General features: G+C 39.2%; 68 protein-coding genes, 1 tRNA gene, 1 pseudogene and 1 riboswitch (1 of these 71 cut by a window edge). Of the genes and pseudogenes, 24 read left to right on the forward strand and 46 right to left on the reverse strand.

Going from position 1 to position 55,029, the window contains the following annotated elements; all coding sequences use genetic code 11:
• Positions 1–1,011: the 3' end of an autotransporter outer membrane beta-barrel domain-containing protein gene (locus DV417_RS05235; protein ID WP_118878978.1), read on the forward strand. It extends 1,716 nt beyond the left edge of the window; only the last 1,011 of its 2,727 coding nucleotides appear in the window; its start codon lies off the left edge, out of view; its stop codon occupies positions 1,009–1,011.
• Between the two features lie 246 nt (positions 1,012–1,257).
• Positions 1,258–1,415: pseudogene (locus DV417_RS09610) on the forward strand (glycosyltransferase N-terminal domain-containing protein); the annotation flags it as partial.
• A 314-nt stretch (positions 1,416–1,729) separates the two neighbouring features.
• Here DV417_RS09610 and DV417_RS05245 read toward each other — a convergent pair.
• The 8 genes from DV417_RS05245 to DV417_RS05280 form a co-directional block, all read right to left on the reverse strand.
• Positions 1,730–2,677, reverse strand: coding sequence for a ribose-phosphate pyrophosphokinase (locus tag DV417_RS05245; protein ID WP_046939176.1), 948 nt, complete (start codon positions 2,675–2,677; stop codon positions 1,730–1,732).
• 1 nt (position 2,678) lies between these two features.
• A complete protein-coding gene (ispE, locus tag DV417_RS05250; protein WP_118879073.1) occupies positions 2,679–3,620 on the reverse strand; it encodes a 4-(cytidine 5'-diphospho)-2-C-methyl-D-erythritol kinase in 942 nt (313 codons plus the stop codon).
• A gap of 11 nt (positions 3,621–3,631) precedes the next feature.
• Positions 3,632–4,252, reverse strand: a complete 621-nt coding sequence (gene lolB / locus DV417_RS05255) for a lipoprotein insertase outer membrane protein LolB (protein ID WP_032825167.1) — start codon at positions 4,250–4,252, stop codon at positions 3,632–3,634.
• 64 nt (positions 4,253–4,316) lie between these two features.
• The gene (locus DV417_RS05260) at positions 4,317–5,573 is read right to left on the reverse strand and encodes a multifunctional CCA addition/repair protein (protein WP_118878979.1); all 1,257 of its coding nucleotides are present in this window, start codon (positions 5,571–5,573) and stop codon (positions 4,317–4,319) included.
• Between the two features lie 6 nt (positions 5,574–5,579).
• A complete protein-coding gene (locus DV417_RS05265; protein WP_065249654.1) occupies positions 5,580–6,191 on the reverse strand; it encodes a TIGR04211 family SH3 domain-containing protein in 612 nt (203 codons plus the stop codon).
• A 67-nt stretch (positions 6,192–6,258) separates the two neighbouring features.
• Positions 6,259–7,521 (reverse strand): inorganic phosphate transporter, encoded by a 1,263-nt coding sequence (locus DV417_RS05270; protein ID WP_118856286.1) that lies wholly within the window; start codon positions 7,519–7,521, stop codon positions 6,259–6,261.
• Between the two features lie 24 nt (positions 7,522–7,545).
• Positions 7,546–8,226, reverse strand: coding sequence for a TIGR00153 family protein (locus tag DV417_RS05275; protein WP_114891831.1), 681 nt, complete (start codon positions 8,224–8,226; stop codon positions 7,546–7,548).
• Positions 8,227–8,360: 134 nt separating this feature from the next.
• Positions 8,361–8,573, reverse strand: coding sequence for an excalibur calcium-binding domain-containing protein (locus tag DV417_RS05280; RefSeq protein WP_118790975.1), 213 nt, complete (start codon positions 8,571–8,573; stop codon positions 8,361–8,363).
• Positions 8,574–8,736: 163 nt separating this feature from the next.
• Between DV417_RS05280 and DV417_RS05285 the strand changes: the two genes are divergently transcribed.
• The 6 genes from DV417_RS05285 to DV417_RS05310 all read left to right on the forward strand — a co-directional run bounded on the left by DV417_RS05285 (position 8,737) and on the right by DV417_RS05310 (position 16,687).
• Positions 8,737–9,774, forward strand: coding sequence for a CYTH domain-containing protein (locus DV417_RS05285; RefSeq protein ID WP_118878980.1), 1,038 nt, complete (start codon positions 8,737–8,739; stop codon positions 9,772–9,774).
• A 125-nt stretch (positions 9,775–9,899) separates the two neighbouring features.
• Positions 9,900–11,276, forward strand: a complete 1,377-nt coding sequence (radA, locus tag DV417_RS05290) for a DNA repair protein RadA (protein ID WP_005644699.1) — start codon at positions 9,900–9,902, stop codon at positions 11,274–11,276.
• A 122-nt stretch (positions 11,277–11,398) separates the two neighbouring features.
• Positions 11,399–11,878, forward strand: coding sequence for a leucine-responsive transcriptional regulator Lrp (lrp, locus tag DV417_RS05295; RefSeq protein WP_005632464.1), 480 nt, complete (start codon positions 11,399–11,401; stop codon positions 11,876–11,878).
• A gap of 1 nt (position 11,879) precedes the next feature.
• The gene (locus tag DV417_RS05300; RefSeq protein WP_118878981.1) at positions 11,880–14,651 is read left to right on the forward strand and encodes a DNA translocase FtsK; all 2,772 of its coding nucleotides are present in this window, start codon (positions 11,880–11,882) and stop codon (positions 14,649–14,651) included.
• A 17-nt stretch (positions 14,652–14,668) separates the two neighbouring features.
• Positions 14,669–15,286 (forward strand): outer membrane lipoprotein periplasmic chaperone LolA, encoded by a 618-nt coding sequence (gene lolA / locus DV417_RS05305; RefSeq protein WP_005633722.1) that lies wholly within the window; start codon positions 14,669–14,671, stop codon positions 15,284–15,286.
• Positions 15,287–15,346: 60 nt separating this feature from the next.
• Positions 15,347–16,687 carry a replication-associated recombination protein A gene (locus tag DV417_RS05310; protein ID WP_118878982.1) on the forward strand — a complete coding sequence of 447 codons (1,341 nt, stop codon included), beginning with the start codon at positions 15,347–15,349 and terminating at the stop codon, positions 16,685–16,687.
• 82 nt (positions 16,688–16,769) lie between these two features.
• On the opposite strand, the gene aroA is transcribed toward DV417_RS05310, so the two are convergent.
• The 3 genes from aroA to DV417_RS05325 form a co-directional block, all read right to left on the reverse strand.
• Complete coding sequence (gene aroA, locus DV417_RS05315) at positions 16,770–18,068, reverse strand: 3-phosphoshikimate 1-carboxyvinyltransferase (protein ID WP_118878983.1); 1,299 nt, start codon at positions 18,066–18,068, stop codon at positions 16,770–16,772.
• The gene (gene purU / locus DV417_RS05320) at positions 18,068–18,904 is read right to left on the reverse strand and encodes a formyltetrahydrofolate deformylase (protein WP_118878984.1); all 837 of its coding nucleotides are present in this window, start codon (positions 18,902–18,904) and stop codon (positions 18,068–18,070) included. Before purU ends, aroA begins: the two co-directional genes overlap by 1 nt.
• Positions 18,905–18,974: 70 nt before the next feature.
• A complete protein-coding gene (locus DV417_RS05325; RefSeq protein ID WP_118878985.1) occupies positions 18,975–19,379 on the reverse strand; it encodes an H-NS histone family protein in 405 nt (134 codons plus the stop codon).
• 217 nt (positions 19,380–19,596) lie between these two features.
• A riboswitch (Lysine riboswitch) is annotated at positions 19,597–19,773 on the forward strand.
• Positions 19,774–19,830: 57 nt separating this feature from the next.
• Between DV417_RS05325 and DV417_RS05335 the strand changes: the two genes are divergently transcribed.
• The 3 genes from DV417_RS05335 (at position 19,831) to ilvN (ending at position 23,831) form a co-directional block, all read left to right on the forward strand.
• Positions 19,831–21,351 (forward strand): Na+/H+ antiporter NhaC family protein, encoded by a 1,521-nt coding sequence (locus DV417_RS05335; RefSeq protein WP_153063332.1) that lies wholly within the window; start codon positions 19,831–19,833, stop codon positions 21,349–21,351.
• 267 nt (positions 21,352–21,618) lie between these two features.
• Positions 21,619–23,340, forward strand: a complete 1,722-nt coding sequence (locus DV417_RS05340; protein ID WP_118878987.1) for an acetolactate synthase 3 large subunit — start codon at positions 21,619–21,621, stop codon at positions 23,338–23,340.
• A complete protein-coding gene (ilvN, locus tag DV417_RS05345) occupies positions 23,340–23,831 on the forward strand; it encodes an acetolactate synthase small subunit (protein WP_118878988.1) in 492 nt (163 codons plus the stop codon). Before DV417_RS05340 ends, ilvN begins: the two co-directional genes overlap by 1 nt.
• 292 nt (positions 23,832–24,123) lie before the next feature.
• Here ilvN and argS read toward each other — a convergent pair whose 3' ends face one another.
• Positions 24,124–25,857, reverse strand: coding sequence for an arginine--tRNA ligase (argS, locus tag DV417_RS05350; protein WP_118878989.1), 1,734 nt, complete (start codon positions 25,855–25,857; stop codon positions 24,124–24,126).
• Positions 25,858–25,936: 79 nt separating this feature from the next.
• Between argS and DV417_RS05355 the strand changes: the two genes are divergently transcribed.
• Genes DV417_RS05355 through DV417_RS05365 form a run of 3 tightly spaced genes read left to right on the forward strand, consistent with a single transcriptional unit; the run spans position 25,937 to position 27,297 of the window.
• Positions 25,937–26,506, forward strand: a complete 570-nt coding sequence (locus tag DV417_RS05355) for a VOC family protein (RefSeq protein ID WP_118878990.1) — start codon at positions 25,937–25,939, stop codon at positions 26,504–26,506.
• Between the two features lie 4 nt (positions 26,507–26,510).
• On the forward strand, positions 26,511–26,807 hold the full coding sequence (locus tag DV417_RS05360) for a hypothetical protein (protein WP_118878991.1): 297 nt from the start codon (positions 26,511–26,513) through the stop codon (positions 26,805–26,807).
• A gap of 25 nt (positions 26,808–26,832) precedes the next feature.
• Positions 26,833–27,297, forward strand: a complete 465-nt coding sequence (locus DV417_RS05365; RefSeq protein ID WP_046939334.1) for an outer membrane lipoprotein — start codon at positions 26,833–26,835, stop codon at positions 27,295–27,297.
• Between the two features lie 222 nt (positions 27,298–27,519).
• On the opposite strand, the gene pgi is transcribed toward DV417_RS05365, so the two are convergent.
• The 4 genes from pgi to pyk form a co-directional block, all read right to left on the reverse strand.
• The gene (gene pgi, locus DV417_RS05370) at positions 27,520–29,169 is read right to left on the reverse strand and encodes a glucose-6-phosphate isomerase (RefSeq protein WP_118878992.1); all 1,650 of its coding nucleotides are present in this window, start codon (positions 29,167–29,169) and stop codon (positions 27,520–27,522) included.
• 106 nt (positions 29,170–29,275) lie between these two features.
• Positions 29,276–30,358 (reverse strand): alanine racemase, encoded by a 1,083-nt coding sequence (gene alr, locus DV417_RS05375; protein WP_118878993.1) that lies wholly within the window; start codon positions 30,356–30,358, stop codon positions 29,276–29,278.
• 9 nt (positions 30,359–30,367) lie between these two features.
• On the reverse strand, positions 30,368–31,783 hold the full coding sequence (locus DV417_RS05380; RefSeq protein ID WP_275045273.1) for a replicative DNA helicase: 1,416 nt from the start codon (positions 31,781–31,783) through the stop codon (positions 30,368–30,370).
• A 132-nt stretch (positions 31,784–31,915) separates the two neighbouring features.
• Positions 31,916–33,352 (reverse strand): pyruvate kinase, encoded by a 1,437-nt coding sequence (gene pyk, locus DV417_RS05385; protein WP_118878995.1) that lies wholly within the window; start codon positions 33,350–33,352, stop codon positions 31,916–31,918.
• 229 nt (positions 33,353–33,581) lie between these two features.
• Here pyk and DV417_RS05390 point away from each other — a divergent pair.
• Both DV417_RS05390 and DV417_RS05395 read left to right on the forward strand, forming a co-directional pair.
• A tRNA-Val gene (locus tag DV417_RS05390) sits at positions 33,582–33,658 on the forward strand.
• Positions 33,659–33,883: 225 nt separating this feature from the next.
• A complete protein-coding gene (locus DV417_RS05395; protein WP_118878996.1) occupies positions 33,884–34,885 on the forward strand; it encodes a tyrosine-type recombinase/integrase in 1,002 nt (333 codons plus the stop codon).
• A 30-nt stretch (positions 34,886–34,915) separates the two neighbouring features.
• On the opposite strand, the gene DV417_RS05400 is transcribed toward DV417_RS05395, so the two are convergent.
• From DV417_RS05400 to DV417_RS05450, 13 genes are all read right to left on the reverse strand, one after another.
• Positions 34,916–35,200: a hypothetical protein gene (locus DV417_RS05400; RefSeq protein WP_005633740.1), complete on the reverse strand. Its 285-nt coding sequence runs from the start codon at positions 35,198–35,200 to the stop codon at positions 34,916–34,918.
• Complete coding sequence (locus tag DV417_RS05405; protein WP_118878997.1) at positions 35,200–35,703, reverse strand: MazG-like family protein; 504 nt, start codon at positions 35,701–35,703, stop codon at positions 35,200–35,202. Before DV417_RS05405 ends, DV417_RS05400 begins: the two co-directional genes overlap by 1 nt.
• A 9-nt stretch (positions 35,704–35,712) precedes the next feature.
• Positions 35,713–36,321 (reverse strand): hypothetical protein, encoded by a 609-nt coding sequence (locus tag DV417_RS05410; RefSeq protein WP_118878998.1) that lies wholly within the window; start codon positions 36,319–36,321, stop codon positions 35,713–35,715.
• 14 nt (positions 36,322–36,335) lie between these two features.
• Complete coding sequence (locus tag DV417_RS05415; protein ID WP_118878999.1) at positions 36,336–38,522, reverse strand: replication endonuclease; 2,187 nt, start codon at positions 38,520–38,522, stop codon at positions 36,336–36,338.
• A gap of 9 nt (positions 38,523–38,531) precedes the next feature.
• Positions 38,532–38,840, reverse strand: a complete 309-nt coding sequence (locus DV417_RS05420) for a hypothetical protein (RefSeq protein ID WP_005655052.1) — start codon at positions 38,838–38,840, stop codon at positions 38,532–38,534.
• Positions 38,841–38,961: 121 nt separating this feature from the next.
• Positions 38,962–39,216: an ANR family transcriptional regulator gene (locus DV417_RS05425; protein ID WP_118879000.1), complete on the reverse strand. Its 255-nt coding sequence runs from the start codon at positions 39,214–39,216 to the stop codon at positions 38,962–38,964.
• A complete protein-coding gene (locus DV417_RS09425) occupies positions 39,213–39,374 on the reverse strand; it encodes a hypothetical protein (RefSeq protein WP_157997919.1) in 162 nt (53 codons plus the stop codon). Before DV417_RS09425 ends, DV417_RS05425 begins: the two co-directional genes overlap by 4 nt.
• On the reverse strand, positions 39,367–39,765 hold the full coding sequence (locus DV417_RS05430; protein WP_118879001.1) for a hypothetical protein: 399 nt from the start codon (positions 39,763–39,765) through the stop codon (positions 39,367–39,369). Before DV417_RS05430 ends, DV417_RS09425 begins: the two co-directional genes overlap by 8 nt.
• Positions 39,766–39,782: 17 nt before the next feature.
• On the reverse strand, positions 39,783–40,043 hold the full coding sequence (locus DV417_RS05435; protein WP_061827746.1) for a hypothetical protein: 261 nt from the start codon (positions 40,041–40,043) through the stop codon (positions 39,783–39,785).
• A gap of 91 nt (positions 40,044–40,134) precedes the next feature.
• A complete protein-coding gene (locus tag DV417_RS05440; RefSeq protein ID WP_118879002.1) occupies positions 40,135–40,383 on the reverse strand; it encodes an ogr/Delta-like zinc finger family protein in 249 nt (82 codons plus the stop codon).
• Positions 40,384–40,575: 192 nt separating this feature from the next.
• Positions 40,576–40,932: a hypothetical protein gene (locus tag DV417_RS05445; RefSeq protein ID WP_118879003.1), complete on the reverse strand. Its 357-nt coding sequence runs from the start codon at positions 40,930–40,932 to the stop codon at positions 40,576–40,578.
• Between the two features lie 215 nt (positions 40,933–41,147).
• Positions 41,148–41,303: a hypothetical protein gene (locus DV417_RS09430; RefSeq protein WP_005633752.1), complete on the reverse strand. Its 156-nt coding sequence runs from the start codon at positions 41,301–41,303 to the stop codon at positions 41,148–41,150.
• Positions 41,304–41,345: 42 nt separating this feature from the next.
• Positions 41,346–41,543 carry a hypothetical protein gene (locus DV417_RS05450; RefSeq protein ID WP_118879004.1) on the reverse strand — a complete coding sequence of 66 codons (198 nt, stop codon included), beginning with the start codon at positions 41,541–41,543 and terminating at the stop codon, positions 41,346–41,348.
• A 34-nt stretch (positions 41,544–41,577) separates the two neighbouring features.
• On the opposite strand from DV417_RS05450, the gene DV417_RS05455 reads away from it, so the two are divergent.
• The 8 genes from DV417_RS05455 (at position 41,578) to DV417_RS05490 (ending at position 44,587) form a co-directional block, all read left to right on the forward strand.
• Positions 41,578–41,820: a hypothetical protein gene (locus DV417_RS05455; protein ID WP_118879005.1), complete on the forward strand. Its 243-nt coding sequence runs from the start codon at positions 41,578–41,580 to the stop codon at positions 41,818–41,820.
• A gap of 129 nt (positions 41,821–41,949) precedes the next feature.
• Positions 41,950–42,612 (forward strand): helix-turn-helix domain-containing protein, encoded by a 663-nt coding sequence (locus DV417_RS05460; protein WP_192878551.1) that lies wholly within the window; start codon positions 41,950–41,952, stop codon positions 42,610–42,612.
• Positions 42,613–42,648: 36 nt separating this feature from the next.
• Complete coding sequence (locus DV417_RS05465; RefSeq protein ID WP_005633761.1) at positions 42,649–42,888, forward strand: hypothetical protein; 240 nt, start codon at positions 42,649–42,651, stop codon at positions 42,886–42,888.
• Positions 42,888–43,091 (forward strand): membrane protein insertion efficiency factor YidD, encoded by a 204-nt coding sequence (gene yidD / locus DV417_RS05470; protein ID WP_118879007.1) that lies wholly within the window; start codon positions 42,888–42,890, stop codon positions 43,089–43,091. Before DV417_RS05465 ends, yidD begins: the two co-directional genes overlap by 1 nt.
• 56 nt (positions 43,092–43,147) lie before the next feature.
• Entirely contained in the window at positions 43,148–43,372 is a 225-nt protein-coding gene (locus tag DV417_RS05475) for an excalibur calcium-binding domain-containing protein (protein ID WP_118879008.1), read from the forward strand.
• A 58-nt stretch (positions 43,373–43,430) separates the two neighbouring features.
• Positions 43,431–43,925 carry a hypothetical protein gene (locus DV417_RS05480; RefSeq protein ID WP_114908560.1) on the forward strand — a complete coding sequence of 165 codons (495 nt, stop codon included), beginning with the start codon at positions 43,431–43,433 and terminating at the stop codon, positions 43,923–43,925.
• Positions 43,922–44,287 (forward strand): hypothetical protein, encoded by a 366-nt coding sequence (locus DV417_RS05485; protein ID WP_114908561.1) that lies wholly within the window; start codon positions 43,922–43,924, stop codon positions 44,285–44,287. The genes DV417_RS05480 and DV417_RS05485 overlap by 4 nt, the downstream gene beginning before the upstream one ends.
• Before the next feature lie 3 nt (positions 44,288–44,290).
• A complete protein-coding gene (locus DV417_RS05490; RefSeq protein WP_204628264.1) occupies positions 44,291–44,587 on the forward strand; it encodes a hypothetical protein in 297 nt (98 codons plus the stop codon).
• A gap of 134 nt (positions 44,588–44,721) precedes the next feature.
• Here DV417_RS05490 and DV417_RS05495 read toward each other — a convergent pair whose 3' ends face one another.
• The 17 genes from DV417_RS05495 to DV417_RS05565 form a co-directional block, all read right to left on the reverse strand.
• A complete protein-coding gene (locus tag DV417_RS05495) occupies positions 44,722–45,912 on the reverse strand; it encodes a phage late control D family protein (protein ID WP_118879009.1) in 1,191 nt (396 codons plus the stop codon).
• Positions 45,912–46,349: a phage tail protein gene (locus DV417_RS05500; protein ID WP_118879010.1), complete on the reverse strand. Its 438-nt coding sequence runs from the start codon at positions 46,347–46,349 to the stop codon at positions 45,912–45,914. Before DV417_RS05500 ends, DV417_RS05495 begins: the two co-directional genes overlap by 1 nt.
• Before the next feature lie 61 nt (positions 46,350–46,410).
• Positions 46,411–46,536, reverse strand: a complete 126-nt coding sequence (locus DV417_RS09585) for a hypothetical protein (RefSeq protein WP_005672598.1) — start codon at positions 46,534–46,536, stop codon at positions 46,411–46,413.
• Positions 46,517–46,663, reverse strand: a complete 147-nt coding sequence (locus DV417_RS05505) for a GpE family phage tail protein (protein WP_118879011.1) — start codon at positions 46,661–46,663, stop codon at positions 46,517–46,519. Before DV417_RS05505 ends, DV417_RS09585 begins: the two co-directional genes overlap by 20 nt.
• Positions 46,663–46,962: a phage tail assembly protein gene (locus DV417_RS05510; protein WP_114908564.1), complete on the reverse strand. Its 300-nt coding sequence runs from the start codon at positions 46,960–46,962 to the stop codon at positions 46,663–46,665. Before DV417_RS05510 ends, DV417_RS05505 begins: the two co-directional genes overlap by 1 nt.
• 85 nt (positions 46,963–47,047) lie before the next feature.
• On the reverse strand, positions 47,048–47,554 hold the full coding sequence (locus DV417_RS05515; RefSeq protein WP_118879012.1) for a phage major tail tube protein: 507 nt from the start codon (positions 47,552–47,554) through the stop codon (positions 47,048–47,050).
• Positions 47,555–47,557: 3 nt separating this feature from the next.
• Positions 47,558–48,742, reverse strand: coding sequence for a phage tail sheath subtilisin-like domain-containing protein (locus DV417_RS05520; protein WP_118879013.1), 1,185 nt, complete (start codon positions 48,740–48,742; stop codon positions 47,558–47,560).
• 160 nt (positions 48,743–48,902) lie between these two features.
• Complete coding sequence (locus DV417_RS05525; RefSeq protein ID WP_118879014.1) at positions 48,903–49,265, reverse strand: hypothetical protein; 363 nt, start codon at positions 49,263–49,265, stop codon at positions 48,903–48,905.
• The gene (locus tag DV417_RS09435) at positions 49,246–49,401 is read right to left on the reverse strand and encodes a hypothetical protein (RefSeq protein WP_192878552.1); all 156 of its coding nucleotides are present in this window, start codon (positions 49,399–49,401) and stop codon (positions 49,246–49,248) included. The genes DV417_RS05525 and DV417_RS09435 overlap by 20 nt, the downstream gene beginning before the upstream one ends.
• Positions 49,398–49,739 carry a hypothetical protein gene (locus DV417_RS05530; RefSeq protein WP_118879015.1) on the reverse strand — a complete coding sequence of 114 codons (342 nt, stop codon included), beginning with the start codon at positions 49,737–49,739 and terminating at the stop codon, positions 49,398–49,400. Before DV417_RS05530 ends, DV417_RS09435 begins: the two co-directional genes overlap by 4 nt.
• Positions 49,732–50,004 (reverse strand): DNA helicase UvrD, encoded by a 273-nt coding sequence (locus tag DV417_RS05535; protein ID WP_118879016.1) that lies wholly within the window; start codon positions 50,002–50,004, stop codon positions 49,732–49,734. Before DV417_RS05535 ends, DV417_RS05530 begins: the two co-directional genes overlap by 8 nt.
• On the reverse strand, positions 49,989–50,591 hold the full coding sequence (locus tag DV417_RS05540) for a phage tail protein (protein ID WP_118879017.1): 603 nt from the start codon (positions 50,589–50,591) through the stop codon (positions 49,989–49,991). The genes DV417_RS05535 and DV417_RS05540 overlap by 16 nt, the downstream gene beginning before the upstream one ends.
• 12 nt (positions 50,592–50,603) lie before the next feature.
• Entirely contained in the window at positions 50,604–52,589 is a 1,986-nt protein-coding gene (locus DV417_RS05545) for a phage tail protein (RefSeq protein WP_118879018.1), read from the reverse strand.
• An 8-nt stretch (positions 52,590–52,597) separates the two neighbouring features.
• Positions 52,598–53,134: a phage tail protein I gene (locus tag DV417_RS05550; RefSeq protein ID WP_118879019.1), complete on the reverse strand. Its 537-nt coding sequence runs from the start codon at positions 53,132–53,134 to the stop codon at positions 52,598–52,600.
• The gene (locus DV417_RS05555; RefSeq protein WP_105892718.1) at positions 53,124–54,038 is read right to left on the reverse strand and encodes a baseplate assembly protein; all 915 of its coding nucleotides are present in this window, start codon (positions 54,036–54,038) and stop codon (positions 53,124–53,126) included. The genes DV417_RS05550 and DV417_RS05555 overlap by 11 nt, the downstream gene beginning before the upstream one ends.
• Positions 54,035–54,373 carry a GPW/gp25 family protein gene (locus DV417_RS05560; RefSeq protein WP_105899297.1) on the reverse strand — a complete coding sequence of 113 codons (339 nt, stop codon included), beginning with the start codon at positions 54,371–54,373 and terminating at the stop codon, positions 54,035–54,037. Before DV417_RS05560 ends, DV417_RS05555 begins: the two co-directional genes overlap by 4 nt.
• Position 54,374: 1 nt before the next feature.
• On the reverse strand, positions 54,375–54,974 hold the full coding sequence (locus DV417_RS05565) for a phage baseplate assembly protein V (protein ID WP_118811421.1): 600 nt from the start codon (positions 54,972–54,974) through the stop codon (positions 54,375–54,377).
• Positions 54,975–55,029: the final 55 nt, after the last annotated feature.

A 55,029-nucleotide genomic window follows, 5' to 3' on the forward strand; every position in this document is an offset into this window, starting at 1 on the left:
CCGCAACCAGCGGTGCCAGCTAATAACGGTCCGATGATTTATGCGGAACAGATTGCTGGCTATGTACAAACTCAACGCATTGCTAGGGAGGCGTTATTGCAAGAAAACGGTAAATTGCAAACCCGAATGGGCAGCTTGCAAGCACCGTTAACACCGCAAACTTGGGCACGCGTAGGCGGTGGCTATACCCAAGAACAGGGCAAAGATCGTTTAGCTTATAAATCGAAAGCGAAATTTGTGCAAATTGGCTCAGATTTATTCGTGAACAGCAATGAAAATGGCGTTCGCCGTGGCGGTGTGATGGCATCGTTCAACCGTGCGGATAACAAATTCTACGATAAATATCACGCCCAAAATGGCTATATTGTGGCGGATAAATTGGTGGGCAAAGGCAAGTTAGAAACCGCAACACTAGGCTTATATTCCACTTGGTATGGCAATAACGGCTTGTATTTGGACACCACCGCAAATGTGGGCTGGATTGGGGCGAAATACACCGCACAAAACGGCAACAAAGCGAAAAATCACGGCTTCAGCTTTATGGCAAATACCGAAGTGGGCAAAGAAATTGCGATTTCTGCAGATGGCAGATGGAATTTTGTACCACAAGCACAACTCACCTTGCTTAAGACCAAAATGAGCGGATTTAATGACGGCATTCGTGATATAAAATCTACCCATCAAACCGTATTACGCGGACGTGTTGGGGCTGGTGTGAGCTTTAATGCCGAAAAAGGCAAAAACGCCAATAGCTTCTTTGCTTCACTGAATTTGGTGCACGATTTTATGGGCGCAAAAACAGAATTAGAGGTAGGGCGTGACCGTATTACCGAGCGTTATGCCCCAACCTTTGGTGAAGTGAGCATCGGCGGCGTTTTACCATTGGGTAAACAGTTATCGGCACAGGCAAATCTGAATTACACTCGTGCATTAAGCAAAACCAACACTTTGTTTAGCGGCAGCGGTAAGGAAGCTTATCAAGGATATGTTGGTTTGAAATATATTTGGTAATTGTCGTCGGCATATATTTTCCAAAATGGAGGACGACAAGGTTAAAACAAGCGGTCAGAAAATTCTGACCGCTTTGTAAAATTAAGGGCTAAGTTCTAGTGAGCTTAGCCTTTTCTTTTCCTTTTTCTTCTCCCTAGGCTTTTCTTTGTCCTCTTCGATTTTATTCTAGAATAACGCCCAATTATCGAAAACGTTTATGCGAATGTTATGGAGTTTATTCCAATTTTAAAGCTAACATCAAATGGTACTACTGTGACGCCAACAGGTTCGGCAGGTGTAAAAGGGCATTTGGCGAGAGCGTATCGCACTTTTATCTGTCTTACGATCTGCCTGCTGCAATTGTTCGCTTTATTGATTTTGTACAACCTAAATTAATGATCGTGATTGAAACTAAACGCTTTCCATATAATCATCAGACATAATCCAAGATCAAGGATGTTTATACTGGCTGGAGTGTACATGGTTTATCTAAAGTATGAGCCATCAGGGAAATTGTTATGATAGTTCAGCTATTGAAAGTTTTCTGGGAAAAATACAGTCATTGATTTTTAATTATCTCTAAATTAGAGAAGGCATTATGTATAATGAGAAGCTGATAAAAATAAGTTTAAAGAATTTGAGCTCTGTATTATACAGAGCTCAATATTTTAAGTAATTTATGAACAACCCACTTTATGGGAGCAGTTCAAAGTGCGGTATTTTTTATTGAAGTTTTAATTTAGTTAAACATCGCAGAAATAGATTCTTCGTTGCTAATGCGACGAATGGCTTCTGCTAGCATGGAAGAAAGCGTAAGCACGCGAACTTTACCGATCGCTTTCATTTCTTCTGATAGTGGAATGGTGTCAGTCACAACAATTTCATCAATGGCATCGCTGGCTAAGTTTTTGGCTGCTGCACCAGAGAAAACGGCGTGAGTTGCATAAGCAAAAACACGTTTTGCTCCACGTTCTTTTAATGCTTCTGCCGCTTTACAAAGCGTACCGCCAGTATCAATCATATCATCTACCAAAATACAATCACGGTCTGCAACATCACCGATAATATGCATTACTTGTGCTACGTTTGCACGAGGGCGACGTTTGTCAATAATAGCCATATCGGTATCGTTTAATAATTTAGCTACCGCACGAGCACGTACAACACCACCAATATCTGGAGATACAACAATTGGATTTTCAAGATCAGATTTTTTCAAAATATCGTGAATTAAAACTGGAGAACCAAATACGTTGTCTACTGGAATATCAAAGAAACCTTGGATTTGTTCCGCGTGTAGGTCGCAGGTTAAGACACGGTCAATACCAACAGTTGAAAGTAAATCTGCCACAACTTTAGCGGTAATTGGTACACGAGCCGAACGAACACGACGATCTTGGCGAGCATAGCCGAAATAAGGAATCACGGCAGTAATACGACCAGCAGATGCTCGACGTAATGCATCTACCATCACAATCAATTCCATCAAGTTATCATTGGTTGGCGCACAAGTTGATTGGATGATAAATACATCCGCACCACGCACATTTTCATTGATTTGAACTTGGATTTCACCATCGCTGAAACGTGCGACCGTCGCATCGCCTAGTGAAATATATAAACGTTCAGAAATACGTTTTGCAAGTTCAGGTGTTGCATTACCCGCGAAGAGTTTAATGTCAGGCATTTTATAAAACCTCAGGTTTAGATTGTCGATGAGTATAAGTTGATGATAGCTGCTTCAACATTGCGTGCAAGGGAGAAACATTGAGTCCTTTCGCAACAAAGCCAAAAAATGCTTCTGGTTTTTGTCTAAATACCGCTTGCGCTTCTGCTTCATTATCAAATTCAGCAAAAACACATGCTCCCGTTCCTGTTAATCTTGCCGGCGCATATTGTAGCAACCAGTTTAACGCTTTTTCAACGTTTGAATAATGATTTACCACAACTTTTTCGCAATCGTTTACATAAGATTCACTCAAAAGTTGTTCAAGGGATTTTTTCGGTGTATTACGTGGTAAATTTGGATCTTGAAATATGACAGCCGTCGATATTGAATCATCGGGTTTTAATACAACAAACCATTTTTCGGCAGGTTCACAATAAGTGATTTTTTCCCCGACACCTTCAGCAAAAGCAGCGTGTCCATGTACAAATATTGGCACATCCGCGCCTAGAGTTAATCCTAATATTGCCAGTTCATCAATGGATAAATTAGCTTGCCATAAATAATTTAACGCGACTAATGCGGTTGCAGCATTAGACGAACCTCCGCCAACACCGCCTCCCATTGGAAGAATTTTATCTAAATGAATATTTGCACCCAATTGAATATTGGCTTTTTCTTGTAAAAGTTTTGCAGCTCGATAAATCAGATTATCTTCCGTTTTCAGATTTGGAATTTCTGGTGTTAAAAGAATTTGATTGTCTTCTTCACGAATACTAATTTCTAACCAATCGCCGAAATCTAAAAATTGGAAAAGTGTTTGTAATTCATGATATCCGTTCGGCAATTTTCCGTTGATATAAAGAAATAAATTCAGTTTGGCTGGGCTAGGGAAGCGCAATGGCTTCCCATTTGATTGTGTTGTATTTTGACAAAGTGCGGTAGAAAATTGATGTGATTTCATTAATGTATTCATTAGTAAATCCACTCATCCACGCGAATTTTTAGAGTTTGTTTCGTGCTGTCATTTTTTAGCAGAATATTTTCAGGCATCGAATTATTTGAGTGATAAGTGAGATAATCTGCTGTCCATTGAGAACCATCCACATGATAAGTAAATGCGCCAAGTAAATGGTTGGTACCCACTTGATAATCTGCATTTATTGCCGGTTGGCCTTTCAGCCAATACGCTAAGTGTTCTAATGGCACATCCATGCCAATGATCTCTTGTAATAGTAGTTTCGCATTGGCTGCAGATTGTTGATTGCCGTTGTTATCGGAAATTGTCATCCCACTTTGATGCATTTGAATCCAAAGGGTTGATTTACTGATTAAAGAATAGAGTTTAAGCGTATAAGATTTTGGATTTTGGTATTGCCATTCAAAGCGGCTAGAAAAACGTTCTGTAGGACTGATATAACCAATTTGTCCTTTAGCTTGATAGGATTGAATTTTTTGAATCTTTTGTAGATGCTGTTGCCATGTGGCATCCGTTTTATCGATATATTGCACGTTAACTGGACGTTCAGCATCCATCGTACAGGCAGTTAGTATGCTGGTTACAAAAAGTGCGGTGAGAAATTTAAACGTTTTCATATTATTCATCAAGTTAATAAGCTCGCGTATTTTAAGGATTTAGTTTAATTGAGTAAAGTTACTTTTATTTGTTAATTTTTTGGTAATTCGTTTTTGTTTGTTTAACCGCTAAGATTCTTCGTTTCGTCAATTCATTTCTGATTTCTTGTTTCTCAAATCCATCTGCAATAACTTGCTGTACATCTACTTCATTTGCCGCTTGTAATAATTGATTGATGTAATCTATTTGTGGATAGTCTTTATTTTCAAAACCTGTTCTTCCTCGAGTATCAGCTAAACATACTTGTAGAAATTCTTGAAAGCGTTGTGGTTTTCTCCACACATCAAAACGATTAAACAGCGTTATGACGGTTTCAGCTCGAAGCTCAAAGGCTTTGTGAATATGCGTATGAAATTCACAAGTCAGTTCTGCAAGTTCTTGAAAATAACTTGGGACTTTCAAGCGTTTGCACAATATTCTAGTCGGTTTTATGCCAGCTTGCTCATGTCCATAATGATGAGGAAGAATATTTTGAGGTGTAAGAGCCTTGCCAAGATCATGACAAATTGCGGCAAAACGGACCGCACTTTTATTTAGGATAGGATTATTTTCAGTCAAATTAACCGCTTGTTTTAATACCAACATGGTATGAATAAAACTATCCACTTCTGGATGATGTTTTACTGGATTTGGCACGCCATAAAGGGCATCGATTTCAGGAAATAAAACGCTTAATGCACCTGTTTTATGTAAGGTTTCAAAATAAATTTCAGGATTTTTTTCGTTTAAGGCTTTTTCTGTTTCTAGCCAAACGCGTTCCGCCGTGAGATGTTGTAATTCTCCCGATTGGGCAAGTTCCGCCATTAGGGATAGCGTTTCCGAGGCAATTTTAAAACCGAGAGAATGATAACGGGCTGCAAAGCGTGCCACACGCAAGACACGTAAAGGATCTTCTGAAAAAGCAGGAGAAATATGGCGTAAAATTCGATTTTCTAAATCTTGTTTTCCACCATAAGGATCGATAATTTCACCGTCTTCGCTTTGAGCCATCGCGTTAATAGTGAGATCTCGTCGAATTAAATCTTGTTCTAATGTAATTGTTGGGGAGAAATCACAAATAAAGCCAGTGTAACCTGCTCCAGCTTTGCGTTCTGTTCGGGCAAGCGCATATTCTTCTTTTGTTTTAGGATTGAGAAAAACCGGAAAATCTTTGCCTACTTGTTGATAATCGAGAGAGAGTAGCGTAGCAGGGACTGCGCCTACCACAATCCAATCACGATCTTTTACCGGTAAACCCAATAATTGATCGCGAACAGCCCCACCAACCAAATAAACTTTCATTAGTGATTATGCCCAGCCATCGCGACGGCGACGTTTTGGTAAAACATAAGGAATAAGTAAGCCGAAGAGTAAACCTACGCCCAATACTGAACCGCCATAAATAAACCATTGGATTGCAATTTCTCGTTTACCTGCATCAAGCATCGCTTCTAAATCACGATTTTTATTTTTAGTCATTTCAAGTTCACGTTTCAATTGTGAATTTTGTTCTAAAAGATCCGCACTTTGTTGCTCAGCTTGTTTGGTTCGACGTTGCATTTCTACGGTACGCTGTTGCCAATCCCCATCTAAACGACTAAGTTTTAAGGTTAATTCTTGGACTTGAGCTTTTAATTTTGGATTTTCTTCTTTACTACTTGGCGTGCTGCTTAAGTCTGAATTTAAAATCCAAGCTTCACGATTTTTATTGTCGCGAATGAGTGTGTATTTGCCTTGGCGATCTAATACGTTCACCGCTTCACCAGCTTGAATTGAACCTGCAATTTTAAATTGTTCACCGGCACCTCGGCGTAAGAATGTACTGAGATTTTCAGTAACATATTGTGTTTCTGCATGGGCAGTTGCAATACCTGTACCAAGTAAGGCGCAAGATAAAAGTGTATTGTAAATTTTTTTCATGCTTTCTCCTTAAAAATAAAAATAACAAAAGTGCGGCTGAATAAACCGCACTTTTTGTTGCAATAAATTAATTAAACACCGCACGCAGTAAATAGAAGATAATAATTGCGAAGAATGCGCCGGCTGGTAAAGTGATTATCCAAGAACTAATGATGTTTCGGATAACCGTTAAATTGAGTGCCGCGATACCGCGAGCAAAACCGATACCTAAAATTGCCCCAACAAGTGTTTGTGTTGTTGAGATCGGCAAGCCTGTACCAGATGCAACTACAACCGTCATCGCAGTGGCAAATTGAGCTGCAAAGCCACGGCTTGGGGTTAAATCGGTGATCCCAGATCCAACAGTCGCCATCACTTTTTGTCCCATAGTAATTAAGCCCACAGCAATACCTAATGCACCTAGTGGTAAAATCCACCAAGTTAAGGCTCCGCCTGAAACAATTTTACCGCCTTGTTCTACGATTGATACCACTGCTGAAAGTGGGCCAATTGCATTGGCTACATCATTCGAACCATGAGCAAAAGCCATCGCACAGGCTGTTAATAACATTAAAATGCTGAAGACTTTTTCTACGGCACCAAAAGTACCTTTGCTTGCAGATTGAGTGAATGTTTTGCTTTTAAAATAGAAATGGAAAAACAGCATACCTACAAGGCTAATGACAAGTGAAATGACTAAAGTTTCTTTATTGGAAAGATTTAAACCAACATGTTTTAAACCTTTTGTCATGGTTACGATACACAACACAAATACGGTTATCCCCATGTAATAAGGACCATATTTTTGTGCATTTTTTAGAGGATGTTCGGTATCAAAAATAAGTTTTTGCGTACTTGCAAAGATTGCATAGGCGAGAATACCTGCAATGACAGGCGTGATGAACCAGCTACCAACGATGCTACCAATATTTGACCAATCTACTGCGCCAGGGCCAATCGTAATGCACGCAAACCCAATAATTGCACCGATAATAGTGTGAGTACCAGAAACTGGCCAGCCCATTTTGGTTGCGATAAATAACCAAGCGCCAGATGCAAATAAAGCAGAAAGCATACCCAGTGCCAAAATATCGGGCGTATCAACAAATTGCATTGGATCGATTACGCCACTTTTAATCGTTTCTGTTACTTCACCACCGGCTAGATATGCGCCAGCAGATTCAAAAATTAACGCGATAATAATTGCTTGTTTGGCTGTTACAGTACCGGATCCTACAGATGTACCCATTGAGTTTGAAACATCATTGGCTCCAATACCGAAAGCCATAAAAAAGCCGAAGGCTGCTGTAATCCACACCAACCATGAACCATATTGACTAATAACTTCCATAGTTAATTTCCTATGTTTTGTTGATTATGAACGCGCCAGCATTAATTCAATACGTGAGCCAACACGTTGTGCTTGGTCAGCTAGCACACCAACCCATTCAATAATTTTATATAAGAACATCACATCAATTGGGTTATAACGGCTTTCTATGGTGTAAAGCATTTTACGTAATTTGATCTGCATTTGGTCGGTATCATCTTCAATTGCATCGAGTTCTTGAATCATATCGTTAACTAATTTTAGTTCGCGGCCTTTAAAACCGGTTTCTAAAAGTTGATCCATTTCTTCGATTACTCGATGAGCTTGATGAATAGCATCTAAACTACGTTTTACGTAACGTAAGAATTCTTCCTGCATTTCTTCAGGAATACCAAATTGACGACCAATCATGCGCCCTGCAATATCTTTAGCAAAATTGGCTAACTTATCTTGTTGCGTGACTAATTCTAAGAGATCAGTACGATCGATAGGTAAGAATAAACCACGTGGCAATTTCAAACGAATCTCACGTTTCAAGCTATCTGCTTCGCGTTCACGCTGAGAGATTTCTAAACGTTTTTCTTCCGCTTTTTCCCAATCCTTTGAGAAGGTAGTTTCAAAAAAAGGAATTAAAAGATCGCTACATTCAGTGACTTTTTCCGAATGCTTTTGCAATGGTTTTAAAGGCGAATGGGCAAATAATCCGAGAATATTATTCATTGCCATAAGTGATTTACTCCATAAGGGGTTAAAAATTCGTGCGCATATTACCCGATTTTTATTAATAATTAAATGTATTTTAGGGGGCGCTCCCTTCACTGAAAAGGAAAAGCCAAATTTTTCATCTTTTCAATGTATCATTAATATTTCTTACAACGCGATGAGCCGTATTTACTACCGCCAGGCAAGCATTCACAGGCTTCACCATCGCGATCTCGATCCAAATGATAAGCATGGTGGTTTTCATAATAGCGTTGTGCTTCTTCTTGTGTATTAAAATCTGAACAACGAACGCCAGCATTTATAGGCAATGTGATGCTTAGAAGCATAGAAAATAGAAACAATTTTTTCATAGAGATCCTTTATTAATTCGTTATTTAAAATTAAGTCAAATTATAGCCCTTTATATCTATTTTACGATGTTTAATTTAAAGGAATATAAATCTATAAAACGCTTGATTTATCTATTTTTATCTGTATATTTGAACAGTTTTAAGTTGAAGGGAGTATAATTTTATGAGTAATGAAATTGAAATCAAATTAGCGGTATCTGACCAAGCATTTAATGAATTAGAAGAACATTTAAAATACTTTACTTGTTTAGCGCATAAAAAACAGTTTCTGAGCAATACTTATTATGATTATCCTGATCATTTCCTTGCTAAACGAAAGATGGGATTACGTATTCGTCAAGAAGATCAGGAACTTACATTAACGCTTAAAACCAACGGCGAAGTTGTTGGTGGATTGCATAGTCGCCCAGAATATAATTTACCATTAACCGAAAAAGAAACGCCAACTAATGCCCAATTAAGAGAGCTCTATCCTTTTGAACAATTACCTAGCTCTACACTACAACCTATTTTCTCCACAGATTTTAACCGCACTTTTTGGTTAGTTAAATTTCAACAATCCAAAATTGAAGTGGCGTTCGATCAAGGCAAAATTATTGCAGGCGAATCTGAGCAACCTATTTGTGAGATTGAGTTTGAATTGAAATCTGGCAATGTGCAGGATCTTTTTGATTTTGTAGAAACCTTGCCTTTCGAAAGAGATATTTATTTTAGTAGCGCAAGTAAAGCGAAGCGTGGTTATTTGCTGGGCTCAAAACAATTTTTAACAGATTGGTTAAATAAATGGCGTGATTTCTTAAAAGAAGAACGAGAAGAAAGTGCGGTAGATTTTTGTGTAAAATTTAATTCCGTGTTGAAAATGGAACAGAAACTTTTAGAAGAAACCTTATCCTTTTCTCCCGCATTTTTTAGCCAAGATTTTATGAAAACAGTGGAGCGAGTTGGGGCATTTTTTAATCTTTATCATTATTATGATGAAAATGGAAAAATCCTAGAAGCGGTGGCAACAGAAAAACAAAAAGAAACGCTTTTACCAGCTTTGTTAGAAAGCAATCAGAGAATTTTTGCTGAAATTCGTGATTTGATTCGTTTTCATAGTGAAACGAAAGACAATAAAAAAACTATTGAAAAATTGACCACACTTTTGAAAAGTCGAGTTTATTTTGAGCGAATGATCAAATTAATGAGATTCTCGGCATAATGCGAATCAACCGTGCAAATGGGTAAGCTATATTTCTAAGCATTATGTAAGCTTGCCCTGAATAATATAATGATATTTAGCTGTAGGTATATGAATACTCGGTTAAAGGATGAGAAGGATAAAAAATGGCTAAAGCCCCGAAAACAGCTTATGTATGTAACGATTGTGGTGCGGAGTTTTCTCGTTGGCAAGGGCAATGCTCGGCTTGTAAAGCGTGGAATACAATTACGGAAGTGCGGTTAATTTCCACGGCAAAATCAAAAAATGATCGTTTTAGTGGCTACGCGGGTGAAACTCAGGCAAAAATTCAAACGCTATCTGAAATTAGTTTGCAAGAAACACCTCGTTTTTCCAGTGGCTTTAATGAATTAGATCGGGTTCTGGGCGGCGGGATCGTACCGGGTAGTGCGATTTTAATTGGTGGGCATCCTGGTGCTGGGAAAAGTACCTTGTTATTACAAGTCATGTGTGGTTTAGCGAAAAACATGACCGCACTTTATGTGACGGGAGAGGAATCGTTACAACAGGTTGCGATGCGTGCAAGTCGATTGGGATTGCCAAACGATCAATTAAAAATGTTGTCAGAAACCTCTGTGGAACAGATTTGTAATTTAGCGGATCAATTAAAACCGCAAATTATAGTGGTGGACTCGATCCAAGTAATGCATTTGGCGGATATTCAATCATCGCCAGGAAGTGTGGCACAAGTGCGTGAATGTGCTTCTTTCCTCACTCGTTATGCGAAAACCCGCCAAGTCGCCATTATTATGGTGGGGCATGTAACGAAAGACGGAACACTTGCCGGGCCGAAAGTGTTAGAGCATGCCATTGACTGTTCATTACTATTAGAAGGCGAAGCCGATTCTCGCTATCGTACCTTGCGTAGCCATAAAAACCGTTTTGGTGCGGTGAATGAATTAGGTGTATTTGGTATGACCGAGCAAGGCTTGCGAGAAGTAAAAAATCCATCGGCGATCTTTTTAAGTCGCGGGGATGAGATTACATCGGGCAGCTCTGTTATGGTACTTTGGGAAGGAACACGCCCTCTTTTAGTTGAAATTCAGGCTCTAGTGGATCATTCAATGCTAGCGAATCCTCGCCGTGTTGCGGTGGGATTAGAGCAAAATCGCTTAGCACTATTATTGGCGGTGTTACATCGACATGGCGGCTTGCAAATGGCCGATCAAGATGTCTTTGTAAATGTCGTTGGTGGTGTAAAAGTCAGTGAAACAAGTGCGGATTTGGCTTTGTTGCTTGCGTTAATTTCTAGTTTCCGTAATCGCCCCTTGCCACAAGATTTAGTGATTTTTGGCGAGGTGGGATTAGCGGGCGAAATTCGTCCAGTACCAAGTGGGCAAGAGCGTATTAGTGAAGCGGCAAAGCATGGTTTTAAACGTGCGATTGTTCCTTTTGGTAACAAGCCGAAAAGTGCGGTTGAAAATATGCAAGTTTTTACGGTAAAGAAACTTTCCGATGCGTTAGCCGTGTTGGATAATTTCTAAATACTTCCATTAGAGATAATTAATAGCCTCAATGGAAATAAATTATCTAATTCCGTTGTAGTGAAAAAATTAGCAAAATTTGTTAAAATAAACATACTTTTTATTCAAAGAAAAATAAGAAAATGGAAAAAAAACTGAATAAAGCGCTGGATGCGATTGATATAAAAATTCTTAATGAATTACAACGCAACGGTAAAATTTCTAATATTGATTTGTCGAAAAAAGTAGGGCTTTCACCCACGCCTTGTTTAGAACGTGTTAAACGTTTAGAAAAACAAGGTGTGATTATGGGATATCGCGCATTGTTGAATCCCGAATTATTGGAAGCACCTTTGCTTGTGATCGTGGAAATTACGTTAGTTCGTGGAAAACCTGATATATTTGAGGAATTTAATGCTGCGATTCAAGAGTTGGAAGAAATTCAAGAATGCCATTTGGTATCGGGCGATTTTGACTATTTATTAAAAACTCGTGTTGCCGACATGGCCGAATACCGAAAATTGCTGGGGACGACATTATTGCGTTTACCTGGTGTAAATGACACTCGCACTTATGTTGTGATGGAAGAAGTAAAACAAACCAATTTCCTTGTATTGAAATAATATGATTAAACAAATAACTGAACGATTTACACCCAGACAGTATTTAGCTGAACTTTTGCTTGGATTAACCGCACTTTTTGGGCTTTATTTAATTATTGCTTGGTCAAGTTATACTCCGCTTGATAATTCTTGGGCAACGGCTGGTGCGCATGGTGAAACAATTAATAAAGTCGGCGCATTTGGTGCGTGGATTATCGATCTTTCTTTTGTTTTCTTAGGCTATGTCGCCCATGTTATTCCTTTTACAGTTTTTTTGGTACCTGTCTATTTATTGAAAACAAAAGCAGTTAAAAACCTTTCCTGTACTCGAATTATTTTACGTGGTTTTGGCTTTACCATGTTGATTATTGGGCTTTGCGTAATGAGTATGTTGCTTTTGCAAAGTAATGCCTTTTATTTAAGTGGTGGTGTATTGGGCGGTTCACTTGTTGTAAATTGGCTTTATCCAGCATTAGGTAAATTCGGAGCAGTTTTAATTGGTTTTACAGTTGCTTTAATCGGTTTTATTTTTTGCTCTGGCGCCTCATTAATTCGACTGATTGTGGCCTTTTATCATTGGTTGACAATGAAAAATGAGCAGGAAGAAAGTGTTGAGCAAGAAAAAACAACAGAAGAATTAGAGCAAATCGTGATTGTAAAATCAGATAGTTCAGAAATAGAAAATTTAGATCAAAATAATCTTAATGTAGAACAAAATAGTGAGATTGAAACTCAAAAATCGTCTTTAGAGGCAGAAGACAACTCAGTTAAGCAACCTTCGCATTTAATTAATATTCATGGTTTAAATCCAGAGGTTTCTATCAAATCAGAATATGAAGTTTCTCTTGAAGAGAGTGTAAAACCTCAGTTTTCTCTTGAGTTTGAATCGGAAACCTTGCCCAGTGTGAATTTATCGAGCGACGCGCATGGACAAACAGTAAGTAAAAATGATTTTGTGCCAGTGTGGAATAAACCGATAAAGCCAGCTGTTCAGGATAATGTCTCAATGAATCAAAGTGCGGATGATTTTACTAAGGTTTCCTTGCTTACAAATGATGAAATGCCAACAGTTTCATTAAAACCCACTGATGAATCCTTGAATACTGAAATGGAGGATAATAATTTTAATGCTCAAGCTGATGAAAAAGTACGCTTGGGTGATGATGAATTGAAATTTAACGTATCCTTACAGGATGATATAAGGGATGTCCAATTAGACAAAAATCAAGAAGAATCGCCTAACTATAAAGGTTATAGCGGTAGCTTGATTCATCCTGCATTCCAACAGCAAACAACTAAACGTGAAAAGCCTAGTACACCGTTACCAAGTTTAGATTTATTATCAAAACATCCCGCAGTGGAACAAAATATTACACAAGAAGAAGTTTTTGAAACGTCTCAACGTATTGAGCAACAATTACGTAATTTTAATGTGAAAGCGACTGTAAAAGATGTGCTTGTTGGCCCAGTTGTCACTCGCTATGAATTAGAATTACAACCTGGGGTGAAAGCGTCAAAAGTAACGAGTATTGATACCGATTTGGCGCGTGCATTAATGTTCCGCTCGATTCGTGTGGCAGAGGCTATTCCTGGAAAGCCTTATATTGGTATTGAAACACCTAATCTTCATCGTCAAATGGTGCCATTACGTGACGTGTTAGATAGCAGCGAATTCCGTGATACTCATGCCACTTTGCCAATGGCTTTAGGTAAAGATATTAGCGGAAAGGCTGTGATTGTTGATTTAGCGAAAATGCCACATTTATTAGTGGCAGGTTCCACGGGATCAGGTAAGTCTATTGGTGTGAATACGATGATTCTAAGTTTACTTTATCGTGTTCAACCAGAGGATGTGAAATTCATTATGATTGATCCTAAAACTGTTGAATTTGGGGCTTATAACGATATTCCACACTTGATAACTCCTGTTGTAACAGATATGAAAAAAGCGGCTAATGCGTTGCGTTGGTGTGTAGATGAAATGGAACGCCGTTATCAGTTGCTTTCAGCTCTACGTGTACGTAATATTGAAGGCTTTAACGAAAAAATTGATGAATATGACGCAATGGGAATGCCTGTGCCGAATCCAATTTGGCGACCTGGCGATACAATGGATACTATGCCTCCCGCATTGAAAAAATTGAGTTATATTGTGGTTATTATTGATGAACTTGCCGATTTAATGATGGTGGCGGGGAAGCAAATCGAAGAACTCATTGCCCGATTGGCTCAAAAAGCGCGAGCTATTGGTATCCATTTAATTTTAGCCACACAACGCCCTTCTGTCGATGTGATTACAGGTTTAATTAAAGCAAATATTCCAAGTCGCATTGCCTTTACGGTGGCTAGTAAAATTGACTCACGCACTATTCTTGATCAAGGGGGCGCAGAAGCCCTTTTAGGGCGTGGAGATATGCTTTATTCGGGGCAAGGTTCATCTGATTTAATCCGCGTACACGGAGCCTATATGAGTTATGATGAAGTCATCAATATTGCCGATGATTGGCGAGCGCGTGGTAAGCCTGATTATATCGATGGCATTTTAGAAAGCTCAGACGATGAAGATAATGCAGAAAAAGGAATATCAAGTGGTAGAGAATTAGATCCACTCTTTGATGAAGTAATGGATTTTGTTATTAATACCGGTACAACTTCAGTATCTTCTATTCAACGTAAATTCAGCGTAGGTTTTAACCGAGCTGCTCGTATTATGGATCAAATGGAAGAACAAGGAATTGTTAGCCCAATGCAAAATGGTAAGCGTGAGATTTTATCGCGTCGTCCGGAATACTAATTTAAAAGGAAAGTAAAATGAAAAAAACAACGTTAAAATTTGCCGCACTTGCCTTACTTGGTTTGAGTAATTTGGCATTGGCTGATGCGGCAAGTGAATTGCAAATGCGTTTAGCTAAAGTCGATGTGTTAAGCGCAGAATTTGTGCAAACAGTGACTTCTGGAAGTGGCAAAAATGTTCAACAGGGAAGTGGCAAACTTCAAATTAAACGCCCAAATTTATTCCGGATGGATACTAAAACTCCTCAAGAAACCCAGATTATTTCTGATGGTAAAACCTTATGGTTCTACGATCCATTTGTGCAACAAGTAACAGCACAATGGGTGAAGGATGCCGTGAATAACACACCATTCGTATTGCTTACAAGTAATGATAAAAGCCATTGGGATCAATATTCGGTCATGCAACAAGTGGATACTTTCGTATTGAAACCTAAATCTTCAAAAAGTAATATCAAGCAATTTGATATTCGCGTCGATGCCAATGGCGTATTAAGAAATTTCAGTACGACCGAGAAAGATGGGCAAACCAATCTTTATGTTTTACGTAACATTACTAATCAAACCTTGTCTGATAGCTTGTTCCAATTCAAGCCAGAAAAAGGCGTTGAAGTGGATGACCAACGTAAAAAATAACAAATGATTATTTGAAATAAGGGCGTAGAAATACGCCCTTCAATTTTGTGAGAAATAAACATGTCTAACCTCAATTTTGATTTTGCCGAAAATGATTTTCGTCCACTGGCAGCCAAGATGCGTCCAACGAGTCTAGAGCAGTATTTTGGGCAAACTCATCTTATTGGTGAAGGTAAGCCGCTGCGTAAAGCTATTCAAGCTGGGCATATTCATTCTATGATTTTTTGGGGACCACCAGGTACGGGAAAAACAACGCTCGCAGAAATTATTGCGCAGCGTATTAATGCAGAAGTTGAGCGAATTTCTGCGGTGACGAGTGGTATCAAAGAAATTCGAGAAGCTATTGATCGTGCAAAACAAAATCGTCTTGCAGATCGTAAAACCATCTTGTTTGTAGATGAAGTCCATCGTTTTAATAAAAGCCAGCAAGATGCATTTTTACCGCACATTGAAGACGGAACCGTTATTTTCATTGGGGCTACAACAGAAAATCCCTCTTTTGAGCTAAATAATGCGTTGCTTTCTCGTGCCCGAGTGTATGTGCTGAAATCACTCACAACGGCTGAAATTGAACAAGTTTTGCAGCAAGCTGTAGAAGATCCTGAACGAGGATTGGGTAAAGAGCGGTTAATTTTAGAAGAGAATTTACTGAAAGTACTTGCCGAATATGTTAATGGAGATGCGCGATTAGCCTTGAATTGCCTCGAATTAATGGTGGATATGGCGGATGAAACAGAAAATGGAAAGAAAATTGACCGCACTTTATTAAAAGAAGTCTTAGGCGAACGCCAAGCGAGATTTGATAAACAAGGCGATCGTTTCTACGATTTGATTTCCGCGCTACATAAATCTGTTCGAGGTTCTGCACCAGATGCTGCATTGTATTGGTATGCACGAATTTTAACGGCAGGTGGTGATCCTTTATATGTTGCGCGCCGATTACTTGCTATTGCTTCAGAAGATGTGGGAAATGCCGATCCTCGCGCTATGCAAGTCGCATTGGCTGCATGGGATTGCTTTACTCGAGTGGGCGCTTATGAAGGGGAGCGAGCCATTGCTCAAGCCATTATCTATCTTGCAATTGCGCCAAAAAGTAATGCGGTTTATACCGCATTTAACACGGCGAAACAGCAAGCGAAAGATTTACCCGATTATGATGTTCCACCACATTTACGTAATGCGCCGACTAATTTAATGAAAGAACTTGGCTATGGTGCTGAATATCGTTATGCTCATGATGAACCTAATGCTTATGCGGCAGGTGAAAATTATTTCCCGCCTGAATTAAAAGACACTCAATATTATTTTCCGACGAATAGAGGTATGGAAATTCAGATTAAGGAAAAACTAGAACGATTACGTCAGCAAGATAAAAGTGCGGTGAAAAAACGGTATAAATAATCTTTATTTAGGATTTTTTTAGAATGGAATGAAAGTGCGGTTAATTTTGAAAACTTTTTTGAAATTTACCGCACTTTTTAATTTAACCTCTTAAGCAGATTTTCTCAAATTCACTAAAGAATGTTGGAAAGGTTTTGGCAGTACATTTGGGATCTAAAATCGTCACTGGTGTATTGGACAGAGCGATTAGAGAAAAACACATTGCCATCCGGTGATCGTTATAAGTTTCAATATCAGCATGTTTAAACTGATTGAGCGCAAGTGGTTGAATACGAATAAAATCTTCACCTTCTTCGACTTCTTCACCGACTTTACGTAATTCGGTTGCCATTGCTGTTAAACGATCTGTTTCTTTCACGCGCCAGTTATAAATATTTCGAATGACGGTTTCCCCTTTAGCAAAAAGAGCAGCGGTCGCAATCGTCATTGCGGCATCTGGAATGTGGTTCATATCCATATCAATGCCATGCAATTCAGCACGTTCGGCTTGAATAAAATCCTCTCCCCAAGTGATTTTTGCTCCCATTTTTTCTAAGACATCAGCAAATAAACGATCGCCCTGAATAGAATTTTTGCCAATTCCCGTTACTTTTACTTTTCCTTTAATGGCGCCAGCTGCGAGAAAGTAAGATGCTGATGAGGCATCGCCTTCTACCAAATATTTTCCAGGTGAAATGTAGGATTGATTTCCCTTAACTTGAAATTTTTGGTAGTGATGGTTTTCAACGTGAATACCAAAATCTCGCATCATCGCAAGGGTGATGTCAATATAAGGCTTAGAGACTAGTTCACCGATAATTTCGATTTCTGTGTCATTTTCTGCAAGTGGCGCAGACATTAAAAGTGCGGTCAAAAATTGGGATGAAATAGAGCCATCAATTTTGACATTTCCACCTTTTATTCCTTTGTTGAGAATTGCGACTGGAGGATAACCTTCATTTTCTAAGTAGCGAATATCAGCCCCCGCTTGGCGTAGCGCATCGACCAAATGAAGAATAGGTCGTTCTTTCATACGAGGCTCGCCAGTTAAGATGATTTCGTTTTCGGTACTTCCTTTTAAGCAAAGTGCTGCGGTTAATGGACGCATTGCCGTCCCCGCATTGCCAAGAAAGAGAGAAAGATTGTTCTGTATATTGAATGCTCCGCCCAATCCCTCTATTTCACAAATAGTTTTGTCATCAGAAAGTTGGTAGCGTACACCTAACGCTTTGAGGGCGTTAAGCATATGTCGAATATCATCGCTATCTAATAAATTTGTTACTTTTGTTGTGCCTTTAGCTAAGGCAGCTAAGAGTAATGCGCGATTCGATAAACTTTTAGAACCCGGTAAATTAATTGTTCCTTCAACCGCACTTATTGGCGCAAGGGTGATTTTTTCCATTACAACACCACCGTTTTATTTTTATAAACGAAAATTCTATCGTGTAAAGCAAGATCAAGGGCGCGACTTAACACGGTTTTTTCCACATCACGACCAGCGCGCATCATTGCTTCAGCGCTATAAGTATGATCCACATTAATGACATTTTGCATAATGATTGGGCCTTGATCCAATTCATTATTAATGAAATGTGCTGTTGCACCGATAATTTTTACACCTCGTTCATAGGCTTGTTGATAAGGTTTTGCGCCAATAAAAGCAGGTAAGAATGAATGGTGGATATTAATCACCCGATTTGGATAACGAGCGACAAATTCAGGATTTAGCACACGCATATATTTAGCGAGAACAATATAATCTGGAGTGTATTCATCAATTTTTTCAGCTAATAATTTATCGTGCTCAATACGAGTTAAGCCTTCATGGCTAACCAAATGAAACGGAATATTAAAACGCTCAACGAGTTCGCGTAAATTATCATGGTTGCCAATCACTGCTGTAATTTCTACATCAAGCGCACCATAATAATTTTTCATTAAAATATCTCCGAGGCAGTGAGCTTCTTTGGTGACTAAAATAACAATTCGTTTATGTTGTGTACCAATTAATCGACAATGCGTTCCTTCCGGTAAGCTATATTTTAGATCTTCTAATAAAGTAGCTTCGTTAAAGATACCTTCCAATTCTGTACGCATAAAGAAATGTTTGGTTTCAAAATCTACAAATTCATTATTATGCAGAATGTTTAGTTGATGTTTGTAACAAATGTTGGTTATTTTAGCTATTAGGCCTTTATCATCGGGACAATCGGTGAGTAATATTTTTTTTTCGATCATAATGTTGTGTGCTACGTTTAGATAAAAAAATAGAACCCATAAAAATGGGTTCTAGTTTCAAATAGAAAAATTAAATTTCGAAATCAGATAATGATTTACCAGAATTCAATGCATTTTGAATTGGGCGTGGTGTGCGGCCTTGGCCAGTCCATGTTTTACGCTCGCCATTTTCATCAATAAAGGCATATTTTGCTGGGCGAGGTGGACGTTTTGCTCTAGCAGATGTTGCTGCTGTACCAAACATCTCTTGTAATTCTTCAGGTGTAATACCTTCTTTTTCCATTAATTCTTTATATTTAGCTAAACGTTCTTTTCGCTCTGTTTCTGCTTTAATTAATTCTGCTTCATTAGCACGTTTCTCTTCAACCGCAGTTTGTAATTTTTCAAGAGCACTTTCCGCTTGTTCTAAAGTTAATTCGCGCACCGCCGCACGTAAACTACGAAGATTTGTCAAACCTTTTGCTAATTCGCTCATAATAAACCTCGATAAAATAATCTTGTGTGTGGAAAACTTATTTAATAATAGGGAAAATAATATTTATTGTAAATATCTATTTTAAATAAATGGTCGGAGCAGGTATATATCTTTAAATTTATTTTTGTTTATTTTTTATATTTTTAATTCAATCTAATAAAATTTTTTATAAAACTTGTTGGCATTTGGATTTTTTTACGGTAATCTCTTGAATCACTACAAAAGTAGAGGTGCAATCATTATAAGTATTTTTTCAGAGTGGATAACGATGAAGAAAAAAGAAAGGAATGATTGCCGAAATCAAACAAAAGTCGTTTTGTTTGGTTGGTGGCGTACTTGAAAGGGGCGACACTGTCATAGTTTTTTTGATTAACTATGGAGCGCTACGGTTGTTCTGGTCTTATTCTGTCCTTTGCTTTCCGTTCTCTCCATTAATTGTAGGTATCTCTTAATGGAACTTATCGATTTTTCATCCTCAGTTTGGTCAATCATTCCAGCTTTATTAGCGATTGTCTTGGCCATTGCAACTCGTCGTGTATTGGTGTCTCTCAGTGCAGGGATTATTGTTGGTGCGTTAATGTTAGGTGGCTGGAATATTGGCTCATCTTTCAGTTATCTATCAGGCAACGTGATTTCACTTGTTTATGCTGATGGCGCAATCAACTCTAATATGAACATTGTCTTGTTCTTATTATTGCTTGGAGTTTTAACCGCACTTTTAACTGTATCAGGTAGTAATCGTGCGTTTGCTGAATGGGCACAAAACCGTATTAAAGGTCGTCGTGGTGCTAAATTATTAGCTGCATCATTAGTTTTTGTTACTTTTATTGACGATTATTTCCACAGTCTTGCTGTAGGCGCAATTGCTCGTCCAGTGACAGATCGTTTTAAAGTTTCTCGTGCGAAACTTGCTTATATTTTGGATTCAACGGCAGCGCCGATGTGTGTAATGATGCCAGTTTCAAGTTGGGGCGCATACATTATTACCTTAGTAGGCGGTTTATTAGCGACTTATTCGATCACGGAGTACACACCAATTGGCGCATTCGTGGCTATGAGCTCAATGAACTTCTATGCAATTTTCTCAATTATCATGGTGTTCTTTGTGGCATATTTTTCCTTTGATATTGCTTCAATGGCACGTCATGAAAAATTAGCTTTGGAAAATTCTGAAGATGAATTAGAAGAAGAAACGGGTGCAAAAGGTCACGTACGTAATCTCGTATTACCTATCTTAGTTTTAATTTTTTCAACGGTTACAATGATGATTTACACTGGTGCATCAGCATTAGCAGCGGATGGTAAAGAATTTAGCATTTTAGGTGCGTTTGAAAATACTGTTGTTGGAACTTCTTTAGTTGTGGGTGGTACTTGCTCAATTCTAGTTTCTACTTTATTAATTATTCTTGATCGTCAAGTAAGTGTTCCAGAATATGCACGCTCTTGGGTTGCAGGTATTAAATCAATGGCTGGTGCTATTGCGATTTTATTCTTTGCGTGGACAATTAATAAAGTTGTTGGTGATATGCAAACTGGTAAATATTTATCTTCTCTAGTTTCAGGTAATATCCCAATGCAATTCTTACCAGTAATTTTATTTATTCTTGGTTCTGCAATGGCATTCTCAACTGGTACTAGCTGGGGGACATTCGGTATTATGTTACCAATTGCAGCGGCTATGGCTGCAAATGCGGCGCCAGAATTATTACTCCCTTGTTTATCAGCAGTAATGGCGGGGGCTGTATGTGGTGACCATTGTTCGCCAGTATCGGATACAACGATTTTATCTTCAACTGGTGCAAAATGTAACCATATGGATCATGTGACAACTCAACTTCCTTATGCAGCGACAGTTGCAGCCGCAACGGCTATCGGTTACATCGTGGTAGGTTTCACTTATTCAGGTTTAGCAGGTTTTGCTGCGACAGCGGTTTCATTATTTTTAATCGTATTTGCAGTGAAAAAACGTTAAAAATGTGATCTTGCTCAAAAATCTAAATAAAATATAAAATTTTGATAAATTTATAAAATGCGACATAAGGTCGCATTTTTTTGTTTTTTAATTTTATTTTTTTTATAAAAATCTAAGTTTTTGCTATTGTTTGATTTTTTATTCTGTTTTGTTTGTGTTTTTAGCTGTTGTACAGACTAGACAAAAACTTTTTGCTTAGTATGATGTAAATCATTGATACAAAGCATGGGCACTTTTGAAAAGTGCGGTTCGTTTTAGGAGTAAAAAATGAAGAAGTTATCTGGCGCAGAGATGGTGGTTCAATCTTTACGCGATGAAGGCGTAGAGTATTTATTTGGTTATCCAGGTGGGGCAGTATTAGATATTTATGATGCGATCCATACACTAGGTGGTATTGAACATATTTTAGTTCGTCATGAACAAGCGGCTGTGCACATGGCGGATGGCTATGCACGTTCTACAGGTAAAGTTGGATGTGTGTTAGTGACTTCGGGGCCCGGAGCAACAAATGCAATCACTGGTATTTTAACGGCTTATACAGATTCTGTGCCTATGGTCATTATTTCTGGTCAGGTCATGAGTAATTTAATTGGCCGAGATGCATTCCAAGAATGTGATATGGTGGGGATTTCTCGTCCTGTTGTAAAGCATAGCTTTATTGTCAAAAAAGCGGAAGATATTCCATCTATTTTGAAAAAAGCTTTTTATATCGCATCAACTGGTCGTCCAGGTCCTGTTGTGGTGGATATTCCAAAAGATACCGTAAATCCGAATTTTAAATATCCTTATGAATACCCTGAATCTGTAGAGTTACGCTCTTATAATCCAACAGTAAATGGGCACAAAGGCCAAATTAAAAAAGCATTAAAAGCACTTTTAGTGGCGAAGAAACCAATTCTTTTCGTTGGTGGTGGCGCGATTGCTGCTGAATGTAGTCAACAGTTAATTCAGTTTGCACAACGTTTAAATTTACCAGTTACCTCATCATTAATGGGATTAGGGGCTTATCCAAGTACGGATAAACAATTCCTTGGCATGTTAGGGATGCACGGTACTTTTGAAGCTAATACGGCAATGCACGAAAGTGATCTTATTTTGGGGATTGGCGTTCGTTTTGATGATCGCACAACAAATAATTTAGAAAAATATTGCCCAAATGCAAAAGTGATTCATATTGATATTGATCCAACCTCGATTTCTAAAAATGTCCCAGCAGCGATTCCAATTGTTGGAAATGCAAAAAATATATTGGAAGAATTTTTGAGTTTATTGAATGAAGAGGGATTGAAATCTCAAACGGATCTTGAAAGTTGGTGGCAAGAAATCAACCAATGGAAAGCAAAAAAATGTTTGGAATTTGACCGCACTTCTGGCGTGATTAAACCTCAACAAGTTATGGAAGCGGTATATCGTCTTACTAAAGGACAGGCGTATGTGGCTTCTGATGTAGGGCAACATCAAATGTTTGCTGCGTTACATTATCCATTCGATGAGCCTCGTCATTGGATTAACTCTGGTGGCGCGGGCACAATGGGATTTGGTTTACCCGCGGCATTAGGCGTGAAATTGGCTCATCCGGAAGGAACAGTTGTTTGTGTGACTGGCGATGGAAGTATTCAAATGAATATTCAAGAGCTTTCTACGGCAACGCAGTATAGCATTCCAGTTGTCATTATTTGTTTGAACAATCATTTCTTAGGAATGGTAAAACAATGGCAAGACTTGATTTATTCTGGTCGTCATTCGCAAACCTATATGAATTCCTTGCCTGATTTTGTGAAATTGGCTGAATCTTACGGTCATGTCGGTATAAAAATTGCTACGCCCGATGAACTTGAAAGTAAATTGCAAGAAGCATTCAGCATTAAAAATAAATTAGTATTTGTAGATATTAATGTAGATGAATCTGAGCATGTGTATCCAATGCAAATTCGTGGTGGCGCAATGAATGAAATGATTTTAAGTAAACCTCAAGAGGAGACAAACTAATGCGTAGAATTTTATCTGTTTTACTCGAAAATGAGTCTGGTGCTTTATCGCGTGTTGTTGGTTTATTCTCCCAACGTGCTTTTAATATTGAAAGTTTGACAGTGGCGCCAACGGATGATCCAACACTTTCTCGAATGACTATTGAAGCAGTGGGCGATGCTCAAGTATTGGAACAAATTGAGAAACAACTCCATAAATTAGTGGATGTGTTTAAAGTGATTAATTTGAGTGAGCAAGAGCATATAGTCCGTGAAATTGTTTTAGCGAAGGTGAGAGCAGTGGGTTCATCTCGCGATGAGATTAAACGTTTAACCGATATTTTCCGTGGTCAAATTGTAGATGTCACACCTAAATCTTACACGATCCAATTAAGTGGAACCAAAGACAAAATTGACGCATTCATTTCTGCGTTGAAAGAAGAAACTACATTGTTGGAAATTGTTCGTTCTGGCTTGATTAGTGTGTCTCGTGGAGAAAAGAATATTCTCTAAAGTAGGGGCGTAAAGTGCGGAAATATTGTAATAGAATTTTACCGCACTTTATTAGAAATATATTTGTTTTTAGTTTTTTATAAAAAAATCGTGACCAACTTCACAAATCTAAAAATATGTATTTGCATAACTGATCGGATTTCTTTATTCTGAAACCACTAAAAACAAGTGCTATCTTAAATAGCCGACATCTATTTTGCTTTCCGAGTAGTGCCCCATTGGGGCACTTTTTTTATGCTTATTTACAGAATAAAAAATCCCTTTCGTAAGAAAGGGATTTTAATTATCTAAATTACATTTTTTCTACGGTTTTAATACCGAGTAACTCTAAACCTTGTTTTAAGGTTTTTTCCGTTAATAATGCCAATTTCAAACGGCTTAATTTTACGGACTCATTTTCAGCATTTAAAATTGGGCAATGTTCATAGAAGGACGAGAATATGCCTGCTAGTTCGTATAAATAAGCACAAAGCACGTGTGGTGTGCCTTCTTTTCCGACTGTTTGCACCGCTTCTTCAAATTGTAGAAGTTTAATTGCAAGCGCTCTTTCTTTATCATTTTCAAGCGTTAAAGGTGCAGCCAAAAGTGCGGTCGAATTTATATCTGTTTTATTAAAGATTGAACGAATTCGGGTATAAGCATATTGCATATAAGGTGCAGTGTTACCTTCAAAGCTTAACATGTTATCCCAATCAAAAACGTAATCCGTAGTACGGTTTTTGGAGAGATCTGCATATTTCACCGCACCAATACCGACAGCCTCAATTACGGCTTCTTTTTCATCATTAGATAAATTTGTATTTTTTTCATTAATTAATACAGTGGCACGCTCAATCGCCTCATCTAATAGATCGGCTAATTTCACCGTGCCACCGGTACGGGTTTTAAATGGTTTACCATCTTTACCAAGCATCATCCCAAAGTTTTTATGCTCTAAAGAGAAACTGTCTGGTACATAACCTGCTTTACGAGTAATTAACCAAGCTTGTTGCATATGTTGGCTTTGGCGAGTATCTGAAAAAACAAGTGCGCGATCAGCTTTTAATGTTTCATAACGGTATTTTGCTGCAGCAATATCGGTTGTAGTGTAAAGGAAACCGCCGTCTTTTTTCTGAACGATCACGCCCATTGGGTCGCCTTCTTTATTTTTGAATTCATCCAAATAAACAACCAATGCACCATCATCTTCTACAGCTAAGCCTTGTTTTTTAAGATCTTCTACGATGCTTGGTAACATAGGATTATAAAGACTTTCACCCATCACATCTTTTTCGGTTAAAGTCACATTCAAGCGATCATAGTTGTGCTGATTTTGTTGCATGGTGATGTCGACTAAACGTTTCCACATCGCTCGGCAATATTCATCACCGCCTTGTAATTTCACAACATAATTACGCGCTTTTTCAGCGAAAACTTCATCTTCATCGTAGTGTTTTTTGGCTTCTCGATAAAAGGCCTCAAGATCTTGCAATTCCATTTCACTCGCATGCTCGTTTTGCATTTTTTCAAGATAAGCAATAAGCATTCCGAATTGCGTTCCCCAGTCACCAACATGGTTTGCACGAATGACATTGTGACCTAAAAATTCTAGGGTTCTCACAACCGCATCACCGATGATAGTAGAGCGCAAGTGACCTACATGCATTTCTTTTGCTACGTTTGGGGATGAATAATCAATCACGACAGTTTGCTTATCCGTAGCTTGAATGCCTAAATTCTTTTGGGAAAGGGCTGTTGAAACTTCAGTTGTTAGCCAAGTTGGATTTAAGAAAATATTAATAAAGCCCGGTCCTGCGATTTCTAATTTTTCTGCAATATCAGATAGTTGAGCATTATCTAAAACTTTTTGAGCAAATTCTCGTGGATTTAAACCTAATTTTTTTGCCGCAGCCATAATGCCATTGGCTTGATAATCGCCAAATTGTGGTTTTCCTGATTGACGAACAAGCGCATCGCAAGATTGATCTGCTCCAGCAAGAATCATAGCTTGTTTGATTTTGTCGGATAAAATAGATTGAATATTCACGTTTTTTCCTATGTTCAAATTGAATAATGAAAATAATCGGCTATGATACCGTTCTTTATGAGTTTCTCAAAGGGACAAAATGACAAATTTACAGGAAAAATCACCCATACTTTTTTCTGATTTGGCGGAATTTGAAAAAAAAATTCAACAATTAGCTCAAATGATGTCAATTGATTTTTCAAATTATGAAATCGATCACCTTGCCGTGCGTGTAAATAATGAACAAAGTGCAAAAGACTGGCTGACACTTTTATTGAAATACGGTAGAATTTTATCCGACAACATTGTCAACGGACGTAAGATTTATCTAATTCAGTTAGAAAAAGCAGTGAAATTCGCTAATCAGTTCGTTGATGTTATTGAACTTCCGTTCCCTAAAAATAAGCAGTATCCCGTAGATGGTTGGGAGCATATTGAGGTTGTAATGCCATTTTTACCGAATGAATCGGTAAATGAATGGGTACAGCGTGTTAATATGCGTTTTTTATGGAGCGAGTTAACTCAATTAACCATTAAAGTGAGCGAGCCTAAAGTGGATGGCGAGAGATTGCCTAATCCATCTATTGCAGTAAGTTTTGTTGATAAGACATCAAATCATACTTGTATTAAGGTTCATCCTTATTCTATAAAGAAAATACTCGAGGTTTAGCAAAATGAAAAAATTATCTCTTGCATTAGCGGTTTTAGCTGCTGTAGGTTTAAGTGCTTGTTCTTCTTTCCAAAAAGATGAAAATGCTTATAAAGGTCAAATCGTTTTTAGCCAAATGGAAGGTGAAAATCTTAAATTAACCATCCGTAAAAATAATTGTTCAGGTAATCAACAAGAAGGTGAGCAAGCTGTGCTTACTCATAAGTATGATTCAACCTTAGTTGTTGGTGCTTGTGTTTTAGTATCTGATAATGGTAATACTAAAAACATTTCAACTTTTTCTCCGAGAAATCCACTTTAATTCCTTTTCAGAGAGGGCATAGCATATGAAAAAAACAAGTATGGCATTAGCACTGTTAGTTGCCTTTGGTGTGACTGGTTGTGCGAATACTGATGTTTTTAGCGGTGATGTTTATAGTGCATCTCAAGCTAAAGAAGCTCGTTCAATTACTTATGGTACGATTGTTTCTGTACGTCCTGTTAAAATCCAAGCTGATAATCAAGGTGTAGTTGGTACACTTGGTGGTGGTGCTTTAGGTGGTATCGCAGGTAGTGCAATTGGCGGTGGTCGTGGTCAAGCTATTGCAGCAGTAGTTGGCGCGATTGGCGGTGCAGTAGCTGGAAGCAAAATCGAAGAAAAAATGAGTCAAGTAAACGGTGCTGAACTTGTAATTAAGAAAGATGACGGTCAAGAGATCGTTGTTGTTCAAAAGGCTGACAGCAGTTTTGTAGCTGGTCGCCGAGTTCGTATTGTTGGTGGTGGCTCAAACTTAAATGTTTCTGTGCTATAACTAATAGCGTTAACGCCTAATATATTATTAATCAGTGTCTTAATCAGTTAAGGCGCTGATTTTTTTATTATTAAAAATACAAAAAACAATCAATTAAAAATTTTTACGTCTATTCATAACATCTTAAAGATAAATTTAAAGGACTAAATCCTATAATAAATATGGAATTTAGTCCTTGATATAAAATTATAATTATTTAAATCTTTTATATTAAATAAACAATTAACGCCATGCTTTAAATTGATTAATTAACCCATTAGTTGAACTGTCATGACTTACGACTTTTTCAGAATCTGTTAATTCAGGAAGAATTCTGTTTGCAAGTTGTTTGCCTAATTCTACACCCCATTGATCGAAGCTAAAGATATTGAAAATCACACCTTGTACGAAGATTTTATGTTCATACATAGCAATTAATGCCCCTAAAGTAAATGGCGTGATTTTTTGAACGAGAATCGAATTAGTCGGTTTATTACCAGTGAACACTTTAAATGGAACAATATTTTTTACATCATCTAAAGATTTACCTGCTTTTACAAATTCAGCCTCGACTTCCTCTTTTGTTTTTCCGAATGCTAATGCTTCTGTTTGTGCAAAGAAGTTAGAAAGCAATTTATTGTGATGATCTGCCAATGGGTTATGGCTTTGAGCCGGTGCGATAAAATCACAAGGAATTAAAGTGGTGCCTTGATGAATTAATTGATAGAACGCATGTTGTCCGTTTGTACCTGGTTCTCCCCAAATAATCGGGCCAGTTTGGTAATGATTAATGACATTGCCATCACGATCCACATATTTACCATTTGATTCCATATTACCTTGTTGGAAATAGGCTGCGAAGCGATGTAAATATTGATCATAAGGTAAGATCGCTTCTGTTTGTGCACCAAGGAAGTTGGTATTCCATAAACCAACTAATGCTAAAGTGGTTGGAATATTTTTTTCAATTGGAGTAGAGCGGAAATGTTTATCCATTTCATGCGCGCCATTCAATAACTCTTCAAAGTTTTCAAAGCCAATTGACAGTGCAATTGAAAGACCAATGGCTGACCATAAAGAGTAACGACCGCCAACCCAATCCCAAAATTCAAACATGTTATTGGTATCAATACCAAATTTTTCTACATCTTTAGCATTGGTTGATAATGCTGCAAAATGTTTTGCAACCGCACTTTCATCTTTCGCTGCTTTCAGTAACCAATCACGTGCACTTTGCGCATTTGTCATGGTTTCTTGAGTGGTAAAAGTTTTTGATGCCACTAAGAAAAGCGTTGTTTCTGGATTGACTTTTTTTAAGGTCTCTGCAATGTGTGTGCCATCGACATTTGAAACAAAGTGCATATTTAGGTGATTTTTATATGGGCGAAGCGCTTCGGTTACCATATAAGGGCCTAAGTCAGAGCCACCAATACCAATATTCACGACATCCATAATTGCTTTGCCTGTATAGCCTTTCCATTCGCCAGAAATAATACGCTGACAGAAATCTTTCATTTTAGCTAGCACCGCATTGACTTCAGGCATAACATCTTTACCATCAACAAGTACTGGAGTATTAGCGCGATTTCGAAGTGCAGTATGTAGCACGGCACGATTTTCAGTACGATTGATTTTTTCGCCGGTAAACATTGCTTCTTTTGCGCTATCAAGAGAGCATTCTTGAGCAAGTTGGCGAAGATGTGAAAGGGTGGTTTGATTGATGTTGTTTTTAGAAAAATCTACAAGAATTTGGTTATTGAATGTTAAAGAATAATCATCAAAACGATTTTTTTCTTGTTTAAATAAATCTTGGATGGTGGTATTTGACAATTCAGCTTTATGTGCTTCAAGAGATTTCCACGCATGGGTGTGAGTCGGGTTAATGTTTTTCATGGTATTTCCTTTCATTAAAAATAATCAAAATTTTAACCGCACTTTCTAGGATTTTTATTAGAGAGGGACTGAATCCCTCTTTTCAGAAAATGCAGTGATTAACAGATTAATCAACATATTCAGTTATAACACGCGGCGTTAATTTTGTAATTAGCTCATAGCTTAAAATTCCTGTGAATTTAGCTACGGTTTCAATAGGCAATTCCTTACCCCATAGAATGACTTCATCACCGACTTGATCTTGGCTATCAAGTCCTAAATCAACGGTTAACATATCCATTGAAACCCTTCCAACGATTGGCACAATACGACCATTCAAATAAACAGGCGTGCCTTCAGGAACATCGCGAGGATACCCATCGCCATAGCCAATAGCCACAACGCCGATTTTTGTATCATGCGAACTTGTCCAAATGCCACCGTATCCAACTGGTTCACCTTGTTTATGGTTGCGAACAGCAATCAATGATGAAGTTAAATTCATCACTGGTGTTAAACCAAACTCAGCACCGACAGTATCAGTTGGTGAAATGCCATACATAATAATACCAGGGCGGATACATTCCAGATGAGATTCAGGCCAGAAAAGAATGCCGCCTGACGCTGCAATAGTACGTTCACCTTGTTTATCTTTTGTGGCGGATAAAAAGCGGTTGATTTGAAGTTGGGTATAATTAGATTCTAATTCATCAGCGCGGCTAAAATGGCTGACAAAGCCTAAGTGCGGTTGAATATATGGAAGTTTTTTAAGTTCATTATAGAAAAAATCGACTTCATCTAATGCCACACCTAAACGATGCATGCCTGTGTCTATTTTTAACCAAACTTTAATTGGGCTTGGTAAATTCGCACGTTTTAGTGCATCCAATTGTTCGCGATTATGTACGATAGTTTCGATATTATTGACCGCTAAGACGGGCAAATCCTGTTCATTGAAAAAGCCTTCAAGTAATAAAATAGGTTTAGTAATACCATTGGAACGTAATGCCAACGCCTCTTCTAAACGAGCCACGCCAAAGCAATCAACATTTTGTTCCAAAGTTGATGCGACAAACACAACGCCGTGACCATAGGCGTTTGCTTTAACCACAGCGATGATTTTACTGTTTGGAGCTTTTTGTTTAATTATTTCTAAATTTTGTTTTAAGGCGTGCGAGCTAATTTTCGCTGTCGCCGGTTTTACATTCATTGTTATTCCTTAATAATCATCATGATATTCACGTTGTTCGGCGAGATTGTCAAAGCGTGAGAATTGTCCATTAAATTTTAACCGCACTCGACCAATCGGGCCGTTACGCTGTTTACCGATAATAATTTCTGCAACACCTTTATCTTCCGAGTTATCGTTATAGACTTCATCTCGGTAAATAAACATAATCAAGTCTGCATCTTGTTCAATGGAGCCAGATTCACGTAAATCTGAGTTTACAGGGCGTTTGTCTGCACGTTGTTCTAAAGTACGATTTAACTGAGAAAGCGCGACCACTGGCACTTGTAATTCTTTAGCGAGCGCTTTTAGGGAGCGAGAAATTTCTGCGATTTCTAGTGTTCGGTTATCTGAAAATGCGGGTGCGCGCATTAATTGCAAATAATCCACCATAATCATACTTAATCCACCATTTTCACGATAAACTCGGCGTGCGCGCGAACGAACATCAGTAGGCGTTAGGCCTGAAGAGTCATCGATATAGAGATTATTTTTTTGCTTGAACATCCCAACTACGCTAGCAATTTTATTCCACTCGATTTCATCTAAATTTTGACCTGTTCGGATTTTAGTTTGATCAACGCGAGCAAGGGAAGCGATCATACGCATCATAATTTGTTCTGCGGGCATTTCTAAACTAAATACTAAAACAGGTTTTTCACTTGCCATTGCGGCATTTTCGCAAAGGTTCATGGCGAAAGTGGTTTTACCCATTGACGGACGTGCCGCAACGATAATTAAGTCAGAAGGCTGTAAACCTGCCGTTTTTTTATCAAGATCAGTGAAACCGGTCGTAATGCCCGTTACGCCAGAATGATTTTCAAGTTTGCTCAAAATATCGATTTTTTCAATAGTACTTTCCAGCACATTGATCACATTTTGCGGGCCTTCGCTAGAAGTTGTCCGTTTTTCTGCAATCGCAAACACTTCACGCTCAGCCTCATCAAGAATTAACTTGATGTCTTGCCCTTTGGGAGAATAGCTATTTTCAGCAATGTGATTTCCTACCGAAATAAGTTCTCGTAATATGGCTTTTTCTCTCACAATATCCGCATAAGCCAAGATATTAATCGCGTTTGGCGTATTATTGGAAAGCTCAGCTAGATAGGCAAATCCACCCACTTCATCGCTTACACCACGGCTTCTTAAGGCTTGATCTAGCGTAATTAAATCAATAGGCGATTGATTACGCATTAGATGTTCCATTTCTGTAAAAATTAGGCGATGCTGAAAAGTATAAAAATCGTCAGCAATCACACGTTCAGCAATGCCATCCCAATGTTGATTGCTCAGCATTATGCCACCCAACACGGCTTGTTCAGCCTCAAGTGAGTGCGGTGGAATACTTATTTGTGCCGTTTTTTTGTCAGAAGATTTGATTTGAGGTTGTGATGCCATAGGACTTATTTCGATACTAGAATGCCGTCTATGATACCGCAAATATCTATTGGGTTTAAGTGAAAAGTGCGGTGAAAAAAGGAAATAAAAAACGGTGGAAAAATCCACCGCTCTTTCATTTTAAAGTGTTCAGATTGTTGATTATTCAATAATTAATGTACGACATACATTGGTTTGTGTCGCACCTTGGCCACCGTGAGTAACAAGCACTAAATCACCAGTAGATAAGTAACCTTTTTCTTTTAATGACTGAAGTGCTGCTTTTGCACTGGTTTCTGAGCGGCTATCTTCACCATGATAAACTGGAGTTACGCCACGGTATAGTGCACAAAGGTTTAAGGTTTCTTGATTACGAGATAAAGCAAAGATAGGTAAACCTGAGCTGATACGTGACATTAATAATGGAGTACGGCCTGTGCTAGTTAAAGTGACAATTGCTGCAACACCTTTCATGTGGTTTGCTGCATACATTGCAGACATGGCAACAGATTCTTCAATAGTTTCAAATTCTTTATCCATACGGTGACGAGAAACATTAATGCTTGGCATTTTTTCTGCACCTAAACATACGCTAGCCATTGCAGCTACTGTTTCAGAAGGATATTGACCTGCAGCTGTTTCTGCAGAAAGCATAACTGCATCAGTGCCATCTAATACTGCGTTTGCAACGTCCATCACTTCAGCACGAGTTGGCATTGGATTGCTAATCATTGATTCCATCATTTGAGTCGCTGTAATTACAGCACGATTTAATTGACGTGAACGACGGATTAATTTTTTCTGTACGCCGACTAATTCAGGATCGCCGATTTCTACACCTAAGTCACCACGAGCAACCATGATTACATCAGATGCTAAAATGATATCGTCCATTGCTTCATCAGTAGCCACTGTTTCTGCACGTTCAACTTTAGCAACGATTTTTGCATTTAAACCTGCTTGTTGTGCAAGTTCACGCGCATAATTTAGGTCAGCGCTTGAACGAGGGAAAGAAACGGCTAAGAAATCAACGCCAATGCGTGCAGCGGTAATAATGTCTGCTTTATCTTTTTCTGTTAATGCATCAGCAGATAAACCACCGCCTAATTTGTTGATACCTTTATTATTTGATAATGGACCACCAACAGTAACTTCAGTAAAAACTTTCGCCCCATCAGTTGATAATACTTTTAATTGAACACGGCCGTCATCTAATAAAAGAATGTCGCCAGGAACAACATCTTGTGGAAGGGTTTTATAGTCTAAACCAACAGATTCTTGTGTACCTTCACCTTTTGGTAACTCTGCATCAAGAATGAATTTGTCACCAATGTCTAAGAAAATCTTACCATCTTTAAAGGTAGAAACGCGAATTTTAGGACCTTGTAAATCACCTAAGATTGCCACAGTTTTACCTAATTTTTTTGCAATAGAACGTACACGTTCAGCACGTTCAATATGGTCATCAGGTGTACCGTGAGAGAAGTTCATACGAACTACGTTTGCGCCCGCTGCGATAATTTTTTCAAGATTGTTATCACGGTCAGTTGATGGGCCCATAGTACATACAATCTTCGTTCTTCTTAGTCTTCTAGACATTATTTACTCCGTCAATAATTACAAAATTTTAAAGATACTATTTTTACTTGGCTATATATTAGCCAGATGAAAAATCGGTGCGCATTATACGCTTAAAAATTTGGGAAATCAAAAACAGCCCTGTTATTTAAGGCAATACTGTTTACTTTTTTGCCAGTTATATCGGGTTTTAAGAAAAATACTTGTTTTCAGATTAAAAATATCTATAATGCCAAGCACTTTACACAGCGCGACTATAGCTCAGTTGGTTAGAGCACCACCTTGACATGGTGGGGGTCACTGGTTCGAGTCCAGCTAGTCGCACCATCTCTATTTTTCTTTATTCCCCAATTCTCAGAGAAAAATAGATAAAATATAAGTAAAAACAATAACTTATATAATTTCACACACTAAAACACACCTTCTTTTTTATATCAAAATCGCCTAAAAGGTAGCATTTTTATACCGATTGGGATCGATTTCGATCTGTTCTATACTCCATTGCACACATTTTTGCACACGTGCATTGCACACATTTTTATGGAGTAAACAATGGCGACAATTATTAAGAATGGCAAGCGTTGGCGCGCACAAGTGCGCAAGTTTGGCGTGAGCAAATCAGCCACTTTTTTGACTCAAACAGACGCAAAAAAATGGGCAGAAATGCTCGAAAAACAGCTCGAATCTGGAAAGTATAATGAAATCCCTGATATTACATTGGATGAACTCATTGATAAGTATCTAAAAGAAGTTACGGTAACCAAGCGTGGGAAACGTGAAGAACGGATAAGATTATTACGTCTTTCTCGCACTCCGCTTGCAGCAATATCCTTACAAGAAATAGGAAAAGCACATTTCCGTGAGTGGCAAAATCAACGATTAAAAGAAGTCTCTCCAGCAACAGTTTTGCGTGAACGTAGTTCGCTTTCAGCTCTGATGGCCAAAGCGATTGAATGGGATTTTATAACAGAAAACCCCCTAAAATATCTTGAGAAACCAAAAGCGCCAGCACCTAGAACTCGTCGATATGATGAACACGAAATTGAGCGTCTGATTTTTGTGTCAGGTTATGATGTCGAACATATTGAACCGCCAAAAACCTTACAAAATCGCACGGGTGCGGCATTTCTTTTTGCGATAGAAACAGCAATGAGAGCAGGGGAAATAGCAAGTTTAACTTGGAATAATATCAATTTTGAAAAGCGCACTGCCTTTTTGCCAATTACTAAAAATGGATATTCACGCACGGTGCCTTTTTCGGTAAAAGCAATAGAGATTTTACAACATCTTACTTCGGTAAAAACAGAAAGTGACCCGCGAGTATTCCAAATGGAAGCACGCCAACTGGATCACAACTTCCGCAAGCTCAAAAAGATGGCAGGGCTTGAAAATGCCAATTTACATTTTCACGATACCCGCCGTGAAGCCTTAACCAGATTGGCAGAAAAAGTGGATGTAATGGTATTAGCCAAAATATCGGGCCATAGAGATCTCAGTATTCTGCAAAATACCTATTACGCACCTGATATGGCAGAGATTGCTCAACGGCTATAAAACAAAGGCGGGGTTTAATCCCCGCCTTTTTCAAATTCTTGCTTTTCGCTTTTTATGTTTCAAACAGAATGAAACAACCTCACCTGATACATATAAATCTTTACTTTTCCCACCTGTCCGCCCAGAAATTGCCACAGCAGCGGGGAAGAAAGGACTAGCGATAACATTTCTGCGAGTATGATCCATACTAAATCCGAAATATTTGGCGACATCATCAATCGTCCATAATTCACGGCTATGTTCATTGATAACAGGTTTTTGCAATAAAGCCTCGATTGAAGCGAGTTTCTCCATCACTTGTTCATTCGTTATCATCACAAATCCCCCTCTTTCACAAACACACCATCAATCATACGTCCTTTGCGGTCTTTAATTTCATCCCAAGCTGCTTGCACACAATCTGTTAAATCAAGATCAAAGCAATTGCAAACTTCAACTAAATCTAAAACAATATTGCCGAATAACATTTCAAGAGATGTATTGCGGTCTAGTTCACAGCTAATTCGAGTTAAATCATGAAGCAATTCAATCACACAATCATCTGCAGTGAGTTCGGTTTTGGGATGGTGTTCAACTGCCATTGACCCGATATTAATTTCATTACGATTTCGTTGTGCTGAAATAATTGTTAAAACCACAACGCAATCCCCGATGCTATCCTTAATAAGGTCTAATTTTGCTTTTGATATTCCATTGCACAATTCACCAAATTCTTCTAATAATTTAATGAATTGTCTTTTAGGCGTTGAGCCTTTAATCAAATTGCGATCTTCTGCCCATTGTTCGATGTTTTTTATAAGCTGTTGTAGATTTTCCATATATCCCTCCTAGAATGGAATTTCATCATCATGAAATGCTGACAAAGGATCGTCTTGTTGAACAGTTGTAGCTACATTTTCTTTTTTAGGTGGGCGACCTCGTTTTGGTTTTTCTCGCTCGTCTTTATCACGCATTGTTTGAGATAAATGCACTATACGTTTTGCATCTTCTCCATTTTTAAATTCAGCTAATGTTTTTTCGCTTTTTGGAGAAAATGGCACAATAATTTGAAAACGATAGCCATCTGAACCATCTTGTTTTGTGTAGAGTACTTTTTGCAAGAATAATCCAATAGGTTTGCTATTTAATTCAGGGCAAATTAATGCAGAATCAGATGCTAAACGACTTAATTTGCGTACACCAGTGACTCCCATCACTGCTTGTATCATCTTTACCCCAAAATCAATTGGTAGCCCGTCTTTACCTTGATAATAAATATTCAAATAATCTGCTCTTTCACCTTGATCGGTTTCAAAAGTTAATTTTAATGCTTCAGCTCCAGCACTTGTGCTAATCCATTCTGCAAAAATAATTTTACCTTTATATGCACCAGTATTTTCTACAAATGCGCCCATTCCGCCTTGTAAGGCTTGTTTTTCGTCGTATGTAAAATCCATACAATTTCTCCATATTACATTAATTTAAAATCCCCCAAGCTCTCGCCCCAACCAAAGGTTTGAGCCAACGGAATTTTTTCTTCTTTGATGAAAACTTCATCGTTTTCGCAACAAATCCACCGATAGTCATTAAGCCGTAACCGTCCATGGCGCATTAAAAGGTCAATTTGTGACGGTTTTAATGGCGAACCGATAGGCAACATCAATAAATTAACTTGCTGTTCAAATTTTGAGCGGTTACAGTTATTGACACAAGTCCAAGCGGCGCGATGCGCCTTGTTTGTTTCGGTGGACTCCGAATTAAGTGCGGTGGAACCCAACGCACTTTTCGCTGATTTAATCACCCAGTTTTTTAATTTGGTGATGATTTTCTTTTCTGTGAATCTGTTTTTTACCCCCATAATTTTCTTACGAATCTCCCCGTATTTATTCGGTTCGCATTCCTCATACTCAATGCAAATTGGTTGGTCGCAACGTTTTGTCATTGCGCCACCTTGCACTTTTAAATAACTACCAAAGCAACTCACATCAGCCACCGTACGACCAATATCCAATACTTCATCGTCCGCAATTGCTGCCATGGCATCATCAATTTTGCGAAGTTCACGCCATGTCGAAATTGACGGTGTACCGTAAAACTGGAATTGACGAATGCCCCAAAGATTTGCCCACGCACTGACACGTTGTACGTTTTCAAGTAATGTCAGATTTTCTACTTCATCTGACATTTCTTTGCCTTGCTTACCTGCATAGATATTCTTGGCGATGTATTTCGCCACATAGCCAATGGCAGAACCTTTGTTTGGGTCAATTTCATCTACGTTGAAACGGTATTTTTTCGCACCGAATTCATCGCCATCTAATTCCAATGCTTTCTTGCGGAATAGATGAATAACATCATCTTTATGTTCAGGTTTTACATACATCAGCAAGTGCCAATGCGGTGTGCCGTCGTGATGTGGTTCAACGCCACGAAAGCCAAAAAAACCGATTCCACGTTTGGCAAACTGTGCACGTAACTGTGCCCACACTTTATTTAAGTAACGTTGCGTATCACGAGGGCTTGCACCTTGCCATTTTTTATTGTTTTTGCCTGTTTCATGCGTTGCGTGAAAAGAGGACGGGGCAGTCAGCGTAAGAAAGAGTGACACAAATGAATTTTCTATCGCCCATTCATCAATACCACGCAAGCGGTTCATGGTTTCTTGGAAACGGATAGCAGGATTTGCCACAGATTTTTTCCACATTTCAATCAACGGCATTTGTTCGGTGCTATCGTCTAAATTTTCCAACACCATTTGTTGCAGATATTCGAGGTTATCTGCACGTTGCGCACGATAGTCATTAAATGCGGTTTGAGAGACATAAGGACTCACTTTTGCCGATACTGCACCACAGCCAATCTCCACATGTTCTTTCAATCGTTTTTGCGCCGTAGTAAGTTGGCGTTTCCAATGTGTTGGGCAAACTGATTTATTTAGATCAACCTCAATGTCATTCACATCTAAGAAACGGTTATCTTGATAAGCGAACCAGTGTTTTAACGGAAAACCAATATCTGCACATACTTCGCCTACTAAGCGATAAAGGTCACGAGAAAGTGCGGTGAAATCATCAAGAGATATTTCTCCGCGTTCTTTCCGCTCGGCTTGTTCGGTGACAAAATCAGACTGTAATTTCATAAACAACATGGCTAATTTGTCTGCCATTTCTTTTAGCTGATGTTCACCTAATAAATAAAACGGAAAGTTAGCTGCCTTTTTGCCTTTAGAAAGTGCGACCACCTGTGAATGCGTATCACGGTCAATCAACCAATCAAGGCTAACGTGATAATGTTGAAAAACGGCTTTCAAGCGATTGGTGAGGATTTCACGCAAATAGGTGTTCGCATACGCTGCCTGTTTATTGCCGAATTTAAACCCAATAGAGCCATCATCTTTTACGCTCTCGAAAGCACGCAACCACACATGGCGAAAATGCTCACGTTGGCGTTTGCGAGGGAGCGCAGAAAGCAGTTTTTCAACATAATCGAACTGGTGTGGCGCAACAGAAAATAATTCCATTTGCGCCGATGTCGCTTGAGCAGTATCGAAAGTGCGGTCAAAATTCACCGCACTTTGCATCATTACTGCACGTGCATCAGCCATCGCTTGCTCACGTTTGGCAAGGTTGGCATTGCACTCAAGTTCCCAGTTCATCATCAAGAATCCTTACATTGCCGTATTGGCTAAATATTCACTGTGATATTCAAAATATTCTTTGATTTTGTTGTTGGTCGAACTCACTGCACTGAGTAATTCTTCCAAGCTCAACATTTCATATTGGGCTAAGTCATAACGGCGCACTTCTTCAATCGCACCCCAAATTGTGTTGTGTAAATTGCCCACGGTTCTTGTTTTTTGTTTGCCATACCAGCTATCTTGATCACCCATCACTTCAACCACTTGAAAGCGGGTGCCGATAGGTAAAATTTCTAGCGTTGCGCCACAATCTAGAGCGATACAAATATTGTTTTCCATTATTCTTTTTCTCCTTTACCAACGGCTATCTAGCACGTCCGTAATAAACTCAATTAATCCCATTACGGTGATAGTTGCACCAAGCACAGCAAATACTGCCACTAAAAACATCATAAAAAGCTCACTCATCACGTTTCCCCATAAATTGCTTAAAATCATATTGGCGGGTCTTTTCTAGTTTGATTTGCCCTTCCTCAATCGCTTTTTTGAAACAATATTCAGCGCGTGCAAAGCTCCAGTTTGTTTGTGTTGCGGTTGGTGCTGCTATCCACGCTGAACGCCATTGTTTTGCGGCTAACCCATAATTGCCTTGTTGCTCACTTTCTTTTGCGTGTTGCGCATGGTCTAAATAAGTTTTAATCGCTAATTTTTTCATTTTGCATTTCTCGCTAAGTAAACCGTCATATTGGCGGATTCGATGATTTTTGAATAAACAAGCGCGGCGATGTCATCTTTCCCTTGTTGTTTTAAATGTCCCCACAAAGCTAAAAAACGACGATATTTGCGATACCATTTCTGTGCGGATTTATTCATTTGTGTTTCCATTTTTATCCTCCTGAGTATCAATTTGAGTAAATTCTCGCTCTGTTACGCCTTGTGAAAACATTCCCGAAAGTAACCGCACTTTACGTAGTGCACGGGCTATTTTGCGTTGTCCTTGTTCTGTGTAGTGATGGAGCTTAGTGCCTGTTAAATGCCCTGCACGTAAATCTGAAAAATCTAAATCAGCTAATTCCAACAGCATTTCTCGAAAGCCTTGTTGTAAACCGTCAAACTCTCGTTCTACACGGAATTGGCTTTTGCTTAACGAGTGCAGCGCATCATCAAAACTTCGGATTTCAGGCACCTTTACTTGATTTACACGGCACCATTTTTCAGCGGCAGATTCCGTTTCATCGTCAAAGCAATAAGGCATTAAGGCCATCACTCACCCCCATTCATTTATTTACGGAACCACCGTGCAAAGCGTTGGAAAATGCTTTGTTCACGTGCCCACTGTTCTTCTTCAAGTAATGCAATGCGATCACTGAGTGATTCATTCAGCAATACTTGCTGTGCATTCACGTTTGCTTGGTGAGAAATCGCTCGTTGCAACAGTTGAATGTTGCGAGCCTGTTCTTGCACGGTTTTGTTTAACTGCCACACATTCACACGGTTATGGCGTTTTTTACCGTTGTCATACACATAATTACTGCTTGCCATTTGCTCAAACTCCTAAATTTTGGTTGCAAAAATCCTGTCGCATGAATTTCTTCAAACGACCATGTTTAAATTACGGTTGGAAAATTAAGAATTAATCCGTAGGTATTTCGACTTGGCGAGTATCCGTTTCGTCTAACGGTTTACTGCCTAACATTGCTTGCTGATTGGTTTCAAAGCTTGCTGTTTCGACTTCTACAATCTCACTAATCACTTTAAAGCGACATTCACGACAGCCACTGCAATAGCCAAAAGTTTGCGTGGTTAACTTTGATAATCTTTCTGAGGTTCGCACATAGATATTTTCTGAACCGCATTTCGGGCATTTAACATTAACTTTCACTTTCACCACCTTTTGTTATACTCAACTCCATCTTGATTAAACGGAGCTATTCTATGTATTCAACTTATCCTGAATTTTCTTTACCAAAATTCGATCGGCATATTTCCGCATTTATTGATACCTTTGAAATAGATACCGATGCTTGCCCACTGTTTGATAAAGAATTTGTTGTTGGCATTCAATGCCGCGGATTTATTTACCGACATATTCATTGTCAAAATATTGCTGAGCTTGACGCGTTGGCAAATTATCTTGACTACTGTGGCGATTTTCGTCAGGAGCTTCCGCCGAAAGGCGTAGATCGACTCTGGGTTCTTTTGGACGAAAGGTAAAAGAACGAGAAAGTTTAATATTGCCGTCATTTACCACACCTTGCTCAAGGGCAAGGTTCATCCATTCTTCTAATTTTTCCATTGAATAGCGTTCACGAAAGCCGTCTTGACTTTCCAGCCATAAGGAATATTCCCCATATTGATTTTGCAACAACAAAAAACGCCCTTTGCCTAAGGTTTCCCATTCTGTTCCGCCAGTATTATTTTTTTCACTCATACACACCTTCTTCTGTCCTATACTTTCCACATTCCCCAATATGGATTGCACGGTTATTAAAATTAAAAGAGAATCAACACCATAAAGAACGATACCATTGAAAATAACGCCACGAGGTATGCCATGCTGACTCGATTTTTACGATTTCTCATATTTATCCTTAACTGGTCTATTGTTGTTGGAATCGTTTGGCTTAATGTCATCTTACTGACTGATTAATTAATACATTCTTCTAATTTCAAACGGATAAAATCATTCAATTCCCGTTTATCCGCTTGAGCCATTTCTTGTAACTTTTCTTTAAAACTTGCCGTCACACGAAATGCAATAATTTCAGATTTTAGTTCGCGTTTTTTTTCTGTTTTCGCCATATCCTTTTCCTTGTTGTTTTTGTTTACTTTGTTATACTTTTACTATCTAAAAAATTGGAATGCACAGAACGTTCCTATTACAGCGCAGATAAAACATAAAACTGGTAAATGGTTATGGTGATCATGGTATTGCTGTCCCAGTTCGTCTATTCTTTGCTTGGTTTGTTTTTCCTGTTCTTTCAAAGCTTGTTCAAGTTCCAATACGCGAACCCATAATTGTTCATCTACTTTTTTAGCCATAAGGCACCCCTATGTTTAAAAATAAGGAACTCCCATGACTGACGAAACACTGGTTATCCCCATTGAAGTTGATTCACCGCTCAACATCACTTTCCATGCCGAGACAGGAGAAATGACGGTGGAATGTTTTCAGTTTGTTTCAGGTGCGCCACAAGCGAAGATGGCTTTTCGCTATACACCGCAGGCAACACAAGAAATGCTGCGGGCGCTTGCGATTTTCCAAGAGAAACTCGGTACAACATTTTTAACGCAAGCCACGCCACATAACGTGCAATAGATTGTTTACACTGAGAAAGCATTGCCTTTTTGTGTTTGTTTACATTGTTTGAGATATTATAACTAAATCTTTTCTAAATCAATATGTGATTTAAAAAAGATTTAAAAAAATCTTATGAGGAAGTCAAAAATGAAAGAATGGTACTCAGCAAAAGAGTTAGAAGGGCTAGATGGATTGCCTTCTCAAGCAACAAATATCACTCGCAAGGCAAAAAATGAAAATTGGAAAATGCGCGAAGCCAAAGGTATAAAAGGTGGTGCGTTTGAATATCATATAAGTTCATTTCCTGATGTAACGAAAAATGCATTGGGCTTTACTGACGACACGGTTCGCGTCGTTAATCTGCATGAACCTTTGGCAAAAAACACTATCCGAGTAGAAATTTTGGATATTGAAGCGAGCGCAGGAAATGGCACGTTTTTAACCCGTACAGAACAGGGCTTATTAGCGCAAGAGTTCGACTTGGATTTTTTCCGCCGCCAATTTGGGCGCACCGATGCTAAAAATTTAAAAATTATTGCGGTAAAAGGCGATAGCATGGTGCCGACATTGGAAAGTGGCGATTTACTTTATGTCGATGTATCAGAAAATTATTTCAGTGCGGATGGGCTTTATGTGTTCACGTTTGATGATCACACATTCATTAAACGCTTGCAAAAACGTGGCCGTGAAATGTGGGCAATTTCTGATAATAAAGAAGAGTATAAAGAGTGGGAGATAAAACAGGATGATCCTGTTTATATTCACGGACGAGTAGTGTTTAGTTTGCCGATGAAGATGAAGAAGTGGTGATTTATTTTAATAAAACAAACCTAAGGAAAATTTATTATGTTATACGAATATAAAATGATTCAAGCTGCGCCACATATTATTGCGCAAAGAAAGAACATTCAAACTGCCGCAGCAGACTATTTACAAGAACTGGTGAATGAACAGGCTAGATTAGGCTGGGAGTTTTTCAGAATAGATGATTTTTCTACTGAAGAAGCGGCAGGATGTTTTTCTGGCGGCAAAACGACAACTAAGATTCATAAAGTTATCACCTTTAGACGCGAAAAAAATGATTAATGGTTTGGCTTAGTATCCAATTAATTTTACTTTATCAATATTTAGCACCGGTAAAAATTCGCAATGGTTGCCGCTTTGAGCCTAGTTGTTCAAATTACGCCATTTTAGCCTTGCGGAAATACGGTTTTCTTCGTGGTTGGAAGATGGCTTTCAATCGGCTGAAGCGGTGCAAATATCCGAATGGTGGTGATGATTACCCTTAACGTGTATCCACTGTTCGTTTTTCAGTATCACTATAAAATTTGGACAACCTAAGAAAATGAAAAAAATCATCTTAATTTTAACCGCTCTTTCTTTTGTTTTCCCAACAGCAACTTTTGCCAAAAGTAAAAAAGCAGATGCAGAGCAGTTTAATTGTGAGGACACTAAATATTGCAAAGAAATGCGTTCTTGCGCTGAAGCTAAATATCACTTGAACGAATGCGGCGAAAGCCGTTTAGATCGGGATGGGGATGGTGTGCCTTGTGAGAATGTCTGCCGATGAAGATGAAGATGAAGAAGTGGTAGCGATTAACCCGAGGGATTTGTAGAGGAGATAAAAAATGAAAAATATGATTAGTTCTAATTATAAGCAATCTATCTTTAATCGTTTTAAAGGGTATTTAAGATTTTTAAATGAGCACCCAGAGTTTTACCTTGTGTCAATAATCTATTCGTTTTTACCTGATTTTTTAAAAGGGAAGACCTTTTGTGAGGCATTTTCAGCATTAATACCTTTAATTCCTTTGCTTATAGCCTATGTATTGGCTAAATGTATATTTATTTTAAAAGGTGGAAAAGTATTAACGTGTATTCTATGTTTTTCGGCTTGTTTTTATATTTTTAGTTATACACATATGATCGCAATTAAAACTGTAAATGAAATACAAAATGATTATATGAGTTCTTATATATTGAACTTCTTTGTAGATAAAACGCCTGAATATATATCCTATTTAATATTGTTCGGGTATACCATCTTACCTTCTTTACCTGTACTTGGATTGTTTTGGAATATGTATAAGAAAGCTCAAGTAGCTCACAAGGAGAAAAAATGACAGATAACTTATTTACAACAGAAATGTTCAGTGATTATCTAAACATTAAGAAAATTAGCAATATTTGTCCTTGTTGTAATCAGAACCTGGAAAATTATGTGGCAAGGGGAATGGAATTTCGAGCAAATGTGATTGAGAATGGCAAAATAGTGCCGTCTTCTGATGAAAATGACAATGTTGGGTTAGGTCTTCCTTATACCGTGATTGATGCAAACGGTTTGCTTACGGGTATTCGTGATGGTGCATATGGGGTCTTTTTGTTTCGTTGTGAAAATTGTGGCTTTGTGCGTGCATTTGATGCGGCGTTTGTCAAAATGGAATATAGCCTATTAAAACGTGAAGAAGCGAGCCAAAAGGAGTAGAATATGGCAAATAAAAGTCATCTTTATATCGTTGATGATGATACAGCACAAGTTACCCCTACAGGGTTTAACGGAGGAGAGCCGCCTATGTCTCATTTAGAAAAACGCGTTGAGAAGTTAGAAGAGCAATATTTGAAAATTTACACCGATCTTGAAATTATCAAATCTAATTATGCGACAAAATCAGATGTATCAGATGCAATCTCCCTACAAACAAAATGGATTGCAGGTACGATTATAGGTGCATTGGTGTTAGGTATTGGAGCAATGTCAGCAATTTTGAAATGGTTGATTGTATAATGTGTAAAAAAATAAAACTGCCTGCGTGAACTCGTGGGCTTTTTTGTAAGGAAAATTTAATAAAAGCTAAGAAATTTAAATCTTTACATATTCTTAATTAATTATACATTTTAATGTATGCGCATGAATTAACCCTATTTTTTCTCTTTTTTCACTTCCACTTCATCTTCTTCCACTTTCAATTCGCACTCAATTTGACTGGTAAAACCACCATCTGAAAGATTGTGTGTCACTTTGGTGATTAGCCAGTTGGTTGCGTCAATTTCTGCTTTAAAGCCTGAAAGCTCAATGGGCGTTTCGGGGATTAAATCAGGTTCGCCAAAGGCAAGATTTAGGCTAAATGTTGCCACGCCTCGTTTGAGTTTGTCAAAGGCGGATTTTGCGGCGTTGATGGCGGTTTTTTCGCTAGCATAAGTGTGGCGGAGTGATTTTATTTGTGCATTATCACTGGTGATAGGCTCTTGTTGCTCAATAGTGTTGTATTTGCGTTTGCTTAATCGTCTGCCTTTCACTGTGCCATTTTTCAGCGTTCTGCCTTGCGTCATACGCTGTTTTTTTACAATCTTGGTGTTTTCATCCACCGTAATTTCGCCACGTTTGCCCGTGTCTGTATCGTGCCAATATGCCCGCACGGCTTTGTAGTTTTCACTTTCTGCGATAGAGAAATTGTAGTTGTCACCACTTTTGCGAGTGATTTTACGCAGTGGAATCGGCTTGCCTGTGGCGGTTTTGCTTTGTCCTAATGACATAAATAATAGCGTGCCATTTTTAACCGTGCACATTGCCCCGTGCTCTTCTGCCAGGCGGCTTAATAGATTAATGTCGCTCTCGTTGGTTTGGTCAATGTGTGCGATAAACGTATTTGCCAGTTTTTTCTCACACTGGCTTTTGAGTTGGTTTTCTTTGGCGATGGTGTCAATAATTTCGCCCAACGTTTTTTTATCAAATGAGCGCTCTTTTTGTTCGGAAAATGAGCCTTTTAAATCAGCCGCTCGTGCTCTGATGGTTAATCGGTCTGCTGATCCTGCACCACCTGAAAATTGTACTTCATCCACTGAATATTGCCCTTTGTCAATCAGCGGTTTGCCTTTCCAGCCTAGCGCAACTTGGATTGTGGCATTGCGTGTCGGCAAAGCCAGTTTGCCGTCATGATCGGATAATTCTAAGTCGAGTGTGTCCGCTTCCAATCCTCGATTATCTGTTAAAGACAAACTAATTAAACGGCTCGAAATCACTTGTGTGATGTCTTGCTGTTTTTTGTCTTTCGTGGTGATCTGCACTTTAAAAGCGGGCGTGCGGTGATTGTCAAGATTTAAATCAAACATTAAAGGCTACTCATTAAACTCTCTGCAATGGCGATTAACATTGGGTCATCGGTGCGTTTTAAGCTCATGCTGAAATCAATCGCACGAGGTGCACCATCGCCAAAAAATTCTGTTCGGGTTTCTTGCACGCTTTCGATCACAAAAAAACCGATAATTTCAAAGGTTGCTCCGTCAATCAGTGGAAATGCACCGCCACTGTCTGCCATTAATTCCAGGGCTTTAATTGAAAATCTACCGCCAGTGATTTCTGGGATTAATCTGCCACTAATCGTCACAGTTTCGCTTTCTTTGCCAGTGAACTGTGATTTTGGCATTGCCCCGACAATGGCATTGGTTGGATGTCGCCAATTTGATGTGCGGTCTAAACTTTGAAAAGGTACAGTTTGCCGAGTGAACACAAACATGCCCAATGTGGCAAGTGAGAAGTTTTGGAACATAAATAATCCTAAAGAAAAGTGCGGTCAAAAAATCTCGTGATTTCTGACCGCACTTGATGAATTAGCGAAAGAGAAATGCAATGCCGAAAATCACAAGCAACCAAAAGGCAATGGAGAGAATAAAGATTCCACGCCATACAATATGCCGTGGCATATTTAATAAATAATCAATCAGTTTCTGTTTCATTTCGTTTCCTTGCTTTTTCTCGCCATTGCATTAATTCGGAAAATGTCATTTGCTCAAATGCTTGTGGTTGCCAGTGGAAGATGATAGCAATATCTGCCATGGCATCTTCCACTGTTGCGGCAATCATTACTCGGTCGCTTCGGTTTCCACTTCCGAGTTCTTCCCTAAAAAACCGACAGCCGCCGCAGCAAGCTCGGTGAAATCTGCGACTTCCATTGTGGCAAAGTCTGCTTTGTGCAGTACTGGCGATGTCACGCGTGGCAATAACACTTGTAATGCGTCTACATCCATTTGCAACACATCAAACATTTTTAAGCCTTTTAATGCGGGCACAGTCGGTTTATTGACGGTGATTTCCGTGATTTGGTTTTCGCCACGAGTAATAGGGTTGGTTAAGGTGATGATTTTGGTGTTTTCTGTTTTCATTTTATGTTTCCTTTAAAATTCCTCTTTTTTGTAAAGAGGGGATGGGATTTAATAAAAGCCCCTTTCGGGGCAAGGTGTGTGTGAATTAAATGCCGATTGCTGCACGGTGTTCTGCCAAGCGGTCGTTACCATCGACAATAAAAATTGAATTGAGCAAATCAATTTCGATGATGTCTTTGCCGTTTTCAATGATCTTGTAATAAGTCAAAGGCACGGTGTAGCTTTGTTCGGTATCATCGCCTGGTTTGCTTGTGCCGTTGTCGATTTCTCCAAAACGACCGCGCATGACAAGCTCAATAGAGGTGACTTCTTCTGTATCGTCTTGTTGATACGCACCGGCAAAACGCAATGCCGTGCCGTCAATCGAGCCGCCGAATTTTTTTAATAGTTCGGTCATATAACCGCCCATTTTGAACTGAACATCTAAAGGTTCTATGCCCTGATTTACTTTGACTTCACCAATCATGCCACCTGCGCGATACGCTTCTAATTTCATCGCTAATTTAGGTTGGGTGATTTCGGTGACTTGGCCACGGTAAGAATTACCGTCAGCCAAAAAATTCATTAATTTGAGTTTTCGAGGTAATGCCATTTTTTACGCTCCTACTTTTGCAATGTTTGCGGCAAATTCCACAAGGTATTCATCGCTGATGTATTGGTTAAAGCCAAGTTGTTCTAACGGTGGAACAGGGCAGTAATCATAAGACACAAGTAATTTTGCATCTTTTAAGGTTGCGGCTGTGTTGAGGTTGGCATTGATAAATGCTTTCCCACCGATTAAATAGCCTTGCGCCACATATTCACGCCATTTTGCATTGATCGCTTCTACGATTTCTTTCACAAGATTCACGGAAATGTCTTTATCCATCGCCCAGTCAAAGGATTGTGCAATGGTGTCTTTCAACACTTGTGCCGTGCGAGTGTAGTTTTCGTAGATAAATAATTTATCTGCCGAACGAGTGCGTAATCCCCAGAACTTAAAGCCATTGTGGTTTACACAACAAGTAATGCCTTGTTCGTTGAGATAATTCACGTCGGTTGCACTGTCGTTAATATCGAAAGAAAGTGGCTTGGTGACACCCGTCACGCCAGTTAAACCTTTGTTAGAAATGGAAGTGTGCCAGCCATATTCTTTGTCTTGATATGCACGCATTGCGGCAGCGCGAACAACGGCATAATCCACTTCGGTTTGTTTGGTGTTTGGGTTAAACGACAAGAAATCACCGAAAATCAGCATTAATTCACGTTGTGAGAAATTGCGACCGTATGTCACTGCTTCTTCTTTGGTTTTTGCTGTTCCACATGATGCATATACAAAGCCGTTGAGTTTTTTCACTACGCTTAAAAGCTCGGTGGTCACATCTTGGCTGTCATATTTCGGGATGCAGAAAATACGAGGTTTGACACCACAAACTGCAGCAGACACGAGGAACGCTTTTAAGCCAGTGTAATTGCCTTCGTTATCGACTGAACCGATCACGTTGGCTTTCATGGTGCTTTCATCTTCGTTTTCTTCCACACGAATGACGACAACTTTACAATTCACAATGTCCGCAATGCCATCTAGCGCACGAGATAACGTGCCTTGTTTACCTGCTTTGGCTTGCATTTCGGCGGTGATGCCAGTTAAAAGAGTGGGTTTGTTGAGTGGGAAAACCGATGCATCTGCATCTGGTGCGGTTGCCACTAAACCGATAACTGCAGTAGATGATGTGGTGAGTGTTCGCAAGGCCTCGGAAATTTCCGTTACCTTGACCCCATGGAGATATTCATCTGTCATAATTTTAGCCCTATGGTTTCTATTGGTTAAATAATGTCTTTATTGTGATTGAGAGGATGGAGTAGTGCGAGCGGTTGGCGTTGTGGTATTTAAACTAACAAAGGGCGATTAGGTAGAGTCGGAGGGATAAAAACGGCGGAATTACCCGCCGTCACTTTTATCACCCCACCTCACTCACAAAATCCACCTGTGCAGGGTCTGCAAAAGCAATGAGATACGCAGGGAAAAATGATGCATCCACAGGCATTTCGTAAATTTCTTTGAAATAGGCTTTTTCCACAGTAGCGTTGGCAAATAATGCCATACCCACTTTCCCCACTAATTCAGGATTGACTTTCACATTAAACCAAGATTCGGTTGAGCCTGGTTTTAATGTCAGTTTCTGCACCCATTGGTTTTTTGTCCCCTGTTGAGCGGTGGCGGCGGTTTGTAATGCTGCCACCGTCTCTTGTAATTGAGCAATATCTTTGCCAACTTGATACGCAAAACCTTGGTCTTGTTGGTTAATTTCTAACTTTTCCATTTTTGTAGTCCTCTTTAGCTTGGTTGTAGATCTTAAAAAGTGCTGAATCAAACATTGCAAGGATTGCCAGTTTTACACAAGGCTGAACCTTGATTTGCACAGTTTGTTTGGGTTTTACTTGGATAGTTTGCATCATACTCTCCTCGTAATATCGTGTTGTAACCGCACTTTACCGTTACACCACGTTTTAATTTTGCCGTCTGGCGTGGTTTGTTGCAGGTCAAATCTTGCCTCTTTCCACGTTACATTTTCTGTTTGTTCATGAGCGATGATGAGGCTAACTTCATTCCCGTTGATTAGGATGCCTTGGTTGTCTGTTGATAAGTGAATCTTCTCGTTTGCACTGCCAAAAGGCACAATATCGCAATCAAACCGACTGCCAGTAAAATCTAAGGGTTCGCCGTTTTCTTCGGTAAAAACTAAGGTTTCCACTTCATCATCACCGCGAATCCAGTTAAAAATAATCTCAGCCATGTTGCACCGCCTTAAAGCGTTCATCGTGCTGCTTGCCTGAAACCTCGCTTTCATAGGCCGTTTTGCAGTGATTGCGGTCAAAGAAGATACCGTTGATGAAACGATATAGTACCCGCCAGCGTTTTTTTGGGTTTTCTGCTAATATCGCGCCTCGATAGGTGCGGCTTGACAATGTTTCATCCGCCGCGCCGCCGATCAACGCGTTAAAAAGTTGGTCGATGGCGACTAAAACATGATAGCCCCATGATTTTAGAGTTTTTGCCATTTGTTGATCTCCTGCTCAATTTTGTCTAATTGTTCTGCTGTTTCAGCTTGTTCGATGTGCTTTTCAAAGCCCTGTTTAATTGCAAAGATTTTTCCCATGATGATCGCGTATAAGTCTGCTTTTTCGATAACCTTTTTCTTTAATTCTTCGATTGAGCTTAAATCATCTCGCCCCTCAAAGATTTCGGTTAAAAGCATTGTCGGCAATTCGTTTCGCGCTTCGCGCTCTTGCCGATAAAAGCTGTCAATTTCTGCCTGTGAATAGCCGATTAGATACTGCGCCTTGAAATTATCGGTTTTATTCGCAATAACATTAAGTAGATGCGTTTTGCGTTCAGCCAATAGTGAGGTTAGTTTTTCACCTGAAATTTCCCAGGTTAGCGTATCAAGATTTAATTCGTATGCTGCACTGGGTTGTGGGTCAATTAATACAGGGTTGCCTGTTTTGTCTGCGATGATTTGCTTACCTTGAGATTGTCCGATTAATAATTGCTTATAATGCTCATCAGTAATATTAATAGCACCTTCAGGAATTAAATTTACACCTTGTACTAAGAACCCGTTTGTTTTTTTATCGTAGTAATACATAAGCTTTCTCCGTTAAAATCCTAATGCAAAATACATTGTGTCATTGCGTTGGCTAATTACATAGAACCCACTATTTGTCATACGTTGCCGATTTTCTACTGTTGTGCTATACGACCACCCATTCGTAAATTCTGTAAGCCCCACAAAAAGCACCTTATTAGGAAAACTTATCGGGAATGTAACAAGGCGTTGTTCGTCGGATACAAAGCTATGTCCTTTGTTAAATTTCCCCCATTGTAAAATCAGCCCATTTGGTAATTTACACCATCCTGTTTCAGCTAAATTTTGAGTAAAACCTTGAGTAAGGGATTGTGTAACTATCTCTTTTACTGACTGATTAAAATCGGTAATCTGGCTAGCAGTGTGCGTATGATTACGGTCAGCTTTATCTTGTAATCCTTGTGCTAATCGTCCTGCATCAAGCGCACCAGCATTGGTTACCTCGCCGTGTGACTTAATCCAAAATACCACATCATCAAAACTATTAATGGCTTTGATGCATAATTTGAGGATTAATGATTTAGGGCGCGTTTCGGCACCACCTGTTGCAAATTTTGAATTAATATTAGGGGTTATCCACCAGTTGTCATCATTGTCATCCCGAAGTGCCGTACCAATATCAAGAGATGCTCTATCTGTACTATCTCTTGAGCCGTAATCAAACGTCTTATCATTGTAAAAGCGAGGATCTGAGGCCGTATTAATCTCAATGTGTTTATGGACGTGTCGTTTAAACTCATCCTCTTGCGTTTGCCCCACAGATAGCCCATTCCCAGCATTACGCAAAAATCTATCTGCGACTTTTGGCACACCATCAATGGAGCCATATTTGCCGACCAAGTGACGATATAACTCAGGGTAACGCTGCTCGGTAACTTGTGTGGCAATCTCATCAAAGGCAATCCAACCAGCAGGGATGTTATCCACGGCAAAATAAGCCGTCATGCCCACATCGCTACGGGTTAAATCAGGGAGTTGGTTGCTGTTGCCCAACACTCGATACAAATCTGGAAAGGTTTGTTGATTAAATGTCGTGCCGTCAGCACGTAAAAAACCAACAGGATTGGTCACTACGCGAGGGAATGACACCACTGCACCTAAAGGCAAGCCTTTTTTAGCAGCCTCACCCACCGCATATTCGGAGGCAAATTTGTTTTTGTCTGTACCGTCAGTTTTGTGCGAAATCGGCAAAATGCCCGCGGTGTTTTCTGTCGCCGCTTGGGCTGTCCATTTAGATTCCGCTTTGTCATAGGCTTTTTTAACTGCTTCACTGGTCGCCACATCGTCCGCGCTGTTGCTGTCAACTCGTGAGGATTTTTTGCTATTGGGGATGTAATTAGAGAGATTGCGTGTAAGCGTATCAATAAATACTTTTAGTAACTTAATCGATTTCGGGGTGGCCGCCATATCTTCGGATTCCGACTCATATCCCGAATAGAGTTGGGTTATCCCTTGTTGTGTGGTGCTTGCCTTAGCTATTTCGTGGGTGTGTCCGCTTTCATCAAATCCATTTTGCGTTGTGGCAGTAATGGTTTTGGGTGCCATTTGTTGGCGGGTGACAAAAATCACACTGTTATCGATGGATAATGTCACTGCACTAGAGGATTCTACTTTTAAGATCATCCGCAATACTTGGACTTTACCACTGCCGCTACTTTCTGTCGGCTTAAAACTTTCAGGGCAGTTTGCATAGGCAATGAGTTTATTTTGTGCGTCAAATACGCCCATTTCTCGGATATAAAAACCACCGACATTTTCAGGGATGGTTAATTCAACAATCACTTGTTTATTATTGCGAGGGTCGAGAGAGACGGCACTGACTGGTGCAATATGCGTTTGATGTACGAGTGCTGTAGCACTTGCTGTTGGAGTAACAGGCTGTCCATTGCCATCGCCTACAGCAAATTGGGTGAGTGGTACTGGTTTCCCTTGGCTTAATGCGTGAGCAAAAGCACGTGTTCCGTAGTCGGTTAATATTGCAAAATATTGTGATGCCATAAATATTCCTATTGTGGATATACTGTGATGATTTCACCGCATTGTTGACCAATAAAGGTTCTGAGCGCACCTGTTGGTGAGATTGCGATAGCGAGCTGATTGAGATGTCTAGAGACGGGCTTAACATCATTAATAAGTCGCACTAGTTCGTTATAGGTTTGTTCATTCAAGCCACTTTCAGACACTTCCATGGTTAAGCTAAATGTTCCTGGTGTGCCTTGTGGGTTGGTTTGAAACCATTCTTTCAGTTCAATAAGATAGCCTATCGGCTCAACCACACGTTTTACTGCGCCAATTGTGCCTTTGTGTTTGTGTACAAAATAAGATTGTTTAATCGCAATGCGTTTAACTTCTTCTGTCCAGTTTTCATCCCATTTGTCCACCGAAAATGCCCAAGCTAAATAAGGCAGTAAATCAGCAGGACAGCGTTCAGGGTTGATTAAATCTGCAATAATAATGGGATTTTCTACCGCACTTTTTAGAATTTCTGCCGCACGTTTTTCTAATGGGGTTGAACCTATTGGCAGTAAATGATTAGTAATCATCACTTGTCACGATCTCCAAATTAATTGCCGTGCAGTAGGCTGATTTTGAGCTTGGTAGCACAATGTCGGCGGTAGGCGAGATAAGCTCTACTCGTTGCACCCCTTCCAAGTGTAATGCGGCATAAATACCCGATAGGCTAATGTCTCGCCCTAAACGGTGTTTTTCTTCGGTGTAAGCCGTCAATTTTTTTAGAGCAGCCGCTTTGATTGGCTCGTATTCTGGGCCACGATAAAGATGTAATTTGGCACGGATTTCATAAGATTGGATTACTGCACTTTGTACAATAACGCGGTCGCCAATAGGGCGGATGTCATCATCGTTAAGTTTTGCTCGAACCACATTTAAAAGACTTTCCTCTGCCTCGCCTTGTCCATTGCGACTTAAAATTGTCACGGTAACATTAGCGGGCTGAGGGGAAACCACCGACACATCTGCAACATCAGGGTGCGCAGAAAGTGCGTGGAAGATATAAGCAGAGCGAGGACCCGCCACAGAAAGCCCCTCAAAGGCTAATTGAGTACGCAATCTTAATGAAGTGTCATCTTCTAAAATTTCGGGGATTTTAGGCGTAACATTATTATTCGCCTCTTGAATGACTTGTCTTTTTACATTGTAATTGGCTGCAATCACATCTAAATCTGAACCGCTTGCATAGGCTAACATTGTGGCTTTTGCCGCATTATTGATGCGGTTTCTTTCCATTAACTGTAAGTAAACCACTTCTTGTAATAATTTCGTGATTGGCTCACTTTCTAAACTTAATCGTGCTTGCCAAAATGCTCTTTCATCTTGTGGGAAAAGCGCGATAAATTCCGCTTTTCTGTCTGCGAGCAAACTTTCAAAATCTAAATCTTCCAGCACTTTCGGTGCATCTAGTTTTGATAAATCGACTAATTCGCTCATTGTTTATGTCCTAAAAATAGTTTTTCGTTGTGCATTTCTTGGTTATCTTTACGACTGCGTGCGACATAACTTGCCACAATGCCACCTTCAACCAACTCTGGTTTAAATTGTGTGATTTGTACGCGTGGTTCCCAGCGATTAATTGCTGTGACGGCACAAGCTGCCAGTTGTAATAACAATGTGTGGCTAATTGGTCGGTCAATTAGCAGAGGAATTAAACTGCCATATTCACGCCGCTGAATACGTGAGCCAACAGGGGTTAATAAAATATCGGCAATGGATTGTTTAATGTGGTCGCTTTCGTTTTTTAATATTTCGCCAGTGTATCGGTTCATACTATGCCTTTGCGTTAGAGGTTCGTTGGCCATCGCCTTGTTCAACGTGAACGTGGTTTTGTAAACTAATCGCTCCGCCTTTTATATCGCCACTTGCGGTCACACTGCCTTGCGTGCTGATATTGCCTTTTGTGGTGCTTGTGCCTGTGGTTGATAAAGAACCGTCAATATTCACATTGCCTTTGATATTGATAGTGGGGCAGTCAATATCAATTTGATTAGCGGCAGTAATACTGGCGGTTTTGATACCTGTTACAACCAATGCGCCACTTGATTGGTTGTAGGTAACTTTGGCACCGTCAGCAAATTCAATAACGTGTTCGTCGGCTGAATGGCTAGGGCTGTTTTGTGTGTAAAGCCCAACTAATATGCAGGCAGTAGTAAATTCACCGCTAACTGATAGCATCACACATTGTTCGCCCACCGTAGGCGGCGACCAGGTTTTGGTTGTACCCGCTCGAAATGTAATAAATGGTAAAAACTCTGTGAGAATGTCACCGCTCTTTACGCGAGCACGTGCGGTGGCGTAATTCACTTCAGCGATCACCCCAAAGCGGATAATGTTGTCTAGTTTTCGTTGTAATTCGGCAGACATAGGCATTCACAGTTAAAGAAAATGCCTTATTGTTGGCAATATTGTGTGGTGTGGCGAGTGG

The organism is Haemophilus haemolyticus (assembly GCF_003490935.1).
Classification (GTDB): domain Bacteria; phylum Pseudomonadota; class Gammaproteobacteria; order Enterobacterales; family Pasteurellaceae; genus Haemophilus; species Haemophilus haemolyticus_M.

What these genes read in the sequence shown, in the direction of transcription:
- purU (WP_118878984.1), bottom strand. Translation starts at nt 18,904, where the DNA reads ATGATCGAAAAAAAAATATTACTCACCGATTGTCCCGATGATAAAGGC.
- DV417_RS05365 (WP_046939334.1), top strand. Translation starts at nt 26,833, where the DNA reads ATGAAAAAAACAAGTATGGCATTAGCACTGTTAGTTGCCTTTGGTGTG.
- DV417_RS05560 (WP_105899297.1), bottom strand. Translation starts at nt 54,373, where the DNA reads ATGAACCGATACACTGGCGAAATATTAAAAAACGAAAGCGACCACATT.
- DV417_RS05300 (WP_118878981.1), top strand. Translation starts at nt 11,880, where the DNA reads ATGATTAAACAAATAACTGAACGATTTACACCCAGACAGTATTTAGCT.
- DV417_RS05415 (WP_118878999.1), bottom strand. Translation starts at nt 38,522, where the DNA reads ATGATGAACTGGGAACTTGAGTGCAATGCCAACCTTGCCAAACGTGAG.
- DV417_RS05280 (WP_118790975.1), bottom strand. Translation starts at nt 8,573, where the DNA reads ATGAAAAAATTGTTTCTATTTTCTATGCTTCTAAGCATCACATTGCCT.
- DV417_RS05340 (WP_118878987.1), top strand. Translation starts at nt 21,619, where the DNA reads ATGAAGAAGTTATCTGGCGCAGAGATGGTGGTTCAATCTTTACGCGAT.
- DV417_RS05465 (WP_005633761.1), top strand. Translation starts at nt 42,649, where the DNA reads ATGTTATACGAATATAAAATGATTCAAGCTGCGCCACATATTATTGCG.
- DV417_RS05555 (WP_105892718.1), bottom strand. Translation starts at nt 54,038, where the DNA reads ATGAGCGAATTAGTCGATTTATCAAAACTAGATGCACCGAAAGTGCTG.
- DV417_RS05460 (WP_192878551.1), top strand. Translation starts at nt 41,950, where the DNA reads ATGAAAGAATGGTACTCAGCAAAAGAGTTAGAAGGGCTAGATGGATTG.
- DV417_RS05445 (WP_118879003.1), bottom strand. Translation starts at nt 40,932, where the DNA reads ATGAGTGAAAAAAATAATACTGGCGGAACAGAATGGGAAACCTTAGGC.
- DV417_RS05260 (WP_118878979.1), bottom strand. Translation starts at nt 5,573, where the DNA reads ATGAAAGTTTATTTGGTTGGTGGGGCTGTTCGCGATCAATTATTGGGT.
- DV417_RS05405 (WP_118878997.1), bottom strand. Translation starts at nt 35,703, where the DNA reads ATGGAAAATCTACAACAGCTTATAAAAAACATCGAACAATGGGCAGAA.
- DV417_RS05500 (WP_118879010.1), bottom strand. Translation starts at nt 46,349, where the DNA reads ATGTTCCAAAACTTCTCACTTGCCACATTGGGCATGTTTGTGTTCACT.
- DV417_RS05425 (WP_118879000.1), bottom strand. Translation starts at nt 39,216, where the DNA reads ATGAAAAAATTAGCGATTAAAACTTATTTAGACCATGCGCAACACGCA.
- DV417_RS09435 (WP_192878552.1), bottom strand. Translation starts at nt 49,401, where the DNA reads ATGATGCAAACTATCCAAGTAAAACCCAAACAAACTGTGCAAATCAAG.
- DV417_RS05495 (WP_118879009.1), bottom strand. Translation starts at nt 45,912, where the DNA reads ATGTTTGATTTAAATCTTGACAATCACCGCACGCCCGCTTTTAAAGTG.
- radA (WP_005644699.1), top strand. Translation starts at nt 9,900, where the DNA reads ATGGCTAAAGCCCCGAAAACAGCTTATGTATGTAACGATTGTGGTGCG.
- DV417_RS05450 (WP_118879004.1), bottom strand. Translation starts at nt 41,543, where the DNA reads ATGGCTAAAAAAGTAGATGAACAATTATGGGTTCGCGTATTGGAACTT.
- DV417_RS05455 (WP_118879005.1), top strand. Translation starts at nt 41,578, where the DNA reads ATGACTGACGAAACACTGGTTATCCCCATTGAAGTTGATTCACCGCTC.
- DV417_RS09430 (WP_005633752.1), bottom strand. Translation starts at nt 41,303, where the DNA reads ATGGCGAAAACAGAAAAAAAACGCGAACTAAAATCTGAAATTATTGCA.
- DV417_RS05245 (WP_046939176.1), bottom strand. Translation starts at nt 2,677, where the DNA reads ATGCCTGACATTAAACTCTTCGCGGGTAATGCAACACCTGAACTTGCA.
- DV417_RS05485 (WP_114908561.1), top strand. Translation starts at nt 43,922, where the DNA reads ATGACAGATAACTTATTTACAACAGAAATGTTCAGTGATTATCTAAAC.
- DV417_RS05550 (WP_118879019.1), bottom strand. Translation starts at nt 53,134, where the DNA reads ATGATTACTAATCATTTACTGCCAATAGGTTCAACCCCATTAGAAAAA.
- DV417_RS05545 (WP_118879018.1), bottom strand. Translation starts at nt 52,589, where the DNA reads ATGGCATCACAATATTTTGCAATATTAACCGACTACGGAACACGTGCT.
- DV417_RS05435 (WP_061827746.1), bottom strand. Translation starts at nt 40,043, where the DNA reads ATGGCAAGCAGTAATTATGTGTATGACAACGGTAAAAAACGCCATAAC.
- lolA (WP_005633722.1), top strand. Translation starts at nt 14,669, where the DNA reads ATGAAAAAAACAACGTTAAAATTTGCCGCACTTGCCTTACTTGGTTTG.
- DV417_RS05480 (WP_114908560.1), top strand. Translation starts at nt 43,431, where the DNA reads ATGAAAAATATGATTAGTTCTAATTATAAGCAATCTATCTTTAATCGT.
- DV417_RS05355 (WP_118878990.1), top strand. Translation starts at nt 25,937, where the DNA reads ATGACAAATTTACAGGAAAAATCACCCATACTTTTTTCTGATTTGGCG.
- ispE (WP_118879073.1), bottom strand. Translation starts at nt 3,620, where the DNA reads ATGAAATCACATCAATTTTCTACCGCACTTTGTCAAAATACAACACAA.
- DV417_RS05395 (WP_118878996.1), top strand. Translation starts at nt 33,884, where the DNA reads ATGGCGACAATTATTAAGAATGGCAAGCGTTGGCGCGCACAAGTGCGC.
- DV417_RS05540 (WP_118879017.1), bottom strand. Translation starts at nt 50,591, where the DNA reads ATGTATTACTACGATAAAAAAACAAACGGGTTCTTAGTACAAGGTGTA.
- DV417_RS05525 (WP_118879014.1), bottom strand. Translation starts at nt 49,265, where the DNA reads ATGGAAAAGTTAGAAATTAACCAACAAGACCAAGGTTTTGCGTATCAA.
- DV417_RS05310 (WP_118878982.1), top strand. Translation starts at nt 15,347, where the DNA reads ATGTCTAACCTCAATTTTGATTTTGCCGAAAATGATTTTCGTCCACTG.
- DV417_RS05565 (WP_118811421.1), bottom strand. Translation starts at nt 54,974, where the DNA reads ATGCCTATGTCTGCCGAATTACAACGAAAACTAGACAACATTATCCGC.
- DV417_RS05535 (WP_118879016.1), bottom strand. Translation starts at nt 50,004, where the DNA reads ATGGCAAAAACTCTAAAATCATGGGGCTATCATGTTTTAGTCGCCATC.
- yidD (WP_118879007.1), top strand. Translation starts at nt 42,888, where the DNA reads ATGGTTTGGCTTAGTATCCAATTAATTTTACTTTATCAATATTTAGCA.
- DV417_RS05515 (WP_118879012.1), bottom strand. Translation starts at nt 47,554, where the DNA reads ATGGCATTACCTCGAAAACTCAAATTAATGAATTTTTTGGCTGACGGT.
- DV417_RS05410 (WP_118878998.1), bottom strand. Translation starts at nt 36,321, where the DNA reads ATGGATTTTACATACGACGAAAAACAAGCCTTACAAGGCGGAATGGGC.
- alr (WP_118878993.1), bottom strand. Translation starts at nt 30,358, where the DNA reads ATGAATGTAAAACCGGCGACAGCGAAAATTAGCTCGCACGCCTTAAAA.
- DV417_RS05335 (WP_153063332.1), top strand. Translation starts at nt 19,831, where the DNA reads ATGGAACTTATCGATTTTTCATCCTCAGTTTGGTCAATCATTCCAGCT.
- lolB (WP_032825167.1), bottom strand. Translation starts at nt 4,252, where the DNA reads ATGAAAACGTTTAAATTTCTCACCGCACTTTTTGTAACCAGCATACTA.
- DV417_RS05505 (WP_118879011.1), bottom strand. Translation starts at nt 46,663, where the DNA reads ATGATTGCCGCAACAGTGGAAGATGCCATGGCAGATATTGCTATCATC.
- aroA (WP_118878983.1), bottom strand. Translation starts at nt 18,068, where the DNA reads ATGGAAAAAATCACCCTTGCGCCAATAAGTGCGGTTGAAGGAACAATT.
- DV417_RS09585 (WP_005672598.1), bottom strand. Translation starts at nt 46,536, where the DNA reads ATGAAACAGAAACTGATTGATTATTTATTAAATATGCCACGGCATATT.
- DV417_RS05360 (WP_118878991.1), top strand. Translation starts at nt 26,511, where the DNA reads ATGAAAAAATTATCTCTTGCATTAGCGGTTTTAGCTGCTGTAGGTTTA.
- DV417_RS05530 (WP_118879015.1), bottom strand. Translation starts at nt 49,739, where the DNA reads ATGGCTGAGATTATTTTTAACTGGATTCGCGGTGATGATGAAGTGGAA.
- DV417_RS05265 (WP_065249654.1), bottom strand. Translation starts at nt 6,191, where the DNA reads ATGAAAAAAATTTACAATACACTTTTATCTTGCGCCTTACTTGGTACA.
- ilvN (WP_118878988.1), top strand. Translation starts at nt 23,340, where the DNA reads ATGCGTAGAATTTTATCTGTTTTACTCGAAAATGAGTCTGGTGCTTTA.
- DV417_RS05270 (WP_118856286.1), bottom strand. Translation starts at nt 7,521, where the DNA reads ATGGAAGTTATTAGTCAATATGGTTCATGGTTGGTGTGGATTACAGCA.
- DV417_RS05285 (WP_118878980.1), top strand. Translation starts at nt 8,737, where the DNA reads ATGAGTAATGAAATTGAAATCAAATTAGCGGTATCTGACCAAGCATTT.
- DV417_RS05325 (WP_118878985.1), bottom strand. Translation starts at nt 19,379, where the DNA reads ATGAGCGAATTAGCAAAAGGTTTGACAAATCTTCGTAGTTTACGTGCG.
- DV417_RS09425 (WP_157997919.1), bottom strand. Translation starts at nt 39,374, where the DNA reads ATGAATAAATCCGCACAGAAATGGTATCGCAAATATCGTCGTTTTTTA.
- lrp (WP_005632464.1), top strand. Translation starts at nt 11,399, where the DNA reads ATGGAAAAAAAACTGAATAAAGCGCTGGATGCGATTGATATAAAAATT.
- DV417_RS05400 (WP_005633740.1), bottom strand. Translation starts at nt 35,200, where the DNA reads ATGATAACGAATGAACAAGTGATGGAGAAACTCGCTTCAATCGAGGCT.
- DV417_RS05430 (WP_118879001.1), bottom strand. Translation starts at nt 39,765, where the DNA reads ATGGCCTTAATGCCTTATTGCTTTGACGATGAAACGGAATCTGCCGCT.
- DV417_RS05510 (WP_114908564.1), bottom strand. Translation starts at nt 46,962, where the DNA reads ATGAAAACAGAAAACACCAAAATCATCACCTTAACCAACCCTATTACT.
- DV417_RS05520 (WP_118879013.1), bottom strand. Translation starts at nt 48,742, where the DNA reads ATGACAGATGAATATCTCCATGGGGTCAAGGTAACGGAAATTTCCGAG.
- DV417_RS05275 (WP_114891831.1), bottom strand. Translation starts at nt 8,226, where the DNA reads ATGGCAATGAATAATATTCTCGGATTATTTGCCCATTCGCCTTTAAAA.
- pgi (WP_118878992.1), bottom strand. Translation starts at nt 29,169, where the DNA reads ATGAAAAACATTAACCCGACTCACACCCATGCGTGGAAATCTCTTGAA.
- pyk (WP_118878995.1), bottom strand. Translation starts at nt 33,352, where the DNA reads ATGTCTAGAAGACTAAGAAGAACGAAGATTGTATGTACTATGGGCCCA.
- DV417_RS05475 (WP_118879008.1), top strand. Translation starts at nt 43,148, where the DNA reads ATGAAAAAAATCATCTTAATTTTAACCGCTCTTTCTTTTGTTTTCCCA.
- DV417_RS05490 (WP_204628264.1), top strand. Translation starts at nt 44,291, where the DNA reads ATGGCAAATAAAAGTCATCTTTATATCGTTGATGATGATACAGCACAA.
- DV417_RS05420 (WP_005655052.1), bottom strand. Translation starts at nt 38,840, where the DNA reads ATGGAAAACAATATTTGTATCGCTCTAGATTGTGGCGCAACGCTAGAA.